Consider the following 57671-nt stretch of genomic DNA (forward strand, 5'->3'; position numbering starts at 1 on the left):
TCCTCGGGCAGGAGGGCGATGGCCTCGGGCGACTCGGTCGTGTGGATCCACTCCTGGTCGGGCGAGGTGTCGATGACGAGGCCGGCGGCCTCCGCGGCCTTCTCGTTGTCGGCCGTGCCGGGCTCGGCGTCGGCGCTCGTGGCGCACGCCGCGAGCAGCGCGAGGAGCGGGAGGGTCGCGACGGCGGCAACCGTCCGGCGGGAGGGGCGGCGGGCGGCGCGGGGCGCGCCGGAGGTACGGAGGGACATCATGTTCTCTTTCGGTGTGGGTGGACGTGCGGTGGGGTGACGCGGCCCGGGCGATCTGTGTGCCGGGCTCCGGGCGTCACAGGACCTTGTCGAGGAAGGCCTTGGTCCGGTCGTGGCGGGGAGCGTCGAGGACCTGCGCGGGCGGGCCCTGCTCGACGATGCGGCCGGCGTCCATGAAGACGACCGTGTCCGCGACCTCGCGGGCGAAGCCGATCTCGTGCGTGACGACGACCAGGGTCGTGCCGCCGTGCGCGAGGCCCTTGATGACGTCGAGCACCTCGCCGACGAGCTCGGGGTCGAGCGCAGAGGTCGGCTCGTCGAAGAGCAGGACGCGGGGACGCATGGCGAGCGCGCGGGCGATCGCGACGCGCTGCTGCTGCCCGCCCGAGAGCTGCCGGGGACGGGCGTCGGCCTTGTCGGCGAGACCCACGCGGGCCAGGAGCTCGCGCCCCTCGGCCTCGACCTCGGCCCGGTCCCTGCCCTGGGCGGAGACCGGTGCCTCGACGACGTTCTCGAGGGCCGTGAGGTGCGGGAAGAGGTTGAAGCTCTGGAACACGAACCCGATCCGGGTCCGCTGGACCAGGATCTCCTTCTCCTTGAGCTCGCGCAGGGTGTCGCCCTTGCGGGAGTAGCCGATGAGGTCGCCGTCGACCGCGATGAAGCCGCGGTCCACCTTCTCGAGGTGGTTGATGACGCGCAGGAGCGTCGACTTGCCCGAGCCCGACGGGCCGAGGATCACGGTGACCTCGCCCGGGCGGACCTCGAGGTCGATGCCCGCGAGCACCTCGAGCGTGCCGTAGGACTTGTGGACCCCGCGGACCTCGACGAGGCCCGTGGCCGGGGATGCGGCCGTGGAGCCGGCCGCGGTCGAGGCGGCCGCAGCGGTGGTCGTGGCGGTCATGCGGCACCTCCGGTGGTGCGGTCGCTCGTCCCCGTGCGCAGCAGGTGGCCGCGGCCGACCGCGGCGCGGGCCGCGTAGGCGGGGGGCAGGTGGGCGGGCGCGGGGCGGCCCGTGAGGCGGGACCACGCGACCTGGAGCGTCCAGCGGACCCGCTGGACCGGCGTCGGGGGCAGCGTGCGCACCGCGCCCTTGGCGTAGTGCCGCTCGACGTAGTACTGCGCGATCGTCAGCACGGTCGTGATGACCAGGTACCAGATCGCCGCGACCATGAGCAGCGGGACGACGCGCTGGTTGCGGCCGTAGATCACGCCGATCGTGTAGAACAGCTCGCCGTAGGCGAGGACGTACACGACCGACGTGCCCTTGACGAGGCCGATGATCTCGTTGACCGACGTCGGGACGATGGTCCGCATGGCCTGCGGGAGCACGATGCGCAGCGTCTGGCGCGAGCGCGGGATCCCGAGCGAGGCCGCGGCCTCGTGCTGGCCCTGGTCGACCGAGAGGATCCCGGCGCGCACGATCTCCGAGGAGTACGCGGCCTGCGAGAGGCCCAGGCCCAGGATCGCGGCGCCGAACTTGTCGATCACGTCGAGCGTCCCGAACTCGAGGAAGCCGGGCCCGAACGGGATGCCGAGCGAGAGCGTCGGGTAGAGGTAGGCCAGGTTGTACCAGAGCAGGAGCTGCAGGATCAGGGGCACCGAGCGGAACACCCACGTGTAGGCCGACGAGACGGCCTGGAGCAGGGGCGAGCGCGACAGGCGCATGAGCGCGAGGATCGTGCCGAGGCCGAACCCGACCACGGCGGCGACCGCGGTGAGCCGGATGGTGCCCCACAGGCCGTTGAGGACCGAGGGCCACGTCAGGTACTGCGCGACGATCGACCACTCCCACTTGGGGTTGGTCACGAGCGAGCTCACGACCATCGCGAGGAGGACCGCGACGCCCGCGGTGGCGATCCACCGGCCCGGGTGCCGCGCGGGGACGACCTTGAGGTCCTCCCAGCGCGTGGGCGACACGTCGGTCGTGCTGGTCGTGCTGGTCGTCGTCGGGGTGGCGGGCGCGAGCGTGGACGCGCCCGGCGGGTCGGGCAGTGCTCCGGGGGGTGGGACGAGCTGGCGTGACTCGTCCTGTGGCAGGGACAGGGTGCTCATGGGGACCTCGGGCGGGTGAGAAGGGGTCGGGCGAGGGCGCCGCGGCGGGAGCCGGGGCCAGGTCGTGCCGTGTCAGAGCGAGCGGGACGTCGAGGTCACGCCGGTGCTGACACGTGCGGACAGAGCCACTTCTCGAACGCCAGGGGCCCGACGTCCTCGGGGTCCCGGCTCACGTCGAACAGCGGGGTGTAGCCCGCGCTCAGGTACAGCCCGGCGGCCTCGGGCTGGCGAGGGCCGGTCGTCAGGTAGATCCGCGCGTAGCCGCGCTCGGCAGCGCGGTCCTCGAGCTCGACGAGGACCTGGCGGGCGAGCCCGCGGCGCCGGTGGGCCGAGTGCGTCCAGATGCGCTTGAGCTCGGCGGTCGCGACGAGCGGGGTGCCGTCGTCGCTGTGCGTCTCGTGAGCGTCCGGGCGGGGGTCGTCACGCAGGGCGGACCGCCCGTCCCCGGGCCGGGTCCGGCGCGCGGGCTCTCCGAGCTCAGGCTCTGCCCGACGCCGGAACGCACCTCCCGCGACCGGCTCGCCGTCCGCGAGGAGCAGGACGAGCTCGCCGTCGGGCGCCGCGAAGTCGGCTGCCGGGTAGTGCTCCATCTCGGCCCGCAGCTCGTCCTCGTCGAGGATGCTGCGGTAGCGCGTGGCGTACTCGTGGGCGAGCTCGTCGAGGAGCGGGCGCACGAGCGGGTCGTGCAGGGTCACGGACCGGACCTCGACGGACGGGAGGACCGACGGCGCGACGACCGGCCCGGTCGTGGCGGCCCGTGTCGTGACGGCCCGTGTCGTGGTGGGTGCGCTCATCGGGGGACCTTCTCCCCCGCCTCGACCGAGAACGGCAGGACGTTGCCCGCGACGGGCTGCGGGCACGTGCCGAAGTCGCTGAAGGCGTAGGGCAGGTTGAGCGTGCGGTTCAGGTCGAGGCGCAGCGTCGGGCCGGGCTGCCCGTCGCTGCGGACGCCTTCTCCTGCCTCGTCCTCGTCGGCTCCTCCGCCCGCCGCGTCACGGTCGACGAACAGGATCCGCCAGTCCGCGACGCCGGGGGCCGGGTCGGTGAACAGCAGCGTGGCACCGCCGCCGGGCTTGCCCGTGAGCCGGAGCGTCGTCGTGACGCCGTCGCGGACCACGTCGACCTCGCCCACGACCTGGACGTGGTGCTCGAGCCCCGGCTGCGCGCCGCCCACGACCTCGGCGACCGGCTCGTCGTACCAGCGGACGGGCGCGTCGAGGACCCAGGCCGGGTCGTAGGAGAACGTCGGCACGCCCTCGAACGCGACCCGGGCGCGGGCCCTCGGGTCACGCACGCGCAGCCCGTAGCGCCCGGTGCGCCGCACGAGCTCGACCGCGACCGCGGAGGCCGGGTCCGCGCCGTCGGGCACGAAGGTCGCGACGATGCGCGACGCGCCCTCCGCGACGTCCTGGACGTGGGTGCCGCGCAGCGCGTCCTGGCTTCCGGCCGGGACGATCGCGTCGGCCGCGGCCGCACGCAGGTGCACGCCCTCGGCATCCGACCACCACTGACCGGGCAGGCCCGCGAACGTCGCCGGGGACTCCGGGACCCAGTGCAGCGCGGTGAGCGTGAGCCAGCCGTGCGGCTCGCGCAGCGACCGTTCGCGCTCGGCGTGCCAGGCGGCCCACGCGGCCGCGCCGTCCGGGTTGCCTGTCGACGTGCCCGTCGGGGCGGACGCCGCGGCGTGGCGGCCGCGCGTGGCGACGTCGGTCGGGGTGGTGGTGCTCGTCGTCATGATGCTCCTTCAGGACTGGTGGTCGGACGGTCGGATGCTGCGGGGGTCAGCTCAGGCGGGCCGAGCTGCTCGCCCCGGCCGCGACCGTGTCGCCTACGGGGGCAGGGCCGGCTCCGACCTCGGGGCGCGAGAGGCCGAGGTGGTCGCGCAGCGTGGTGCCCGTGTACTCGGTGCGGAACGAGCCACGCTCCTGGAGCAGCGGCACGACCTGGTCGAACACGTCGTCGAGCCCTGCCGGGGTCAGGTGCGGCACGAGGATGAAGCCGTCCGACGCGTCCTCCTGGACGTGCCGGTCGATGTCGTCCGCGACCTGCTGGGCCGTGCCGACGAACCCGCCCCGGCTCGTCACGTCGATCACGAGGTCGCGGATGGACCAGCCGTTGGCCGCGGCCTTCTCGCGCCAGGCGCGGACCACGGGACCTGGATCCTTGACGTGCCGGACCCGGCCCCGCGTGATGCTGAGGTGCTCCAGGTCGGGCTCGAGGTCGGGCAGCGGACCCTCGGGGTCGTAGGCCGTGAGGTCGCGCCCCCAGACCTGCTCGAGGAACGCGATCGCGGTCCTGCCCGGCACCTGCTGGAGGCGGATCTCGCGCGCACGCTCGGCGGCCTCGTCGGCCGTGTCCCCCAGGACGACGACCGTCGCCGGGAGGATCTTGAGCGAGTCGCGGTCGCGGCCGTGCGCCGCGAGGCGCGACTTCACGTCGGCGTAGAACGCCTGGCCGTCCTCGAACGCCGAGTGCGCCGAGAAGACGACGTCGGCGGTCGCCGCCGCGAAGTCGCGGCCGTCGGCCGAGTCGCCCGCCTGGAACAGGACCGGGTGCCCCTGGGGCCCACGCGGGGTCTCGAACCGGCCCGACACGTCGAAGTGCTTGCCGCGGTGCGCGAACGGTCGCACTCCCCCGGGCCGCACGAGGCCCCCGGGGGCGAGGACGTCGACCGTGCCGTCGTCCTGGCCGTCGACGAGATCGATCACCGCGTCGTCGTCCCACGAGTCCCAGAGCCGCCGGGCCAGGGCCACGAGCTCGCCCGCGCGCTCGTACCGCTCCTCGTAGGGAAGGAACCCGCCGCGACGGAAGTTCGCGCCCGTGAACGCGTCGGGGCTCGTGACGAGGTTCCAGGCCGCGCGGCCTCCCGACAGGATGTCGAGGCTCGCGAACTGGCGCGCCAGCTCGTAGGGCTCGTTGAAGGTCGTGTTGACCGTGCCCGCGAGGCCCAGGCGGTCGGTGACCGCGGCGAGGGCCGCGAGCACGGGGAGCGTGTCGGGGCGGCCCACGACGTCGAGGTCGTGGATCTGCCCCTTGTGCTCGCGCAGGCGCAGGCCCTCGGCGAGGAAGAAGAAGTCGAGCTTGGCCTCCTCGGCCCGGCGGGCGAGGTGCTCGAACGAGCTGAACTCGATCTGGCTGCGGGAGGCGGGGTCGCTCCACACGGTCGTGTTGTTGACGCCCGGGAAGTGGGCGCCCAGGTGGATCTGCTTGCGGGGACGGCCGTCGCGCGAGCGGGCCGTCGAGGCAGGGGTGGGGTGCGTCATGGTGGCGGGTCCTCAGGCGATCGCGGCGGCGTAGCGGTTGGCGGGGCGGGCGAGCCCCAGGGTGTCCCGCAGGGTCGAGCCCGGGTAGGTCGAGCGGAAGACGCCGGCCTCCTGGAGGAGCGGGACGACGTCGTCGACCAGGGCGTCGAGGTCGGTGCGCAGCGACGAGGGGCGGATCGTGAACCCGTCGACCGCCCCGGCCTCGACCCACTCCTCGACGACCTCGGCGAGGTCGCGGGCCGTGCCCACGTGCGTGAGCGACCCGGTGTCCCACGTGATCCCCTCGAGCCCCTCGAGCAGGTCGAGGCGTGCCTGGGCGCTGGCCCGGTCCTGGCCGATCACGGCGTAGACGTCGACGAGCACGCGCAGGTCGTCGGGGTTGCGGCCTGCCTCGGCGGCCGCAGCACGCACCTGGTCGCGCAGCGCCCGGGCGCCGTCGAGCGTCGTGGCCCGCACCCGCACGACGTCGGCGCGACGACCTGCGAGGGCCAGCGCCTCCGCGGAGTCCCCGCGCACGACGACCGGGGGCTGCGCCTGGGGCGAGCGGGGCGTGATCGACGGGCCCTTCACGGCGAACCGGACGCCGTCGTAGTCGACGTAGTGGAGCTTGTCGCGGTCGACGAAGCGGCCCGAGGCGACGTCACGGATCTCGGCGTCGTCCTCCCAGCTGTCCCACAGCCGGCTGACGACCTCGATGGCCTCCTCGGCCTCGGCGACCGCGTCGGCCGTGTCCTGGGCACTCTTGCGCCCGAACAGCGCGGCACCGGACTCGGTCGTCGACCAGCCCACCTGCCAGGCGGCGCGGCCCGCGCTCACGTGGTCGACGGTCGCGATCGCCTTGGAGACGTGGAACGGCTCGGTGTGCGTGGTGTCGACCGTCGCGACGAGCCCGATCCCCGCCGAGCGCGGGGCGAGGCGCGAGGCGACGAGGGCCGCGTCGAGGCGTCCGCGCAGCGTCGTGTTGCGCGTCGGCTGGAGCGAGAACGTGTCGTCGAACAGCGCGAAGTCGAGCACGCCGCGCTGAGCCGTGGCGACGAGCTCCTGGAGGCGCTGGCCGTCGAACAGGCGGGGCGACTCGGACCCGACCGCGCGCCACGCACCCGCTCGTGCTCCGGCGTCGGACAGGTCGACACCCAGGTGGGCCGAGCGGCGGGGCGAGCCATCGAGCAGGTCGTCGAGCGCGTCGAGCGACGGGTCGGTCGCACGGTCGCCCTGCTGCTCGGCGGACGAGGAGGCGGGGGTGAACAGCGGGGTCAGGTTCGAGTCAGGCATGGGTCGTTCCACTCCGGGAGGTCGGGTGCGGGATCGCTCGGCCGCTGTCGCAGGGATCGGCGGAAGGCCGCGGCGGGTCGCGAGCACTGCGGGGTGCAGGTGGGGGTGCAGCGGGGTGGACCGCCGGGCCGGGCGACGGGTGACCGGGGCAGGCCGGTGTTCCGGCAGGCCGCGGCGACCGCGTCACGGGCGGGGCGGTTCAGGGGCGAGCCGGCTCGGCTCGGGAGGCGTCAGGAGGAGCGCAGGCTCAACAACAGACGCGGCCCGGGACGACGGGACGCCCGGGGGAACAACACATTCGACGGGCGGGAGCCACGGCTCCCCGTGCCGACGCGACGGGCGTGAGGACGAGCGTGTCGCGGATGTCCACGGGTCCTCCTCGGGTCGGCGGTGCTTCGGGTGCTGAGGCGCTTCGGTGCGGCGGACGGTGGCGTCTGCCGATGGCCCGGAATGTATGCCCGGGTCCGAGGAGTGTCAACGACTTCGGCGAACAGTCCGCATTCTGGACCGAATCAGTAGAGATTGCGCCCCGAACCCTGCCGAAACGGACATCGGAGGTGAGGGCCGTCGTCGGGCGTGCGCTCGACGGGGAACTTCCCGGTGCCGAGGTAGAACCGTCTGCGCGAGGTAGGACGCGGCAGGCACTACCTCGCGCAGACGGTTCTACCTCGCGGACCGGCAGCCTGGCGGGTCAGCGCGGCGCCATCCGGATGCCGCCGTCGAGGCGGATCACCTCGCCGTTGAGCATGGGGTTCTCGACGATCGAGCGGACCAGGCGCGCGAACTCCTCCGGGCGCCCGAGCCGCCGCGGGTGCGGCACCTGGGCCGCGAGAGACTCCTGGGCCTCCGCGGGCAACGACGCCATCATGGGCGTGCTGAAGATGCCGGGCGCGATCGTCATGACACGGATGCGCAGGTCCGCGAGGTCGCGCGCGAGCGGCAGCGTCATAGCCGCGACCCCGCCCTTCGAGGCCGCGTACGCGGCCTGGCCCACCTGACCGTCGAACGCCGCGACCGACGCGGTGTTCACGATCACGCCGCGCTCCTCGGGGACCTCGATGTCCCCCGGGGCACCGGCCGCCACACCGTCTGCACCGTCCGCGCCCACCACCCCGTCCAGCGCGACCATCCGCTCGGCCGCGAGCCGCGCGACGTTGAACGTCCCGACGAGGTTCACGCTCACGACCTTCGCGAACGACGCCAGGTCGTGCACCCCGCTCCTGCCGAGCACGCGCCGCGCGAGCACGATCCCCGCGCAGCTCACCGCGACGTGCAGCCCGCCCAGGTCCGCGGCCGCGTCGAGGGCCCGGGACACGTCGTCCTCGCTCGTGACGTCGGTCGGGACGAACCGCACCGCATCGCCCAGGGAGTCCGCGAGCGCCTGACCGGGCAAGCCCGGCAGGTCCGCGACCACGACCCGCGCCCCGGCGCCGACCAGCTCCTCGACGGTCGCCCGCCCCAGGCCCGAGGCCCCTCCGGTCACCAGCGCGACCTTGCCCGCGATCTCCACGTCCCACTCCTTCGTCGACGGTCGTCCGCCAGCGTAGCCAGGTGGTCGCGTCGTCGCCCGGCGCAGACTCCCACCGTGGGTTCGTCGCAGCACCCCGCGCGGGGCCGCGGGAGCGGCGGGAGGATGAGACATGCTGCTCGCCGAGGTCGCCGCCACGTCCGACGCCGTCGCCGCGACCCGCTCGCGCCTCGCCAAGCGCGCCGCGATCGCCGACCTGCTGCGCCGTGCCGCCCGGGACGCAGCGGTGACCGGGGGGCCGGGCGCTCCCGAGGGCAGCGCGGGGGACGACGTCGAGATCGTCGTGTCCTACCTCGCGGGCGAGCTGCGCCAGCGTCGCACGGGGCTCGGCTGGGCCTCGTTGCGTACGCTCCCTCCACCCGCCGCGGCGCCGACGCTGACCGTCCAGGCCGTCGACGCGGTCTTCGAGCACATGGCCGGACTCGCGGGGCCGGGTTCCGACACGGCCCGCTCCGCGGCGGCCTCGGCGTTGTTCGCCGCCGCCACCGAGCGTGAGCAGTCGTTCCTGCGCGGGCTGGTCGCGGGCGACCTGCGGCAAGGAGCGCTCGACGCGCTGGTCGTCGACGCGGTCGCCGAGGCCGCAGGGATCCCGCTCGACGCGGTGCGCCGCGCGGCCATGCTGCGCGGGGCGTCGGGCCCGGTCGCGCGGGCGGCGCTCGAGGCGGACGGCCCGACGGCGGCGCTCACCGCGCTGGCAGGGTTCGGCCTCGAGGTGGGGCGCCCCGTGCGACCGATGCTCGCGCAGTCGGCCCCCGACGTCGCGGCGGCGTTCGACAAGCTCGGTGTCTCGGCCGAGTCCGACGACCGGGAGCACCAGGTGTCGGTCGACGTCAAGCTCGACGGCATCCGCATCCAGGTGCACCGTGACGGCGACCGGGTGCGGGTGTTCACGCGCTCCCTCGACGACATCACCTCACGCGTCCCCGAGATCGTCGCGGACGCCCGCTCCCTGGCCTCGGAGCGGTTCGTGCTGGACGGCGAGGCCCTCGTCGTCGGGCCGGACGGGGTGGCCAGGCCCTTCCAGGAGACGGCCGCCCGCTCGGCCACGCGCGACGCACCCGGTGCTCCGGACGCCGAGGCCGAGGATGCCACGCTCGCCGGGGCCCTCGCGCTGCGCCCGTACTTCTTCGACGTGCTCCACGCGGACGGTCGCGACCTGATCGACGCCCCGCTGCGTGAGCGGCTCGTCGTGCTGGACCGCGTCGCAGACTCCTTCAGGGTCCGGCGTCTGACGACCTCCTCCCCCGGCGCGGCGACCCAGTACTTCCTCGAGACGGTGCGCGAGGGCGACGAGGGCGTCGTCGTGAAATCGCTCGACGCTCCCTACGCGGCCGGACGGCGCGGCGCCGGATGGATCAAGGTCAAGCCTCGGCACACGCTCGACCTCGTGGTGCTCGCGGTCGAACGCGGGTCGGGGCGCCGGACGGGCCTGCTGTCCAACATCCACCTGGGCGCGCGCGATCCCGAGACGGGCGGGTTCGTGATGCTCGGCAAGACCTTCAAAGGCATGACCGACGAGATGCTGCGCTGGCAGACCGAGCGCTTCCGCGAGCTCGAGGTCGCCGACGACGGCTGGGTCGTGACGCTGCGCCCCGAGCAGGTCGTCGAGATCGCGTTCGACGGGCTCCAGCGGTCCACGCGATACCCGGGCGGGCTCGCGCTGCGGTTCGCGCGCGTGCTGCGCTACCGCGACGACAAGACCGCGGCCGAGGCAGACACGATCGAGGCGGTCCGGGCGCTGGCATGAGCCGCGGCCGATCGCCCGCACGACCCGAGATACTCCCCGTCCCTGACCCGTCCTGCCGCGGCGCGTGCCGCCGTCGGGCATCGTTTACCGGGAGAAACCGGGCGAAACATCGTCTCGGAGACCGGATGGGGGCTTGTGCCGTGCCCGCGCAGGCCGACAGGATCACCGCCATGCGCTTCGACGTCAGCACCCACGAGCACCCCGGGACACCGGTGCGCCTCGTGGTGCGCCGCGCCGTCGACCTGCGTCTCGTCGCGGGCTGTCTCTGTCGGTAGCCCCGCCCCGGCCCGGCCGCAGCTCGCGCTGACGACCGGTTGATCCGCGCACCTCGCACCTTCACCATCCCGCTCACGCCGTGCCGCTGCAGGCCTCTCGCGCCCGCACGCGGCCTCACGCTCCGAGCGTCTCGCTTCTCTCCCTGCCGCCGGCGTACCCACGACCGGTCGGCTCCCGTACCCGATTCCCTGGAGCTCCCATGCCCCGCACCCTCAGACCCCATGCCCGTCGGCTCGCTCGCACCACCCTGCGAGCCGCCGTGACCGTCGGCCTCACGACGGCGCTCGTGGCCTGCTCGGCTGCGAGCGCCGAGGAGGCCGTCGTCGGCGAGTCGGGCCGGACCGTCCTGCGCTACGACGGCTCGGTCGGCCAGGTGACGTTCCCCGAGCTCGCGGCGGACCTCGGCTACTACGAGAAGGTCGAGCTCGACTGGGTCGGCGACTCGACGGGTGGCCCGCAGAGCATCCAGGCCGCCGCGACGGGCTCGACCGACTTCGGCGGTGCGTTCAACGGGGCGATCGTCAAGCTCAAGGCCTCGGGCTCGCCCATCACGTCGGTCATCTCCTACTACGGCTCGGACGAGCTCTCGTACGGCGGCTTCTACACGCTCGAGGGGAGCCCGCTGACCGAGCCCAAGGACCTGATCGGCAAGTCGATCGGCGTCAACACGCTGGGAGCGCAGAGCGAGTTCGTCATCCGCGAGTGGCTCACGCGGGGCGGGCTGACCGCGGACGAGATCGACCAGGTCGAGCTCATCGTGGTCCCGCCCGTCAACGCCGAGCAGGTGCTGCGCGAGGGGCAGGTCGACGTCGTCGCGCTGTCCCGCGTCTTCCAGGACAAGGCCCTCGAACGCGGCGGGATCACGCCGCTGTTCAGCGAGCTCTCGCTGTTCGGCGACTTCAGCTACGGCACGTACATCTTCCGCGACGAGTACATCGCGCAGAACCCCGAGGTGGTCGAGGACTTCGTCCAGGGCACCGCGCGGGCCATCCGGTGGTCGCAGGTCACCCCGGTCGAGGAGGTCCGTGCGCGGTTCACGTCCATCATCGAGGGGCGCGGGCGCGGTGAGACCACCGACCTGGTCCCCTACTGGAAGTCGGCGAGCATCACGGCCCCCGGCGGCGTGATCGTCGACGAGGAGATCTCGACCTGGATCGACTGGCTCGTCCGCGAGGGCGAGCTCGAGGAGGGCCGCTTCTCGCCCGAGGACATCTACACCAACGACGACAACCCCTACGCGAACGGGACCTACCCGCAGGACGCCGGCCCCGACGGCGAGCCCGTCGAGGTGTCGCCGTGAGCGGCGCGGTGGCGGTCACGACCGCCCGCCCCAGCGCGACGGACTCCGCGGCTGCGACCGACTTCCCGGGCTCGACGCCCAAGCTCCGCCTCGAGCACGTGCGCAAGGAGTTCATCGTGCGCGACACGGCCGGTGGCCGCAGCGCCCGCAAGCGCTTCACGGCCGTCGAGGACTTCACGCTCGACGTCCGGGCAGGCGAGTTCCTGACGGTCGTCGGACCCTCGGGCTGCGGAAAGTCGACGCTCCTGGACCTGCTGGGCGGGCTCACCGAGCCGACGTCGGGCCGGATCCTCCTCGACGGCTCCCCCGTGACCGGCCCCGGGCTGGACCGCGGCGTGGTCTTCCAGCAGTACGCGCTGCTGCCCTGGCGGTCGGCCCGCGCGAACGTCGAGTTCGGGCTCGAGGCCAAGGGCGTCGGGCGGGCCGCACGCGCCCGCGTCGCCGACGAGTACCTGGACCTCGTGGGCCTCACGGCCTTCGCGGACCGGTACCCGCACGAGCTCTCGGGCGGCATGAAGCAGCGGGTCGCGATCGCTCGCAGCCTCGCGTTCGACCCCGAGGTGCTCCTCATGGACGAGCCGTTCGCGGCTCTCGACGCGCAGACGCGCGAGTCGCTCCAGGACGAGCTGCTGCGCATCTGGCGCACCACGGGCAAGACGATCGTCTTCATCACGCACGGCATCGAGGAGTCGGTGTACCTGGGCCAGCGCGTCGCGGTCATGACACCCCGCCCCGGTCGCCTGCAGACCGTGATCGACGTGGACCTCGCGGGGGCCGGCGACGCGGGTCCGTCCGGGGACGCCCGCCGGGCGGACGACGGCCCGGCGGACCACTCCGCCGACGACACCGGAGGGGACGTCCGTTCCTCGGCCCTGTTCGGCCGGTACCGGCACGAGGTGTGGAGCGCGCTCCACGGCTCGCCCACCCAGGCGCAGGGCGCCGCCGCAGGAACCCAGGAGGACGCCCATGTCTAGCACCGCGACCACACCGGCCCGCGTGGCCCCGGTGCCCCCGGCCGAGGACACCGTCGCGTTCGCGGACCCGCCCACGCTGGGACGCCGCCAGGCGCTCACGGCCGACCAGGACCCGACGCCCTCGCTCGCCGCCCGCCTGCGCGGCGTCGGGGCACGGGTCCTGCGGGCCTCGGCCGCGATCGTGATCTTCCTGGCGATCTGGGAGGTCGCGCCGCGCGTCGGGCTCGTCGACCGGGTCTTCCTGCCGCCGCTCAGCGCGGTCCTCGAGTCCTTCTGGGGGCTGCTCACGAGCGGCGAGCTCGGCAAGCACGTCGGGACGAGCCTGACCCGGGCCGGCATCGGCTTCTCGATCGCGGTGCTGCTCGCGATCCCGCTGGGGATCGCGATCGGCTGGTGGGCGAGCGTCGCGCAGTTCCTCGGCCCGTTCCTCGAGCTGTTCCGCAACACCGCCGCCCTGGCCCTGCTGCCCGTGTTCATCCTCGTCCTGGGGATCGGGGAGACGTCCAAGATCACGCTCGTCGTCTACGCGTGCTTCTTCCCCATCCTGCTCAACACGATCGCGGGGGTCCGGACCGTCGACCCCCTGCTGGTGAAGTCCGCCCGGTCGCTCGGGCTGCCGCCCGTCCGGCTGTTCCAGAAGGTCGTGCTGCCCGCCGCGGTCCCCACGATCTTCACGGGGATCCGCATGGCCGGGACGAGCTCGATCCTCGTGCTCATCGCGGCCGAGATGGTCGGCGCCAAGGCCGGCCTCGGCTACCTCATCACCTACGCCCAGTTCAACTTCCAGATCACGAACATGTACGCCGGGATCATCGCGATCTCGCTCGTCGGCGTCTCGATCAACGCGGTGCTCGTGAGCCTCGAGCGGCACTTCTCGCGCTGGCGCACCACGTGAGCCGGGGCCGCCCGTCCTGAACGGCCCCCGCACGCACGACCTCCCGACCCGTCACCCACACCCATACCCACGACCAGAGGACCCACCATGACCCGCCCACCCCGTCAGCTCAGCCTGAACCTCTTCATCCACCCGGCCGGCCACCACGAGGCGGCCTGGCGCCACCCGGACACCCAGCCCGAGCGCATCTTCACGGCCGACTTCTACACCGAGCTCGCCCGCACGGCCGAGGCCGCGACGTTCGACGCGGTCTTCTTCGCCGACGGCCCCGTCCTGCACGACGGCGTCGAGTTCAACAGCGTCGGCCGCCTCGAACCGCTCCTGACGCTCGCGTCGATCGCGGCCGCGACCGAGCGGATCGGCCTCGTCGCGACGGCCTCGACCACGTTCTACGACCCGTACAACCTGGCGCGCCTCTTCTCGACGCTCGACCACCTGAGCAACGGGCGTGCCGGGTGGAACATCGTGACCACGGCCTCCGAGGACGCGGCCCGCAACTTCGGCCTCGACTCCCACCCGGACCACGTCGAGCGGTACGCGCGGGCGGCCGAGTTCGTCGAGGTCGTCACCCGGCTCTGGGACAGCTGGGAGGACGACGCGGTCCTGATCGACCGCGCGTCGGGCCGCTACGCCGACCCCGCGAAGATCCACGACGTGGCCTTCCGCGGCAAGCACCTGCGCGTCGAGGGCGCGTTCAACGCGGCCCGCTCGCCCCAGGGCCACCCGGTCCTGGTCCAGGCGGGCGCCTCGAACGAGGGGCGCGCGTTCGSGAGCCGCTACGCCGAGGCGATCTTCACGGCCCACCAGCGTCTGGCCGACGCCCAGGCGTTCTACGCCGACATCAAGGCGGGTGCCGAGGCCCTGGGCCGGTCGCGCGACGCGGTCAAGATCCTCCCGGGCATCAGCCCGTTCATCGCCTCGACCGAGGACGAGGCGAGGGCGCTCGAGCGCGAGTTCAACGAGCTCACGGTCCCCGAGTACGGGCTGCGCCAGCTCGAGAAGCTCACGGGCGTCCGCCTCGACCACGCGCAGCTCGACGGTCCCGTCCCGGCCGAGCTGTTCGCGGACGCGGGCGACGTGACCGACAACTCGCGCAGCCGTCTCCAGGTCGTCGCGGGCATCGTCGAGCGCGAGCAGCCCACGGTCCGCGGCCTGCTCCACCGCCTCGCCGGGGCGCGCGGCCACCGCGTCGTCGCGGGCACGCCCGAGCAGGTCGCCGACACGATCGAGGAGTGGTTCACGCAGGGCGCCGCCGACGGCTTCAACGTCATGCCGCCGTACCTGCCGGGCGGCCTGGACGACTTCGCCGACCACGTCGTGCCGATCCTGCGCGAGCGCGGCCTGTTCCGTACGGAGTACGAGGGCACCACGCTGCGCGACCACCTCGGGCTTGAGCGCCCCGTGAGCCAGTACGCCTCGCCTGCTGCGGACCCGGCCCCCGCCCTCCGCGACGCGAGCGGCACGGACGAGGTGAGCGACGCCGTCGGGCAGGAGGAGGCCCGGACCGCGGAGCCGGTCCTGGCGTGAGCACGGGCACGAGCGCCCCGCCGGTCAGGTTGGCCTGGACCGTCCACGTCCCCGCCGGGGTCTGGGGCGTGGCCCAGGGCGCGGCGGCACCGGTCGTCGCGCTCGCGGCGCGCGAGCATGGCGCGTCGCTCGGCGCCGCAGGACTGGTCGTGGCGCTCGCCGGGCTGGGCCAGCTGATCGGCGACCTGCCCGCGGGGCGGCTCGTCTCCCGGTTCGGGGAGCGACGCTCGATCATCGGGGCGGGCGTCGTGGCTGTGGTCGGCGTGGCGCTGTGCCTGGTCTCGTGGTCGGTGGCCTCGCTCGCGGTGGGGGTGTTCCTCGCGGGGCTGTCCCAGGCCGTGTGGGGCCTCGCGCGCCAGACGTACCTGGCCGAGGCCGTCCCGTTCGCGCGCCGCGCGCGCGTCATGTCGACGGTCGCGGCCATGATGCGCGTCGGGTTCTTCGTGGGGCCGATCCTCGGCGCGGCGGCGATCGTGGCCGTCGGGACGCGCGGCGGGTTCGCGGTCCAGCTCGTGGCCGTGTGCGTCACGGCGGTCCTCATGGGCCGCGTGCCCGACGTCGGACGCTCACCCCGGGCGTCCGGCTCGCCCGACGTCGCGGGCGCGCGGGAGGCGGGGCTGTGGCGCGTGGTGGTCGAGCACCGCCGGCTGCTGCGCACGCTCGGCCTGGGGGCCGCGCTCATGGGGCTCTCGCGCACGGCCCGCACCGTGGTCCTTCCCCTGTGGGCCGACGTCCTGGGCGTCGACGCCGCGACCACGAGCCTGGTCTTCGGGGCCAGCGCGGCGCTCGACGTCGCGGTCTCGATCCCGGCGGGCTACCTCATGGACCGGTTCGGCCGGCGCGCGCTCGCGGTCCCGTCGCTGCTGGTCCTGGCCGCGGGCTATCTCGCGCTGCCCTGGGCGGGCGGCGTCGCGTCGTTGACCGTCGTCGCCCTGGTCCTGGGGCTCGGGAACGGGCTGAGCAACGGCGTCATCATGACCCTCGGGGCCGACGTCGCGCCGCCCGCCCAGCGCGCCGAGTTCTTCGGGGCGTGGCGGCTCATGCACGACGCGGGGGCCTTCGCAGGTCCCCTCGTCGTCGCGGGCACGGCGCTCGTGGCCCCGCTCGGGGCCGCCGCGCTCGTGGTCGGGGCGGCGTCGGCCGCGGGCGGCGCGGTGCTCTGGCGGTACGTGCCCGTGTGGGCGCCGTGGCCTCGGCCGACGGCGCTGCTGGTCGCGCCTCCCCCGCTGGCGGACGAGGCCGTCCCCCGGTGATCCTGGAGGCGCGCCGCGCCCGCGGACGGACCGAGAGAGGACCGAGCCCATGACCGAGGACCGTGCTGCCGTCCCGCCCAGCGACCTCACGCCACGCATCGGCAAGGTCGCGACGCGCGAGCTCGCCCACCACGGATACACCCGCTACGAGGACCTCACGCGCGCGACGGCCAAGGAGCTGCTCGCGATCCACGGGGTCGGACCCACGTCGATCCGGATCCTGGGCGAGGAGCTCGCCGAGCGGGGATCGGGGTTCCGGGAGGGCTGAGCCGGTCGTCAGGCGCTCGGTCCGGACGAGCGGACGAACCGCTCCGGCGGGGTGGGCTGTCTGCCGAGCAGGTTCGGCTGGGCCGAACGTGCGTTCGCTGAGCAGGACCAGGTCCCGCCCAGCCGAACCTTCCCGGCACGCTCACTCCCACGGAGCGCCCGACGTCCGACGCGAGGACCTCAGCGCCCCTGGCTCTCCCGAGAACGCGCCAGCTCACCGAGCAGCGCGGCCTGGGACCCGGTGAACGGCAGGTCGAACACGAGGAGCGCGTGCGCCGCACGGCCGACGAGGAGCGCGACGCGCTCGTCCTGGTCCGTGACCGCGCACTCCTCGTCCGAGAGCGCGATGTCGAGCTCGGTCGCGGACCTGTCGATCCCGATGTTCAGGACGCCGGCGCGCACCTCGTCCCCGTCCTCGGCCTCGCCGTCCCACTCTGCCTGCGACAGCACGACGACCGCGACGAGCCCCAGCACGTCAGGTCGTTCGAGAGGGCTCCCGAGGGCCGCGTAGAGCCGCTTGCTCGCCTCGATGCCGGCTCCGGTCCACCCGTCGCGAGCCTCGACCGGCGCTCCCTGCTCCGCGGCGATCGACGACGCGTCGACGTCGATCCACCCGTACTCGGGGTCGAGGTGGAACATCTGCGCGGCGGAGTCGTCCGCGACGCTCGGCCATGCCTTCTGGCGCCGCGTGCTCAGGCTCACGAGCACGTCCTTCCAGACCATGCGGTGAAGCGGGTCCTTCCACCTCTCGACGTCCCACCGGTCGCTCAGGTACCCCTCGGGGTCAGGGGTCTCGTAGGGCGCGACGGCGGGCGAGGAGTCGTACGAGCGCAGGTACGAGGGGTCCGCCGCGACGCGCGCGACGGCCTCCGGGCCGGCGACGATCACGGCGTCGACCGTCCTCAGGAAGCGACGGCGCGCGAACGGACGGTCCGGTCCGGTGAACGGGATCTCCCCTGCGAAGCGCGCCACGGCCTCGGTGTCGAGCAGGTCGTAGGCCCGCTCGAGCTGGTCCTTGGCTTTCGCGAGCACCTTGGGGTCCATGGTCGCCGCGGCCCGGAGCCACGTCTCGGTGCTCGACGACGTCACACGCCCGCCGTACGGAGCGAGCACCGTCCACAGCTCGTCCCACGAGGACGGGTCGGACTTCTTCTTGCGGAACAGCGAACCGAACAGCGCCATCTAGGGGGTCCTCACGTGAGCCGGGGTCGGCGAGAAGCGTAGCCGGACCGCGACGGCGAGCGACGCCGTCGGGCACGGGACGGGATCGACGGCACGCTCGACCGGCCAGTCGTGCCTCCGGCCGGCCGAAGTCGCTCGAGCGCTCAGGCGCTGACGACCTGGATGACCTCGGTGTCGTCGTGCCGGCGCGCGAGCGCCGAGACCACGGGGGGCTTGGGCACCGGGGGCTGCGCCTTGACGCCCGTGCTCTTGCTGCGGCGCGGGCGCGTCGGCACGGCGACGCCGAGCGACTTGAAGACCTTGCGCAGCTCGGCCTCGGTCCAGCCTGCGGCGAGCGCCTCGGAGAAGGTCGCGGCGTAGGCGCGCTCGGCGTCGTCGAGCTGGGCGCGGGCAGCGGCGACCTGCTCGGCCCGCTCGGCGAGCGCTCGACCTGCGTCCATGCGCTGGGCGAGGAGGTCGCGCAGCTGCGACTCGTACGTGGTGGCGGTCTCGTCGGCGCTCATGGCACCAACCTACGGCCTGACCTGCACGGTCGCCAGGATCGCGAGGTGATCCGTGCCGGGGATCTCTACCGTGCCCACGTCGTCGACCCGCATGCCCCGGTCGACGACCACGTGGTCCAGGTCGGCGAGCGGCGGGTAGCGCCGACCGGCGGGCCACGACAGGCTCACGCCCTGCCCCGCGAGGCGGGTCGCGTCGGCGAAGCGTCCGCCCAGGAGGTCGCGGAACGCCGAGTGGTCGTAGGTCGCGTTGAAGTCTCCGAGCAGGATCTGCGGCATGGGGTCGCCGTGCGCCGCGTCGCGCAGCAGCGCGAGGTCGTCCGTCCACAGGTCGACGTCGCCGGGTGTGGGCGGGTGCGGGTGGACGGCCGTGACGCGCACCGAGGTCCCGTCCAGCCCGACGACGGCGCTCGGCTGGTGGAAGCGGCTCGCCACGCCCTTGCGCTCGTCGGTCAGCGGGGTCGCGCTCCACAGCCCGCTGCCCGCGGCCCCCTCGGTCGGGTGGATCGCGGTCCACGAGTACGGCAGCACGTCCTCGATCCCGGCGGCCACCAGGTCGGCCTCGAACTCCTCGCTCAGCTCGACCACGCTCAGCAGCTCGACCTCCTGCTCCCGGACGGCCTCGACCACCGCCCGCGCGTCGGCACGCCCGTAGAGGACGTTGGTCGCCATGACGCGCAGGGTCCCGTCCGCCCCGGGCGCGATGCCCGGGCCCGGCACGAAGAACGGCACGAGCCACACCGCGTGCGCGACGACGAGAACCCCCGCGATCGCGCTGAGCACCCACCGCCGCCGGCTCAACGAGAGCAGCAGCACCACGAGTGCCGCGAGGGCGACCCACGGCGTGAAGGACACGAGCTGCGCGAGGGGAGTGACGTCGTCGACCCCCAGGGCGCGCGCGAGCGTGAGCGCGCCCACCCCCGCGACGCACAGCGACAGCACGACCGTCCACACCACGCCGCCGACTCGCCGTGCCCGGGACGGCGGACGGCGCGTGCTGAGAGCGGGGGCGCTCACGGGGCGACCTGCACCGTGACCGCGAGCGCGCGGTGGTCGGAGCCGGGGACCGCGAGCGACGTGAGGTCGTCGACCCGCATGCCCTCGTCGACCACGACGTGGTCGAGGTCGAGGAACGTCGGGATCCGCTCCCCCACGGGCCACGACAGGTTCAGGCCGCGCCCGGCCGTGCGCGTCGCGTCGTGGAACCGGTCGCCCAGGACCGCACGGAACGACGCGTGGTCGTACGTCGAGTTGAAGTCGCCCAGCAGCACCTGCGGCAGGGGCTCGTCGTGGGCCCGGCGGGCGAGGTCGGCCATCTCCTGGTGCCACACGCCCGTGATCTCGGGGAGCGGCGGGACGGGATGGACGGCGGTCACGCGCACGGGCGTGCCGTCCACGTCGACGGTGGCTGCGGGCATGGCGAACGTGCTCCACTCTGTCGTGTCGGGGTCGGTCAGCGCTGTCCTGCTCCACAGGCCGCTCCCGGGCGAGCCCGTGCCCACCTTGGCGTCGACGTGGTGCGGCATGACCGCCTCGATCCCTGCGGCTTCGAGACGGTCGTGGAAGTCGGCCGTGAGCTCGACGACCGCGAGCACGTCGGCGTCCTGGTCGTGGACCAACCGCACGACCGCGGCGGCATCCGCCTGCCCGAAGTACGCGTTGACCGTCAGGACCCGCAGCGTGCCCCGGGCGTCTGCCTCGATGCCGCGTGCGATGCCCTGACCGGGTACGAAGAACGGCGCGACCCACGCGGCCTGCGCCGCGAGCGCGACCGCGCACAGGATCGCGAGCAGCCGGCGGCGCAGGGCCAGGGCCGTCGCGGCGACCAGGAGCGCGAGCGGGACGACCCACGGCGTGACGCCGACGACCTGCGCGAGGGGCGTGACGCCGTCGTACGGGACGGCGCGCACGAGCGTCATGGCCAGGACCAGCCCGCCCACGACCCACAGCACCAGCCCGACGGCGCGCCCACCGGGGCGACGTCGGGTCGCAGTCGCGGGGCTGGCGTCGGGCGGGGTGGTCAATGAGGACGGTGACTCGGCCGTCGAGGCGGCGATCTCCCCCGTGGTGCGGCTGTCCCCTGTCATGCAGCGACCCTATCGACCGGTTCGCACGGTTCTGGGCCGGTCGGCCGCTCTCGATGCGGGAGCCCGGTGCAGCCCGCGGAGGGATCCTGTGAACGGGCACTCACGGCGAGGGGTTCGATGCGGGTGGCGCGTCGGGCCGACCGCGAGGGTTCGCGCCGCGAGATGCGGCCAACGGGGGTCGAAAGCCGTCCAAGGCCCCCGTTGGCCGCATCTCGCGAGACCTGCTGAGTCCCAGCGCACGTCGCCCCGGGGACCAGCGGGAGGCAGCGCAGAGGAACGAGTGCGCGCCGCCGGGTCGGGCCCGGCGGGAACGCGCGAGGGACGAGCGCGCGGACAGAAGACCGCGCACTCGCCCCTCGGGCCTGACGACTAGCCGAAGATCCCCGGCAGCGTCGCGCGGAAGACCTGGTCGGCCTCGTTCAGCGGGATCGTGAAGATGCCCTCTACCTCGAGCGACTCTCCGGTCTCGGCGACCTCGGCCGGCTCGGTGCCGGTCACGCCGATCTTGAGGACGGGCACGCCGCGGGCGACGCACGCGTCGACGAGCTTGGTCTCCTCGCTGCGCGGCACGGCGACGAGCGCGCGGGCCGTGGACTCGGAGAACAGCGCCTCGAACGGCGTGACGCCGTCGCGGGTCGCGAGGGCGTCGATGGACACCTTGGCGCCGGTCCCGAAGCGCAGCGACGCCTCGAGCAGGCTCTGGACCAGGCCACCCTCGGAGAGGTCGTGCGCGGCGGAGACCAGGTGGTCGCGGCTCGCGTTGACGAGGACCTCGGCCAGGGCGCGCTCGGCCGCGAGGTCGAGCTGCGGGGGAAGGCCGCCGAGGTGCTGGTGGACGACGTCGGCCCACGCGGAGCCGTCGAGCTCGGCGCGGGTCGTGCCGAGGAGGTAGATGGCCTCTCCCGCCTCGCGCCAGCCGGACCCGGTGGCGTGCGCGACGTCGTCGAGCACGCCGAGGACGCCGACGACGGGCGTCGGGTGGATCGACGAGTCGATCTGCCCGGGCTCACCCGTGCCGTTGTAGAGCGAGACATTGCCGCCCGTGACGGGGACGCCGAGCGTCTGGCACGCGTCGGCCAGGCCCTCGATGGCCTCGACGAGCTGCCACATCGAGTCGGGGTCCTCGGGCGAGCCGAAGTTGAGGCAGTCGGTGATGGCGAGCGGGCGCGCGCCGGTCGTGGCGACGTTGCGGTACGCCTCGGCGAGCGCGAGCTGGGCGCCCGTGCGCGGGTCGAGCTTGGCGTAGCGGCCGTTGGCGTCGGTCGCGAGCGCGACCCCGAGTCCCGTGCTCTCGTCGACGCGGATCACGCCGCCGTCGTCGGGCTGGGCGAGGGCCGTGTTGCCCTGGACGAACCGGTCGTACTGGTTGGTGACCCACTCCTTGGACGCGAGGTTGGGCGAGCCGAGCAGGCGCAGCGCGGTCGCGCGGAGCTCGTCGGCCGTCTCGGGACGGGCTAGCGCGGCGGCAACCACGGTGTCCGCGTTGAGGCCGTCCATCCACGTGGGGCGCGCGTAGGGGCGGTGGTAGGTGGGGCCCTCGTGCGCCACGGACTTGGGGTCCACGTCCACGATGCGCTCGCCCTGGTGGTCGATCGTGAGGCGACCGGTGCCGGTGACCTCGCCGATGACCGAGGTCTCGACGTCCCACTTGCCCGTGATGGCGAGGAACTCGTCGAGCTTGTCGGGAGCGACGACGGCCATCATGCGCTCCTGCGACTCCGACATGAGGATCTCGCCCGCGTTGAGCGACGGGTCGCGCAGCAGGACCGAGTCGAGCTCGACGTGCATGCCGCCGTCACCGTTGGAGGCGAGCTCCGACGTGGCGCACGAGATGCCCGCCGCGCCCAGGTCCTGGATGCCCTCGACGACGCGTGCCGCGTAGAGCTCGAGGCAGCACTCGATGAGGACCTTCTCCATGAAGGGGTCGCCGACCTGGACCGAGGGGCGCTTCGCGGGCACGCCGTCCTCGAACGTCTCGGACGCGAGGATCGAGGCGCCACCGATGCCGTCGCCGCCGGTGCGCGCACCGAACAGGACGACCTTGTTGCCCACGCCCGAGGCGTTGGCGAGGTGGATGTCCTCGTGGCGCAGCACGCCGATGCACAGTGCGTTGACGAGGGGGTTGCCCTGGTAGGAGGAGTCGAAGACGAGCTCGCCGCCGATGTTCGGCAGGCCGAGGGAGTTGCCGTAGCCGCCGACGCCCGACACGACGCCGTGCACGACGCGCGCCGTGTCCGGGTGGTCGACCGCGCCGAAGCGGAGCTGGTCCATGACGGCCACGGGGCGCGCGCCCATCGAGATGATGTCGCGGACGATCCCGCCGACGCCCGTCGCGGCGCCCTGGTAGGGCTCGACGAAGCTCGGGTGGTTGTGGGACTCGACCTTGAACGTCACGGCCCAGCCGTCACCGATGTCGACGACGCCCGCGTTCTCGCCGATACCGACGAGGAGGTGCTTCTTCATCTCGTCGGTCGTCTTCTTGCCGAACGTGCTCAGGTGCACCTTGGACGACTTGTAGGAGCAGTGCTCCGACCACATGACGGAGTACATCGCGAGCTCGGCAGCCGTGGGGCGTCGCCCGAGGATGTCGCGGATGCGCTGGTACTCGTCCGGCTTGAGGCCGAGCTCCGCGAAGGGCTGCGCCTCGTCGGGGGTGGCGGCTGCGCGCTCGACCGTGTCGAGGTGCGGCCGGTGCTCGGAGGTCGCTGCGGCGGCGGGCGTCGGGGCGTTGCTGGGGGCGGTCATCGAATCCCTCGGGGTGGCGTGCCAGCCGGCGCGTTTCGACGAGCGAGTCATCGGGGAGGCGACCGGCACGGGGCTGCACAGGTGCGGCCAGTTTACCGGGGGTTGGCCGCGGTGCGGTCGGGCGTCCACGAACGCGTCCGTGGGGGCACGGGCAGGCCCGTGGGCTGGGCGGATGCGCTCCCCTCGGGCCAGGAGTGCCGGGTGCGCGCGGGGCCCGGTCCGCAGGCGGGGATAGCCTCGCACGGTGACCTCGATCGTTCGCCGCCCCCGTCCGCGCCTCGCCCTCGTCGGGGCCGCGCTGGTGGCCTGCCTGCTGGTCGGTTGCACCGGGCCCGACGGCGCCGCTCCCGTTCCCGGGTCGCCCGCGCCATCGGCGGGGGTTCCCTCTGACGGGCCGCCGGGCGACTCGGATCTCGAGCCCGCTGCGCCGGCCATGACCACGCGCACGCTCACGGCCGACGGGATCGAGCTGCTGCTGTCGGTGCCGGTCAGGGCTGCGCCGGGCGGGGCTGCCGGGGCCGACGGGGATGCCGGTGAGCCGGCTGCGGCGGGCGACGCTGCCGATCCGGCAGGGGCCGACCCGGCGACGTCCGCACCCGTCGCGCCGGTCACCGTGACGCCCGACGAGGACGGGTCGAGCCGGGTCTCGTTCGGGCTCGCGATCCCGGGGGCCGGAACCGGGGCCGCCTCCGACAGCAGCGCCGGCGGCGCCACGACCGGCACGACGGACGGCACGGCTGACGACCCGACCGCCACCGCGACGCTCGAGCTCGTCTCCCCCGCCGACGGGTCCCTGCTCCGCAACGGCGACGGCAGCATCAGCGTGCTCGACGCGGCGGGCACGCCGCTCGGCGGCCTGTCGGCGCCGGAGGCGACGGAACCGTCCGGATCCGCTGTCCGCGCAGGAGTGCTGGTCGTGGCGCCGACCCGCGCGGAGGTGCGCGTGAAGGCGGCGGGCGCGACGCCGTCGGGCACGGCGGGAACCACCGCGAGCGCCCCGCCCGAGGACGTGACCGTGACGACCTGGCTCGGCGCGCAGGGCGTGCGCAGCGCGACCTGGGGCAACCGCGAGGGCGGGCGCTCGCTCGCGGTGGACCCGACGCCGTGGGCGCGGCAGTCGGGCCTGGTGGGCGAGGAGACCGCGTGGGCGCAGCTCGTCGCGAGCGAGCCCGAGGCCGACTCGTCGACCATGCGCGACCAGTTCGACTGCCACGCCCTGGGTGCGACCGACAAGAAGACGTGGAACCTCGAGCCGTGGCGGCCCGACGTCGGGTTCCTCGCGACGGCCGCGGCGCGCTGCAACCCGACGTCGTAGCCCTGGGTGCCGAGCACGAGGTTGCGGTCGTTGTCCGGCGGATTCCGACCGCAACCTCGTGCTCGACCGACCGCAACCTCGTGCTCGGCGTCGAGGGCGCCCTAGCATCGGCGGATGCCCTCAGACCTCCCGCCGTCCTCCGTCCTGCTCGACGCCGCCACGACCTGGTCGACCTCGGTCGGGCACGGCGGGGCCGTCGAGCTCGTCGAGGAGTGGCTCTGGCCCCACGGCCAGTCCCGCGTAGCGCGCGTGCGGACCGGGGCGGGCGACGTCGTCGTGAAGTGGGAGCGCTCGGCGCGCAACGTGGAGCGCGAGGTCGAGGCCCTGCGGCGGTACGTCCCCGTGCTGGGGGACGACGCCGGTCAGCTGCTCGCGGCCGACGTCGACGCGCACGTGCTGGTGATGACGCACGTGCCCGGGACGCTCGCCGCCGGTGCGGCGGCCCTCGACCTGGACGTCCACCGGCAGGCCGGGGCACTGCTCGCGCGGCTGCACGCGAGCGCCCCGGCCGTACCAGACGAGGGGTACGGGGAGCGCCTCCTCGCCGAGCTCGACGAGAAGATCTCCGCGCACGCCGGGCTCGTCGACGCGGCGGACCTGGTGCGGCTGCGCACGGTCGCGGCGCCCGTGGCCCACGTGCGGTCCGTGCGGCTCGTGCCCGCGCACCGCGACTACGGTCCGCGCAACTGGCTGGTCGATGCGGTGGGGCACGCGCGCGTGATCGACTTCGCGCACTGCGAGCCGTCGCCGTGGGCCGTGGACCTGCAGAAGCTCACGATGCGCGAGTGGCGGGGCCGCCCCGACCTGGAGGCGGCGTTCCTCGAGGGATACGGACGCGTGCCCGACGACGAGGATCGCCTCGTGCTGCGCGCGTACGTCGCGCTCTCGACGCTCGCGATCATCACGTGGTCGGTCGCGCACGACGACCCGGCGTTCGAGGCCGAGGCCAGGTCGGTGCTCGCGGGGCTCGTGACCGGCTGAGGGGCCTGGCCGGCGGACGGGGCCGTCGCTGGGTGCCGAGCACGAGGTTGCGGTCGATATCCGGCGGATTCCGACCGCAACCTCGTGCTCGGTCGACCGGAACCTCGTGGTCGACCGCTCAGCCGAGCCCGAGCATCTCCCGCACCGGCCCGACACCGTGCAGCGTCACCTCGGGTCGCAACGCCTCGCCGCGGGCCTCCCAGTCCGCCCGGTCGAGGCGGTACCGGACGTCGACCGCAGGCTTGCCCTCGCGAGCGAGCGTCGCCGTGCCGTTGGGCCGGTAGCCGATCTTGCGCGTGACACCGTTCGACGGGCCGTTGTCCTCCCAGGCCGAGGTCGTGGCGGTCTGCGCCCCGAACCCTGTGAAGAGGAGCTCGAGGATCATGAGCCGCGCGAGCGTGCCGACGCCGGCCCCCTGGTGCCGCCGCCCCAGCCACGAGCCGGACTCCGCCGTGCGCGTCACAGCGAAGTCCGACGCCGTGATGGCCTGGACACCCAGCACCTCGCCGTCGCGGACCACGGCCAGCTCGATCGCCCAGGACGCGGGCGCGATCCGCGACGCCGCGCCCCACTGGTAGGCCAGGATGCTGCGGCCGACCTCGACCGCCGACCCCCGCGACCACGGGAACGCGAAGGGCATGAAGCCCTCGTCGTGGATGCCCTCGCCACCGATCGCCGCGAGCTGGAAGAGCAGGTCCTCGTCGAGGTGACGCAGCTCCAGGTCCCCCGAGACGACGCGCAGCCCGGACGGGGGCCAGAGCTCGGTGCGCGACGGGGGCTCGGTGCGGCGCACGGTCTGGGCGGGGGCGTCGGTCGCGGGATCGGCTGCTGGGTCATGTGCCATCGGTGCAGCCTGGCCGAGTGCACGGGGCGCGTCAACAGGATTCGTCGCCGGTCGCGGTGCCTTCGACGACGCACGAAGGGACCCGCGGGCCCGGTGCGACGGCTGGCGGTCGTCACGCCGGACCCACGGGTCCCTGGCTCCCTCGGCGGCGGTACCGCTCCGCCGGGCCCCGAGGTCGTTCGTGCGGTGGTGCTGCCGTGCTGGTCGAGCACGAGGTTGCGTGCGTTCGAGCACGAGGTTGCGGCCACTATCGACCGGATAACGACCGCAACCTCGTGCTCGGCACGGATAGCCAGCCCCGCGTGCCGTCAGCGCCTCGCGATCTTCGACCCGCCTCGTGCCGCCGCCTTGGCCGCCGCCTTCTCGCGCGCCTTGATCGACTTCTCGCTCACGGGCTCGTCGCCGCTGGCCCGCAGCTGCCGGTAGTACTCGCGGGCCTCGTCCTGACGCACCTGCTCGGCCCCCGACGCGATCTTGGCGCGCAGGTGCTCGGGGCCGTAGCCCCAGGCGTCGACCAGGTCCTGGGCGTGGGGGCGCAGGCGTGCGACGAGGCGGTCGATGTAGCCCGTGACCGTGCGGGCACGCTGCGCGGACAGGCGCCCGTTGATCAGGTACCAGGCGAGGTTGCGCTCGATGACCGTGAGCCCGAACAGGTCGCGGACCCACGTGAGGACCTGGCGGGTGCCCGCGTCCTCGATGGTCTCGAGGGCCTGCGTGAACGCCTCCCAGTGCAGCAGGTCGGCGTGCGCCTTCGCCATCTCGATGAGCTCGTACTGGTGCTCGTTGAAGAGCTCGGCGGCCTTCTCCGGCGTGGCCTTCTGCGCGGGGCGCAGGGCCGCGGCGACGTCGGCGACCATGGTCTCGACGCGGTCCGTCAGCAGCTCGCGCTGGTTCCCGACGTCCTTGAGGTGCCCGGCCGCACGGCGCGGGTCGCCCACGTCCGCGATGGTCTGCGCGGCGCGCTTGAGCGGCGTGCGGTGCAGCGCGGCGTCGGCGGCCTGCTCGACCACGAACCGGGCCATCTGCCCGGGCGAGATGTCCTTGAACTCCTTGCCGTAGTCGGCCAGGAGCCGCTTGGCGACGAGCTGGAGCAGCACGGTGTTGTCGCCCTCGAACGTCGCGTACACGTCCATGTCGGCGCGCAGGCTCGTGATCCGGTTCTCGGTGAGGAACCCCGCGCCGCCGCAGGCCTCGCGCGTCTCCTGGAGGGTGTCGAGCGCGAACCACGTGCTCATCGGCTTGAGCGAGGCCGCCATGGTCTCGAGGTCCTCGCGCGACTCGGGCGTGTCGTTCTCGCCCGAGAACACCAGGTCGAACAGGTCGAGCAGGCGGTCGTGCGCGAAGTGCATCGCGTACGTCTGCGCGATGCGCGGGATCAGGCGACGCTGGTGCGTGCCGTAGTCGAGGATCACGACCTCGTCGACGGGCGAGGCCGCGTTGAACTGACGGCGCTGGTTGCCGTAGGTCACCGCGGTCGCGAGGCCCAGCTTCGACGCGGTGATCGCGGCGCCGTCGAGCGAGACGCGGCCCTGGACGAGCGAGCCGAGCATCGTGAAGAAGCGACGCCCGGGGCTGTCGATCGGCGAGGTGTACGTGCCGTCCTCGGCGACCTGGCCGTAGCGGGCCAGGAGGTTCTCGCGCGGGACCCGGACGTGCGTGAAGTGCAGGCGCCCGTTGTCGATCCCGTTGAGCCCGCCCTTGAGCCCGTCGTCCTCCCCGCCGACGCCGGGCAGAAAAGCACCGGCCCCTCCGTCAGCCGTGGTCTCACGGATGGGCGCGTAGAACGCGTGGACGCCGTGGTTGACGCCGTTCGTCACGAGCTGCGCGAAGATGACCGCCGCCGTGCCGTTGACCGCCGCGTTGCCGAGGTAGTCCTTCCAGGCCCCGCGGAACGGGGTGTGGACGACGAACTCCTGCGTCGCCGGGTCGAACGTCGCGGTCGTCGCGATCGAGGCGACGTCCGAGCCGTGGCCCGTCTCGGTCATGGCGAACGCGCCGGGCACCGAGGCGTCCATCGCGGCCGGGAGCAGGCGGTCCTGCTGCTCGGGCGTGCCGAGGTGCAGGATCGCCGCGGCGAACAGGCCCCACTGGACGCCCGCCTTGATCTGGAGCGAGGGGTCCGCCGCGACGAGCTCCTCGAACCCGGCGAGGTTGCCGCCGGCGTCGTCCTGCCCGCCGAGGCGCGTGGGGAACCCGCGGTGCACCTGCCCGATCTCGACGAGCTGCTTGACCTGGTCCATGACGCGCTCGCGGTGCTCGGTGAGCGAGAGCCCCTCGATGCGCTGGAACCGCTCCTCGCCGGCGGTCGCGCGCGCCTTGGCGCGCAGGTCGGCCCAGCGGCCCAGGAGCTGGTGCGAGAGGTCGGCCACGTCGACGCGGACCTCGCCCTCGGGCATCGGGGGTGTGACGCCTGCGGCGGGGATCGACGTGGAGGTCGCTGCGCCGTCGCCCCGCTGGGTGTCGCGGGCGGCGGTGCGGTCAGAGGTGGTGGTCATCGGGACTCCTGTGTGCCGGTGGTAGCCATGAGAAGGATCAGAGGTCGTCGGTGGAGGGGGCGGCGGCGCCGTCCGGGGCGGCCACGCCGTCCGGGGCGTCGCCACGAGCGGCGGGTGCAGCGTCGCCCGCGGCGGTCGCGCCCCGACCACGGGCCATGACGCCCACGGGGCCGCCCCACAGCCAGGCTGCGACCCGCTCGGTGAGCTCGTCGCGGTCCGGGGTGTCGGGGTCGTCGTGGTGGCCGAGCCACCACTCGCCCGCGCCGCGCACGAACCCGACGGCGCCCGCGGCCCAGGCCGCGGCGTCGGCGGGCGTGACGTCGGCCGCGCGCGTGAAGGGCTGGGCGACCAGCTCGGTCACCGAGTCGAGGAACGCCGCGAGGGGCGCGGAGGCCGTGCGCGCGGTGCCGTCGGTGCCGGCGATCGCGCCCGTACGGGTCACGAAGTAGTAGACGTTGGGCGAGCTCGCGATCATCTCGAGGTAGACGCCGACCATAGCGCGCAGCGCCCGGCGTGGCGTCTCGGCGGACTCCGCGGCCTGCGTCAGGGCGTCGTGCATCTGCCCGACGACCGAGGCCCCGATCGCGATCTGCAGGCCGGTCTTGTCCTCGAAGTAGCGGTAGATGATCGACTTGGACGTGCCCGAGGCCGCCGCGATCTCGTCCATGGACACCCCGGGGCCGCCCTTGTGGACGGCCTTGCGCGCCGCGTGCACGAGCTCGGCTCGGCGGATCGCCCGGTGGTCGTCCCACCGGGTCGAGCGTCCGTCCACGACGGGAGCGGGAGCAGGTGCGGGGGTGCGGCCAGGGGCACGGTGGAGCACGGCGGTCCGCGGTCGCCCGGTCCTGCCGTTCGTGTCGCCGTTGATCACACAGTCCTCCAGAGGTGCCCGACGTCGGTGTCGTCCCTGGTCGTCCGTCCGTCGGTCCGCGAGTGGTCCTCACGACGGCGTCCTACCCTGGCGGGAACGCCGGGCACAGGGAGTGAAGGGTGTGACCCGCCTCACGATACCGAGAGTATCAGGTACTGTGGGTCTTGGACACCGCGTGGATCGCGCCCGCGGTCCGAGACCCTCAGCAACGAAGCGAGAGAGAGCAGCCGAAGTGGCCATCCGGAAGACGCAGCAGCCCACCCCCACACCCAGCTCCGCCCAGCAGCCCCCGGCCCTCCGCGACGCCTACGTCCTGGGCGGCAACCGCATCCCGTTCGCGCGTGCCGGCGGGAAGTACACGGGAGCCAGCAACCAGGACATGTTCACGGCCGCCCTCGAGGGGCTCGTGGCCCGCTACGGCCTCCAGGGCGAGCGCCTGGGCGAGGTCGTCGGCGGTGCGGTGCTCAAGCACTCGCGCGACTTCAACCTGGTCCGCGAGTCGGTCCTGGGCTCGTCGCTCTCGCCGCAGACCCCCGCGTTCGACCTCCAGCAGGCGTGCGCCACGGGCCTCGAGGCCGTCGTGACGGTGTCCAACAAGATCCGCCTCGGGCAGATCGAGTCGGGCATCGCGGGCGGCTCCGACACGGTGTCCGACGCCCCCATCGCCGTCAGCGAGGGGCTGCGCAAGGCGCTGCTCAAGGCCAGCCACGCCAAGACCCTGGGCGCGCGCCTCAAGGCGTTCGCCTCGGTGCGCCCCGGCGACCTGGCGCCGTCGACCCCCAGCACGGGCGAGCCCCGCACGGGCCTGTCGATGGGCGAGCACCAGGCGATCACGACCGCCGCGTGGGGCATCACGCGCGAGGCGCAGGACGAGGTCGCCCTGAACAGCCACCTGCACCTCGCCGCCGCGTGGCAGGCCGGGTTCTTCGACGACCTCGTGACCCCGTTCCGCGGCCTCACGCAGGACCAGAACATGCGCGCCGACTCGTCGGCCGAGAAGCTCGCGTCCCTCAAGCCCGTGTTCGGCAAGCACCTCACCCCGAGCGCGCCCACGCACGGGGCCGCGGCGGGCGGAGATGCCGGACCCGCTCAGCCGGTGGGCCCCACGATGACCGCCGGCAACTCGACCCCTCTGACCGACGGCGCCTCGGTCGTCCTGCTCGGCTCGCGCGAGTGGGCCGCCGAGCACGACCTGCCCGTCCTGGCCCGCGTGGTCGACGCCGAGTCCGCGGCCGTCGACTACGTGCACGGCCACGAGGGCCTGCTCATGGCCCCTGCCCACGCGGTCCCCCGCCTGCTCGCCCGCAACGGCCTCACGCTCGAGGACTTCGACGTCTACGAGATCCACGAGGCCTTCGCCTCGACGGTCCTGACCACGCTCGCCGCCTGGGAGGACGACGACTACTGCCGCACCGAGCTCGGCCTCGACGGCGCCCTGGGCTCGATCGACCGCTCGCGGCTCAACGTGAACGGCTCGTCGCTCGCCGCAGGGCACCCGTTCGCCGCGACGGGCGGGCGCATCGTCGCCACGGCCGCGAAGCTCGTCGCGCAGAAGGCCGCGGAGACGGGCCGCCCGGCACGGGCGCTCATCTCGATCTGCGCGGCCGGAGGCCTGGGCCTCGCCGCGATCCTCGAGAGCGCCGACGACCTGTCCACCACGCCCGCGCAGAGCACCGAGAGCTGAGGGACCCCGCCATGACCGACAAGTACCTGTCCGCGGTGAACTCCGGCTTCACCAAGACGCTCGCCACGAAGCTCGGCCTGCCCCGGCCCGCGGTCCTGCGCCGCTACCGCGCGGGCGACCCGCTCGTCCCGGGCCCCGTGCTCGTGATCGGCGAGCCCGGCTCGGCCGCCGACACGACCGCGGTCGCCCAGGCCCTGCTCGGCTGGGACCTCGACGTGCGGCAGAACGCGAACGGCGCCGAGACCCGCTGGGGCGCGATCGTCGTCGTCCTGACGGGCGCGACGAGCCCCGCCGACTTCTCGGCCCCCGTCCTCGAGCTGGGCGCGAACCTGCGTCAGCTCGCGCCCGGAGGCCGCGTCGTGACCGTCTCGCGCGCACCGTCCGACGACGACACGCCCCTGCTCGCGGCGACCCGCCAGGGCGTCGACGGGTTCCTGCGCTCGCTCGCCAAGGAGCTGCGCGCAGGCGCCACGGCGAACGGCATCCAGCTCACCGAGGACGCCGCCCCCGACAGCACGTCGGCCCTGGCCACGCTGCGCTTCTTCCTCTCGGCGAGGTCGGCGTTCGTCGACGGCCAGCTGCTGCACGTGGGTCCGGCCCCGACCGAGGCGAGGCCCGACTGGGACCGACCCCTCGCGGGCCGGGTCGCGGTCGTGACGGGCGCGGCCCGCGGGATCGGGGCCGCGATCGCCCGGACCCTGGCCCGCGACGGCGCGACGGTCGTCGTGGTCGACGTCCCCGCGGCCGGCGAGTCGCTCGCCAAGGTCGCCAACGAGATCAAGGGCACGGCCCTCCAGCTCGACGTCACGGCCGAGGACGCGGGCGCCCGCATCCTCGAGCACGCACGGACCCGCCACGGCGGCCTGCACGTCCTGGTCCACAACGCCGGGATCCTGCGCGACAAGCTCCTCGCCAACATGTCCCCCGACAAGTGGGACGCCGTGATCGCGGTCAACCTGCTCTCGCAGCTGCGGATCAACGAGTACCTGCTGGGCGCGAACGGCTTCTCCGAGGCCCCGCACATCGTCTCGCTCGCCTCGACGAGCGGCATCGCGGGCAACCGCGGGCAGACGAACTACGGCGCCTCCAAGGCCGGGGTCATCGGGCACACGCGCGCGACGGCCCGCCTCCTGGCACCCCTCGGCGGCTCGGCCAACGCGGTCGCGCCCGGATTCATCGAGACCGACATGACGGCCTCGATCCCGCTCGTCCAGCGCGAGATGGCGCGGCGCGTGTCGTCGCTCCAGCAGGGTGGCCTGCCCGTCGACGTCGCGGAGGCCATCGCCTTCCTCGCGTCCCCCGCCGCGGGCGGCGTCAACGGCCAGGTGCTGCGCGTGTGCGGCCAGAGCCTGGTGGGCGCGTGACGGCCGCCGCTCAGGAGGCCCCGGAGCGCCGCAACCCGCGTCTCGTCACGCTGCCCTCTCTGCCGGCGCTCGGCGGTCTGTACGCGAAGGGCGTGGCGTCGTCGGGCCGGATCGCCGTGACGCGCTCCCCCGTGGGGCGCGTCCTGCCCGGGCCGCGCGACGTCGTCCTGCCCGACGTCGTCTACCGCGTCGCCGACGTCCCGACCGCGGGCGTGACCGAGCACCTGACCGACTACCAGCGCCTCCTCGGCGAACGCGTGAGCGACACCCTGCCCGCGGGGTACCTGCACGTGCTCGCGTTCCCGCTCGCGACCGCGCTCATGGTGCGCGGCGACTTCCCGCTGCCGCTGCTGGGGCTCGTGCACGTGTCGAACGCGGTCTCGATGCACCGGCCCGTGCGCGTCGGCGACGTGCTCGAGGTCCGCGCGACGGCCGAGGACCTGCGCGCGCACCGGCGCGGGGTCCAGGTGGACCTGGTGACCGAGGTCAGCACGGGCGGCGAGCTCGCGTACCGCGGCGTCTCGACGTACCTGGCCAAGGGGTTCGGCCTGCCGTCGGAGGAGGAGGCGCCCCCTCAGCGGACCGAGGAGGCGTCGCGCGAGGAGTTCGTGCCGCCGGTCCCGACGGCACGCTGGGAGCTCGGCAGCGGGATCGGGCGCGCGTACGGCGCGATCTCGGGCGACCGCAACCCCATCCACACCTCGGTCCTGGGCGCCAAGGCGTTCGGGTTCCCGCGGACCATCGCGCACGGCATGTACACGGCTGCACGCGCGCTGGCCGAGGTCGGCGCGGCACGCGGTGACGCCTACGACTGGACGGTCGAGTTCGCCGCGCCCGTCCTGGTCCCGGGCACGGTCCAGGTCGCCATCACGCGCGTGCCCGACGACGGCGCTCACCCGGGCGGGTTCACGTACGTGGGCTGGAACGGGAAGAGCGGCAGGCGGCACCTCAGCGGGACGGTCACGCCGCGCTGAGCGCTGCTCCCGCCGCTCGGCGAGACGTGAGCAGATGCCCCTGATCGGGTCAGATCAGGGGCATCTGCTCACGTCTCGGCAGGAGCGTTCACCCCGCGGTCCGCCGGATGCTGCGCCGCCACCGACGTTCGAACACCACGTCCTCGCCGTCGCGCGCCACGACCTCGTCGTCGGTGTGGAAGAACTCGGCGTCGCACGAGATCTCCGAGCGCGTCACGACGCTCGCGTCCCACGCGAGGTCGGACGGCGTGGCACCGGGCCGACGCAGCCGCACGCTCCAGTCGGAGCGCGTGCGTGCGCTCAGCGGGTCGCGCCCGATCCAGTAGCGCTCGAGCGCGTCCTCGGTGAACTCGAGGCCGTCGGGGTAGATGCGCGTCCCGCCGTACCTCGGGTCCACCTCCAGGAGCCACTCGTCGGCCGCGACGTCGCGCACGACGCGCCGCTCGGGCCGCTGGTCCGCGTCCTCCGGGTAGACGACACCGAGCGGGGGCGCCTGCTCGGGCTCCTCGAAGGTGACGACCGGGTGCCCGCCGGGAGCTGCGCCGTCATGCAGCGGGAGCTCGAGCGAGCTGCCCGCGGGCGCGACCGCGAGGGCAGCTCCGCCCGGCTGCGGCCACACCCACGGCCAGTACGCCGAGGAGAGCGCGAGCCGGAGCCGGTGCCCGGGAGCGAGCGCGTACCCCACGCCGCTGAGCTCGAACGTCACGTCGTGCGTCGCGCCGGGCTCCCAGGGGACGACGCGGTCGCGCCCCTCGCGGGCCGACAGGTTGAGCACGCCACGGGTCACGAACGTCGAGGAGCCGTCGGGGCCCACGTCGCACAGCCGTGCCACGACCTGCCCCTTGTCGCCCGCGCACGACAGGCGCAGGCGGACCCGTGCACGGCCCAGGATCTCGAGCCGCTGGGTGAGCGGCGGCGAGTCGAAGCAGACGGACCGCCCGTCCTCCTCGCGCTGGTCGGGCGGCAGGTCCGCGTCGTTCCCGAACGGGAAGAAGCGGCCCGCGTCGATCCCGGTGTGCTGGGGAGAGGCCACGAGGCACGACGGCGGCACGTCCGCCGGGGCGGCCGGCCCACCGCTCGCAGGGCCCGGGCGGGCGGGAAGGTGCGTGACGAGCGGGGCGGTCGTGCGCAGCACGGTGGCGACCGCTGCGTCGTCGACGTCGTAGGTGCCGCCAGGCGCTCCCGCGAACGGGAGGACCGTCGGCCGGACGTGCGGGGACGGCCACCGCTCCTCCCCGACCCAGCGCCCGGGCAGCTCGTCGTAGACCGTGGCGGGAGGCACTGACTCGGTGACCCATGCGCGCAGCGCCGGTTCGTCGAGGGCGCCCGTGTCCTCGTCCTTGAGGAACTGGTCCCACCAGCGCAGGGTCTCCTGGAGGAAGCCGATCGAGGGGCCCGGCGGCAGGCCGCGGTCGGGGTACTGGTGCGACCAGGGACCGACGATGCCGCGGACCGGGCCACCCAGGGCGCGGTCGCCGTCGGCCGTCGCGTCACCCGCGGCCACGAGCCGCAGGACCGTGTCGCGGTAGGGGTCGTTCCACCCGCCGACCGCGAGCACCGCGGCCTTGATCGCCGAGTAGTCCTCGATGACGCTGCCGTGGCGCCAGTAGTCGTCGCGCGTCTGGTGGTCGAGCCAGGTGTGGACGAACGGCTCGGTGTGCTCGAGGCGGTCGAGCCACTGCTCCTTCCACCGCTCGCCCACGACGGCCGGGTCCGGAGGCCGGGAGCAGAACGCGAGCATGGTCGCGGCCCACGCGTGCATGTCGACCGCGAGGACCGATCCGCCCGTGTAGTGCACGTCGTTGTCGTACCGGTCGTCGGTCGAGCACACCGTGACGATCGCCGCGAGCGCCTCGGGTGCGAGGGCCGCGACCTGCAGGGCGTTGAACCCACCCCACGAGATGCCGAACATCCCGACCTTGCCGCTGCACCACTCCTGCGCGGCGAGCCACTCGACGACCGCGACGCCGTCGGCGAGCTCGGTCGGGGAGTACTCGTCGTCCTGGTGGCCGTCCGAGTTCCCGCTGCCCCGGATGTCGACGCGCACCGACGCGTACCCGTGGCCCGCGTAGTACGGGTGGCGCTGCGCGTCGCGCGGGGCGGTCCAGTCGGACAGCCGGTAGGGCAGGTACTCCAGGATCGCGGGGACGGGCGTGGGGTCGACCGGTCGCCAGACGCGCGCGGCGAGGCGCGTCCCGTCGGCGAGGGGGATCCAGTGGTCCTCGACCGTGGTCTCGAACGGGAGCTCGGTCACGTACCGCATGGTCATTCCTCCGGTGCTGGATGGTGCGGGTGGTGCGGGTGGTGCAGTCGTTCGGGTGCTGCCGGTGGCGCGCACCGGTCAGTGGACAGGGTGCATGGTTCGTCTCATCCAGGGCGAGAGGACCAGGACGACGACCGCGACGAGCACCGCGACCGCGCCGTTGAGCGTGAAGTAGAGGCCGTCGGGGATCTCGCCGTAGAAACGGACGGTCTGCGCCTGGATGCCGTTCGCGAGCGCGATCGACAGGAACCACACGGCCATCGACTGGCTCGAGAACGCCGCGGGGGCGAGCTTGGTCGTCGCGGACAGGCCCGTCGTCTGGAGCAGCACGTCGCCGAGCCCCAGCAGCAGGAGCGAGGCCAGGAGCCACCACACGGCGATCTTCCAGTCGCCGCTCTGCCCCGTCACGGCAGGCACGAGGACCAGGTAGGACAGGCCGCCGAGCAGCGCGCCGATCGCGATCTTCTTGGACGCGTGCGGCTGCCGGGGCCCGAGCCAGGTCCACAGCGCCGCGACCACGGGCGCGACGAGCACCTCGACGCCGCCCAGGAACGAGCTGAACCAGGCCGCGGGGGCCTGCCACCCGAAGATCGTGCGCTCGACGTGCTGGTCGGCCAGCAGGATCAGGACGCTGTACGCCTGGAACAGCACGAAGTTGAACGCGACCGACGCGAACCACAGCACGAGGAACGGCCGGAGCCGGCCGCGTTCCTCGCCCGTCACGCGGGGGCTGCGGAACATGACGGTGAAATAGACGATCGGGGCGGCCATGGCGACCACGGTCAGCGCGTCGACGACGCCCGCGATGCTGAGGCGTCCCACGAGCGCGAGCCCGACGGCGAGGATCACCACCCCGGCCGCGACCCCTCCCAGGATCCACAGGGTCCGGCGCATCACGGCCGGCGGCAGGGGCGCCTCGGGGCCGCGCCCGTGACCCGGGATGTGCCTGCGTCCCACGACGTACTGGATCACTCCCGCGGTCATGCCGATCGCGGCGGCCGAGAACCCCCAGTGCCAGCCGACGTCGGCGCCGAGCCAGCCCGTGACGAGAGGACCGAAGAACGCCCCGACGTTGATGCCCATGTAGTAGAGCGCGAACCCCGCGTCCCGGCGCTCGTCCGTGGTCGAGTAGAGCTTGCCCACGAGGGTCGACACGTTGGGCTTGAGAAGTCCCGTGCCCAGGCTGATGAGGACCAGGCCGAGCCACGTCGAGAGCTCGGCGGGGATCGCCATGGTGTAGTGCCCGCACGCGATGAGGATCCCGCCCCACAGGACCGCGCGGTACGAGCCCAGGACCCGGTCCGCGATCCACCCGCCCCCGACCGAGACCAGGTAGACCATGGTCCCGTAGCCGGCCGCGATCGAGGCGGCCTGCCCGGCCTCCATCCCGAGCCCGTCGTCCGCGACGGTCGCGGTGAAGAACAGCACGAGGATGGCCTGCATCCCGAGGAACGAGAACCGCTCCCAGACCTCGAGGCCGAACAGGGTCGACAGACCTCGCGGGTGCCCGAAGAAGGCTCTGTCGTCCGGGTCGACCGCGGGTCCTGCCGGTCGTGCGTCCTCGGTCGTCAACAGCCCTCCAGCGGTCGGTGCGCCCACCGCAGGCTCGCGGAGGCATCCTTCCAACCTAGGCAGGTTCGTCGCCCGAGGCCACAGGGACGCCCCGGTGGCGCCGTCAGACGACCCGGTCGAGGCCCTCCAGGCGCGCGAGCCGGTCGAGCAGGCCGTCCCGGACGGCCGGCCACTCGTCGGCGAGGACCGAGAAGTAGGCCGTGTCGCCGCGCGACCCGTCGGGCGCGACACGGTGGCTGCGCAGCACCCCCTCGGGTACGGCCCCGAGGCGCTGGATCGCCGCGATCGAGCGGGAGTTGCGCGCGTCGGCCCGCAGAGCGACGCGTTCGACGTCGAGCACCTCGAACGCGTGCCGCAGCAGCAGGTACTTGCACGCCGGGTTGGTCACGCCGCCCCACCAGGGACGGTCGTAGAAGGTCGAGCCGAGCTCGACGCGGCCCTGCGAGGGCGACCACTCGTAGAGCGAGGTGCTGCCGCGGACGGACGTGGCGTCGTCGGGCCCCTCGCCGGGGACACGCGGCCCGACGACGGCCCACGCCAGTCGCCCCGGCGCCGCCACCGCGTCGCGCACGTAGGCGGACATGGCGGGCGTCCCGCGCGGCGTGGGCGACGACATCCCTGCCCACAGGGCGTCGTCGACGAACGCCCCCAGCTCGGGCGCGTGCTGCTCGCCGAGCGGCTCGAGGCGCAGCCCGAACCCTTCCAGGACCGTGACGTTCTCCATGCGGTCATCCTGCCGGACAGGACGTGAGGATCTTGTGAACCGCCCGTCCCCCGAGATGCGAGTCGCCCGGGGGCCTGCCTACGGTCGATGCGAACCAACCACCACCGAGGGAGGAACCCCATGGGACTGGGAGACAAGATCAAGCACGGTGCCGAAGAGGCCAAGGGCAAGGTCAAGGAAGGCGCTGGCAAGGCGACCGGCAACGAGAAGCTCGAGGCCGAGGGCCACGCCGACCAGGCGAAGGCCAACGTCAAGCAGGCCGGTGACGACGTCAAGGACGCCTTCACGAAGGACTGACCGCAGACGAAGGACGCCCCGGGACCCGTACGGGTCCCGGGGCGTCGCTGTGGACGGGAGAAGTTCTCAGAGGGCGACGGCGGGCGGCAGGGCCGTGACCGAGCCGACGGCCTGACCGGCCGCCTCGGCGACGTGGTCCGCGACCGGCGGGACGACCGACAGGAGCGGCGTGGTCACGGGCTCGCCGGCGGCGGACATCTCGACGGGGCCGAGCACCGGGACGATCCGCGGGCTCGTGATCCGCGCGAGCAGGCCGAGCTCGACGCCCGCCCACTCGTGCGCGAGGATCGAGAAGCACACCGAGTCGGCACGCGTGCCGTCGGGGGCCGTGCGATGACCTCGCATGACGCCCTCCTCGTACGCGCCGAGGCGACGCATCGCGGCGAGCGAGCGCGCGTTGCGCGCGTCCACCCGGAAGCCCACGCGGTGCACGTCCCACGACTCGAACGCATGTCGGAGCAGCAACCATTTCGAGACCGGGTTCACGAGGCTCCCCCACGTGGAACGGGCGTAGAAGGTCCGCCCGATCTCCACGCGCCTGTCGTCGAGCGACAGGTCACGGAAAGCGGTGCTCCCCACCACGAGACCCGAGCCCGCGTCGACGACGGCGAAGGCCGTCAGCGCCCGGGTAGCCCGAGTGTCCTCGATGAAGTTCACCATCCCGACCTCCCCCGCAGGGAGGGTCGTACTCATACCCGCCCACATCGTCGGATCGACGATCTGAGCCAGCGCACCGGCGTGCGCGACAGCCAGGGGTTCGAGGCGGAACCCCTGGCCTTCCAGGACGACATCGTGCTGCACAGCGCATATCAGAACACACGCGGGCGTCGCCGCCAAGACCACGGAGCGGTCGTTCGTGGACGGCGAGGTGACGCACGGGTGAACGTTGTGTTCCGAGGAGCGTCTCCGCAGGTCAGAGGGCTCGTCAGGCCGGGGCCGGACCGCACCCCACGGCGGCCGTGATGTTGCCGACCGCGGCGGTCGCGAACAGCCCGGAGAGCCCTGCGACCTGGAGCAGCGGACGAGGGTCGTCGCTCACGACCCAGCAGCCGTCGACGACCTCGTACCGGGCCTTGGCCCCCTCGCCGACGTAGGCGCGCAGCGCCGCGATCAGGCGCTCGATCTCCTCGCCCGTGGTGCCCACGCCGATCGACGCCCGGATGGCACCGGCCGGGAAGCCCAGGCGGGCCAGGAGCGGGTGCGCGCAGAACCGGCCGTCACGCACGCCGATGCCGTGCTCGGCCGACAGGTAGGACGCGACGAGGCCCGCGTCGTGGCCGTCGACCGAGAAGGTCACGACGCCCACGGGGTCCACGGCGTCGGCCCAGGCGCGGACGACGCGCACGCCGTCGATCTGCTCGAGCCCGTCGACGAGACGGGCACGCAGCTCGGTCTCGTGCGCGACCAGCACGCCCGGCTCGAGCGCCGCGAGCGCGTCGCACGCCGAGGCGAGCGCGACCGCGCCGATCACGTTGGGCGACCCGGCCTCGTGCCGCGCCGGGGCGCTCTGCCACGTGGTGCCCTCGAGCGTCACGTTGCGCACCGCGCCGCCCCCGGCGAGGTAGGGCGTGCCGGCGTCGAGCCAGTCACGGCGCCCCACGAGCGCGCCCGCACCGAACGGCGCGTAGGTCTTGTGGCCCGAGAACGCGACGTAGTCCACGTCGCTCGCGGTGAGCGAGACGCCGCGGTGCGGGACGAGCTGGGCGCCGTCGAGCAGGACCCGCGCTCCGGCGTCGTGCGCCGCGGCGACGACCTCGGCGAGCGGCAGCGACTCGCCCGTGACGTTCGAGGCCCCCGTGATCGCGACGAGCGCGTACGGGAAGCGCGACAGCTCTGCGCGCAGCCCGGACAGGGTCTCGGCGACCGTCGCACCGCCGACCAGGACCGTGGCCCCGCCCGTGCGCTGCCACGGCAGGAGGTTCGCGTGGTGCTCGACGTCCAGCACGAGCACACGGCCCGGCGAACCGTCGGCCTGGGCCGGGACGCAGCCCGCGAGCAGGTTGAGCGAGTCCGTGGTGTTGCGCGTGACGATCGTGACGTCGTCCTCGCGGGCTCCGACGAACGCGCCGATCGTCTGGCGCGCGGCCTCGTAGAGCGCGGTCGACACCTGGGACAGGTAGCCCGCGCCGCGGTGCACGCTCGCGTAGAGCGGCAGGACCTCGTTGACGCGATCGGCCACGACCTGCAGCGCGGGGGCCGACGCCGCGACGTCGAGGTTGGCGTACGGGAGGCTGCGCCCGTCGACGAGGGGGACCAGGGTGTCGCTGCCCACGACGGGCAGCACGGCACACGAGGTAGGGGCTTCGATGACTGCGTGTGCGCTCATGGCACGTCCTCCGGTGGTCGTCGGAGTTCGCCCTGCGGCCCCTCCGCGCTTGCCCCCCTCCTTGTAGAGAGGGACCTGGTCGTCACCCGGGGCACCCCGCCGCGGAGGAGGGTTGCCGGCCAGCAAACCGGGGTTTTGCGCTGGCACTCATGACCTGGTGTCAAGGATGGGCGAGGCCCGCAGAGCGTGTCAACCGGTGGGCACGGCGTCTCGGATGGTGGGCAGAGGGGCCTGTCAGGCGGGCGCGCCCGCTCAGCGAGGCGACGCGTCCGCGAGCGCCTGAATGTGTCGCGCGTCGGCCCGGTACATGGCCGCGTGCTCCCGGAAGTCGTCCCGCCCGGTCGCTGACGCCCTCTCGTCGGTGAAGGCCGCGAGCTCGTCGAGCCGCGCGACCACGACGGTCAGGACCTCGCGACGCGAGTACCGCATCCCGTACGCGGCGACCAGGGCGTCGAGCCGCGCCAACGGGTCCAGCCGCCCGACGACGTCGGCTCCCTCCCCGTCCCCGGCGTCCGCCACGAGGGGCACGAGCCGGTAGCCGAGGTAAGCCAGGTCCCAGATCCGGGGGCCGGGGCTCGCGGTATCGAAGTCGATGAGCCCGACGACGACCCCGTCGCGAAAGACCAGGTTGTACGGGGCGAAGTCGTTGTGGCACACGACCTCGGCGGGCTCGTGTGGTGCGCTCTGCCAGATGGGTGGCGCGGGCGCGTCGCCCGCGGCGAGGAAACCGACGCTCGCGTCGTGCACGCGCCGCAGCAGCACGCCCGCGTCACGGAGCACTGACTCGTCCCAGACCCACAGGGGAAGGGGATAGTTCGCGACGTCGCCCGGGAGATAGGACAGGACCTCGCGCCCCTGCTCGTCGGTCCCCAGCGGCTCGGGCACCTCGGTGATGCCGTGCGCGCGCAAGTGGCGCAGGAGCGCGTGGACGGTCGGCGTCCAGGGCCCGGCGGTGCGTCGCACGGTGTCGCCGCGTCGCACGACGGCCGTCGAGTTGCCGCCGGCCAGGACCTCCTCGGGCGGGCTCTGCTCACGACTGCCTGCCGTGAGGTAGAGGGCTTGCGTCGAGGTAGAGGCCCCGAGCCCGCTGTCTCGACGGGAATCCTCTACCTCGTGGCGACGCGCGGGGTGCTCCATGCGCAGCAACCTATCCCCTGCCCACCCTGCGAGACACCCGTTTCACTCCGTGGGCACGGTGACGTACGATCCGACGCAACCATCCAGAGCGGCTGAGTGACTTGGCACGATGACGCCGCAGCAACCCCCCGGTGACGGGCGAGGGTGCTACCGCCACGACCGATGGAGGATCACCATGAGTGCCCCCGACCGCGCGACCGCTGCACCGGTCCCCGACGCCCGGCCCGCCGACGGCTACGCCGGCGACATCACGCCCCAGCAGGCATGGGACCTGCTCCAGAGCGCCCCGGGCGCCGTCCTCGTGGACGTCCGCACCGACGCCGAGTGGCGCTTCGTCGGCGTCCCCGACCTGTCCTCGACGGGCCGCGAGCCGGTCCTGACCCAGTGGGTCACGGTCGAGGGCCGGCCCAACCCGTCGTTCGTCACGGACCTCGCCGCGGCCGGCGTGACGCCCGAGACCCCCGTCGTGTTCCTGTGCCGCTCGGGAGCCCGTTCGATCGGCGCGGCCAAGGCCGCGACCGCCGCCGGCCTGGGCCCCGCGTACAACGTCCTCGAAGGCTTCGAGGGAGCGCTCGACGGCGCCGGTCACCGTGGTTCCGACGGCTGGCGCGCAGCAGGCCTCCCCTGGAAGCAGTCGTGAGCGCCGCGACCGGGGACGGCGTCCTGCGCATCCCTGCCGGGGTCCCGGGCGGCTCGGGCCGCGGCCCGCTGCCCCGCTCGGTGCGGCCCGACACCCTCGCGGTGCGCGGCGGCCACGCCCGCTCGAACTTCGAGGAGACGAGCGAGGCGCTCTTCCTCACGCAGGGCTACGTCTACGGGAGCGCCGCCGAGGCCGAGGCCGCCTTCGCGGGCGAGGTCGACCGCTTCATCTACTCGCGCTACGGCAACCCGACCGTGCACACGTTCGAGGAGCGGCTGCGACTCATCGAGGGCGCCGAGGCCTGCTACGCCACGGCGTCGGGCATGTCCGCGGTCTTCACGTCGCTCGCGGCCCTGGTCGGTTCCGGGTCGCGCATCGTCGCGGCCCGCGCCCTGTTCGGCTCGTCGCTCGTGATCTTCGACGAGATCTTCGCCAAGTGGGGCGTGCGCACCGACTACGTCGACGGTCACGTGCTGTCGCAGTGGGAGGAAGCGCTGTCGACCCCTGCGGACGTCGTCTTCTTCGAGACCCCGTCCAACCCCATGCAGGACGTGATCGACGTGCGCCGCGTGAGCGACCTCGCGCACGCGGCGGGCGCCGTCGTCGTGCTCGACAACGTGTTCGCGACCCCCGTGCTGCAGAAGCCGCTCGAGCTCGGTGCGGACGTCGTCGTGTACTCGGCGACCAAGCACATCGACGGGCAGGGGCGCGTGCTCGGCGGCGCGATCCTGGGCTCCGAGGAGTACGTCAAGGGCCCGGTCCAGACCTTCATCCGCAACACCGGACCCTCGCTCAGCGCGTTCAACGCGTGGGTCCTGGTCAAGGGCCTCGAGACCCTGTCGGTGCGCGTCAAGGCCCAGAACGCCGCAGCGCTCCAGGTCGCGACCGCGCTCGAGGAGCTGCCCGGCATCACGGCCGTGCGCTACCCGTTCCTCGCCTCGCACCCCCAGGTCGAGCTCGCCAAGGCCCAGCAGAGCGGCGGCGGGACGGTCGTGACGTTCAACCTCGACGTGCCCGGCGCCGACGACCCGGGCACGGACGCCGAGCTCCTCAAGAAGCGCACGTTCCAGTTCCTCGACGCCCTGCAGATCGTGGACATCTCCAACAACCTGGGCGACGCCAAGTCCCTCATCACGCACCCCGCGACCACGACGCACCGCAAGCTGGGCGCGGACGGTCGTGCCGCCGTCGGGATCGCGGAGACGACCGTGCGCCTGTCGATCGGCCTCGAGGACCCGCTCGACCTGATCGAGGACGTCGAGCAGGCGCTCGCCGCGCGCTGAGCCCTGCGGTCCACCGCTGCGTGCGGAGTACTCGTCGTGAGACCGGCCGGACGGCGACGAGTACTCCGCACCCGGCGGCAGCAGGCAGGAATACCCCGACCGCCTCCCGGGGTTGGACCTGGCGATGACTACCTCGCCGCGCCTCTCCGTCCTCGACCTCGTCCCCGTCCGTTCGGGACAGTCCAGCTCCCAGGCCATCGCCGCGTCCCTGGACCTCGTGCGCCTCGCCGACCGCCTCGGCTTCACGCGCTACTGGTTCGCCGAGCACCACAACATGCCAGCGGTCGCCGCGTCCGCCCCGCCCGTCATGATCTCCGCGGCCGCCGCGGTGACCGAACGGATCCGCGTCGGCTCGGGCGGCGTCATGCTCCCCAACCACGCGCCGCTCGTCGTGGCCGAGCAGTTCGCGGTCCTCGAGGCCCTGGCCCCGGGACGCGTCGACCTGGGGATCGGCCGGGCGCCCGGCAGCGACCCCGTCGTCACGGCCCTGCTCCGCAGCAGCGGCCCCACGTCCGACGTCGACCGCTTCCCCCAGCACGTCCAGGACATCCGCTCGCTCATGAGCGCCGAGGGCGCCTCGGTCCGCCTCACGAGCGGCCAGGTCTACGACGTGCACGCGACCCCGGCCGCCGAGTCCGTGCCGACCGTCTGGCTGCTCGGGTCGAGCGACTACTCGGCACGCCTGGCCGCCGAGCTCGGCCTGCCGTACGTGTTCGCCAACCACTTCTCGGGCGCCGGCATGGACGAGATTCTGGCGCTGTACCGCGACGGCTACCGCCCGTCGCCCGAGCACCCGGCGCCGGAGACGTTCCTGACGGTCAACGTGTCGGTCGCCCCGACGCTCGCCGAGGCCCGTGCGCGCGCGCTGCCCCAGGCCCGCATGATGGCCCGCCTGCGCTCGGGCAAGCCGCTGGGCGCCCAGGAGACGGTCGAGGACGCGGCGTCGACGCCGCTCGACGGGCTCACGTCCCAGATGGCCGACGAGATGCTCGACCGCTGGATCGTCGACGAGCCCCAGGCCGCGGCCCGTCGCGTGCGCGAGCTGGCCGCCCGGCACGGCGTCGACGAGGTCATGGTCGTGCCCGTCGCGGCGTCCCGCGCCGAGGAGTCGCTCGACGCGACGCCCGGCCGCACGCAGACGCTCGAGCTGCTCGCGGACGCGCTCGCCTGACGACCGTCCCGTGAACCCGACGCGGCCAGAGCGCACCCGACCGCCCGCCGACGCGGCGCCGTCGGGCGTGCCCGTGCGCGTCACGGACCACGCCTCGGTGCTGCTCGCCCCGAACCCCGGACCCATGACGCTCGACGGGACCAGGTCCTACGTCCTGGCCGCGCCCGGCGCGCGCACGCGCGTGGTCGTCGACCCCGGGCCCGACGACGTCGCTCACCTCTCGGCCCTGGCCGATGGGCCGCGCGTCGAGCTGGTCCTCGTCACGCACCGGCACGCGGACCACACCGCAGGGGCGGCGCGCTTCGCCGAGCTCACCGGGGCGCCCGTCCGGGCGGCCGACCCCGCCCACTGCCACCCCGCGGCGGGCGGCCCGGCGGGAGGGCCCGCGCGCGGGAGAACGGCCGAACCGCTGCGCGGGGGCGAGGTCCTCCGTGCGGCCGGGCTGCGGATCGAGGTCGTCGCGACCCCGGGCCACACCGCCGACTCCCTGAGCTTCCGCCTGCCGGACGACGGACCGCGCGGCTCGGTGCTGACGGGCGACACGATCCTCGGGCGCGGCACCACGGTGATCTCCGCGCCGGACGGCTCGCTGAGCGACTACCTCACGAGCCTCGACACGCTCGAGGCGTTCGGGGCCGCGACGGTCCTGCCCGCGCACGGCCCGCACCTGGACGACCTGTCCGCCGTCGTGCGGGCGTACCGCGAGCACCGGCTGGGGCGGCTCGCCGAGGTGCGTACCGCCCTCGCCGCGGCCGGGCTCGCGGGAGACCCCATGACCGACCGGCTCGTCGAGCAGGTCACGGCGGCCGTCTACGGCGCCGTCGCCCCCGGGGTGCTCCCGGCCGCCCGGCAGAGCGTCCGCGCCCAGCTCCGGTACCTCGCCGAGCGCGCGTAGCGCGACGGGCACGGCGAGACCGCAGCGCACGGTGCCGCAGATCCGCGCGCTGGAGCCGGAGCGGCGGAGACGCCGATCCGGCGCGACGGGCCGTGGGGCCGGTGGTTGACTGACCGCGTGACTCCCTCGATCCCCGACCTCCCCACGTCCCCCGCCCGCCGCGACGCCCTGGGCGCGGGTCCCGTCGTACGCCTCGGTGTCGGTGCTGTCGTGGGGATCGCCGCGGGCCTCTGGTTCGGCACGCAGGGCTACCCCCGGTTCGCGGTCCTCGCCGGATGGAGCGTCGCCGCGCTCGTCTTCACGGTGTGGACCTGGGTCGTGGTCGCACCCATGGACGCGCGGCTGACCGCGAGCCTCGCGACCCGCGAGGAACCGTCCCGGCGTGTGACCCACCTGTTCATCGTCGCGGCCTCGCTCGCGAGCCTCGTGGGAGTCGCGCTCCTCCTGCTGGCGTCACCCGAGAAGAAGAGCGCCCAGGCCGTGAGCGCAGTGTTCGCCGTGGCGTGCATCACGGTCTCGTGGGCGGCGGTCCACACCCTGTTCGGGCTCGCCTACGCCCGTCTGTACTACACGGGCGAGGACGGCGGGATCGACTTCAACCAGATCGAGCCGCCGCGCTACCTCGACTTCATGTACGTGGCGTTCACGGTCGGGATGAGCTTCGCGATCTCCGACACCAACGTCACGTCGGGAGAGATCCGGCGGACCGCGCTGGGCCACTCGTTGCTGTCCTACTTGTTCGGGACCGTGATCATCGGTGCGGTCGTGAACCTCGTCGCAGGGCTCTGAGGCTCTGCGTCACCGGGCCCGGCGCGTCAGGACGCTCGACACGAGCGCTGCGACCGCGGCGACCGCCATGACCAGGAACAGGGCGACGGCGACCCGTAACGGGGTGTACGCGATGCGCTCGGCCATCTCTCCGGCGGGGCCGGTCCAGCCCCACCCGGTGATCACTGCCTCGGCGCGCGTGGCGATGGCCCCGACCCGTCCAGGAGCCGCGCCCAGCGCCCCGGCGACCCACGCGAGGCAGTCGATCATGAAGGCGCCGAACGTGGAGGAACCGGACAAGAAGGTGGGCACGGGAACAAGGGTAGCGGGTTGCGCTCTCACCGCGCGGCAGCGCTCGGGGTGACATGCCGACGGCGGGGCTCACCTCCTGGGTGAGCCCCGCCGTCGGGCAGTGCTGGTGCTGCGGTCAGGCCTGAACGAGCGTGCTCAGCACCGAGGTGAAGAAGCCCAGCCCGTCGGTGCCCGCACGGGGCCCGGACTCGTTCGCGGGGCCGAACCCGGCCTCGACCGCGTGCTCGGGGTGCGGCATGAGACCCACGACGTTGCCCGCCGCGTTCGAGATGCCCGCGATGTTGCGGCGCGACCCGTTCGGGTTCCAGCCCTCGTAGCGGAAGACCACGCGGCCCTCGGCCTCGAGCTCGTCGAGCGTGCGCTCGTCGGCGACGAACTGGCCGTCCTGGTTCTTGAGCGGCACCGTGATGCGCTGGCCCGCGGTGTAGTCGCGCGTCCAGGCCGTGTCCGCGTTCTCCACGACCATGGTCTGCTCGCGGCAGATGAACGCGAGGTGGTCGTTCTTGATCATCGAGCCGGGCAGCAGGTGCGCCTCGGTGAGGATCTGGAAGCCGTTGCAGATTCCCAGGACGGGCAGGCCGCCCTTGGCCGCGTCGACGAGCGAGTCCATGACGGGCGCGAAGCGGCTGATCGCCCCGGCACGCAGGTAGTCGCCGTACGAGAAGCCGCCCGGGAGCACGACCGCGTCGACCCCGTGCAGGTCCGCGTCCGCGTGCCACAGGGACACGGGCTCGCCGCCGGCCAGGCGCACGGCACGGGCCGCGTCCCGGTCGTCGAGCGTGCCGGGGAACGTGATGACACCGATCCGGGCCGTGGCCAGGCCGGTCGCTGCGGGGGCGCTCATCAGGCGCTCTCCCCGCCCAGCTCGGCCGTCAGCTCGGCGACGAGGACGACGTCCTCGATGACCGGGTTCGACAGGACCTTCTCGCCGGCCTCGCGGGCCGCGGCGAGCACCTCGGGGGTGACGTCACCCTCGACCTCGAGCTCGAACCGCTTGCCCTGGCGCACGCTGGTGAACTGGGTGAAGCCCAGGCGCGGGAGCGCCCCGACGACGGCCTTGCCCTGCGGGTCCAGGATCTCGGGCTTGGGCATGACCTCGACGACTACGCGTCCCACGGGAGCTCCTCGGGAAGTTGGTCCGGCCGCTCGGCTCGGACAGGTCCGCACGAGGCTCGGGGCGCGCCGCGAGGGCGGCGACCGGGTCGCACGGATCTCGGTGGGTGGGGATTCCGGGGCCAGTTTACCCGGGCCACGCACGGGGCAGGGTCGCGTCTCAGGCGGCGGGCGCGGGTGCGGGCTGGGCGAGGTGCGGGGCGAGGCCGGCCGATGGTCGAGCGTGGTGCCGAGCACGAGGTTGCGGTCGTTCTGCGCGTCAGAACGAACGCAACCTCGTGTTCGACCGCAGGGATCTCCCGGCCCGACGGCGGAGCGCGCCTCAGGAGTCCTGTGCGGCCTCGCGGGCGCAGGGCTCAGGTGCGGTCCTGCAGCTCCGACGACGGGCTGGCCGCGAACCGCATCTGCTCGGGCACGTTGCCGTAGACGACGTGCCGGTACCAGGCGTCGCGCGTACGACTCTTGCGCATCAGCGTTCCCGCCAACAGCAAGAGAACGGCCAGGAAGGCCCAGAAGAACCCTGACGCGAAGAAGGCCGGCCAGTATGCGGCGACCGGTTCGCCGGCGATCAGGGCGTATCCCGCGATCGTCGTGAGCATCGTGCCGTAGCCCAGGGCAAGGGTCCAGACGACGTCCCGCACCGAGTAGAACGCGCCCCTGATGTCGTCGGCGACCCACCACCAGTACCGCGCGGGCAGCCGCAGACCGAACCGGTACAGCACCCACCGCCACAGCGGCGGTCGCTCACGCCACCGCAGTCCCCACCCCGCGCGCAGCAGGCCACGGATCTCGTCGACGCCCAGCCGGTCGGGCACGGGCGCGCCGGTCGCCTCGGCCACTGCGAGCGCGACGTCCTGCTGGACCGCGAGCAGCTCGTCGCCGTGGACCTCGCGCCAGCGGCGCGGGTAGGCGCGCGCCCAGAAGCGCGCGGACCGTTCGAAGCTCTCGTGGGGCGTCAGGTCGCGGCGGCGCATCAGGCCAGCCCTCCCGCGAGGCGGCCCGACGTCGGGCGTGCTGCCGTGCCCCGCCGGTCGAGGGCCTTCTGCGCCCTGGCGGCGAGCTCGCGGAGCCGGGCCGTCTCCTGCTCGGCCGCGCGACGGCCGTCGTCGGTGATCCGGTAGTAGCGGCGAAGACGACCGTCGACCACCTCCTCGCCCGAGGGCTCGACGAGCCCCGCACCCGAGAGCCGGTCGAGGTTGCCGTACAAGGTGCCGGCCCCCAGCGCCGTGGCGCCGTCCGACAGCTCCGCGACCGCCTGGATCACGGCATAGCCGTGGAGCGGCTCGGGCGTGAGCGAGAGCAGGATCAGGTAGGCCTGCTCGGTCATGCGGAACGGCTTGGCGCCCGGCGGGCCACTCGCAGCGGAAGTCATGGTCGATATATATCGCGCAACGACTCATTCAGCAACGGGACGCACCGGCCGCACTGCTCGACGGTTCCGCGGGTCGTTGTCGGACCCGGACGCTACGATCGAACACATGTTCGAATCGCTGCTCGAAGCCCGCCCTGGGCCTGGGGTCCAGGTGATCGCTGCCGTCCTCTCGCGCGACCGCACGTGCACGTTCCCGGGGTGCGCCGTGCCCGCGTTCCGCTGCGACCTCGACCACGTCAGGCGCCCGTCGCCGCCGGGACCGGGCGTGACGCAGGAGACCACGGACGTGGGCCCCGACGAGCTCATCTCGCTGTGCCGGCACCACCACGTGGTCCGGGCGCGGCACGGCTGGCGCCCCGAGCTCGCGATCGACGGCACGGTCCGCTGGACGTCACCGACGGGGCACCGCTACGTCCGCGAGGGCCCCGGGACCGCGGTTCAGACCAGCACCGCCGCTCAGAACAGGGAGTCGCCCGTGATCCGCTCGTAGGCCTCGAGGTAGCGGTCGCGCGTGCGCTCGACGACGTCGGCAGGCAGCGACGGCGGCGTGGCGTCGGACGCGCGGTCCCAGCCCGAGGCGTCGGAGGCGAGCCAGTCGCGGACGTACTGCTTGTCGAAGCTCGGCTGCGACTGCCCCGGCTGCCACTGGTCGGCAGGCCAGAAGCGCGACGAGTCGGGGGTCAGCACCTCGTCGCCCAGGACGGTCGCGCCCGTGACCGGGTCCACGCCGAACTCGAACTTGGTGTCGGCGAGGATCACGCCGCGCTCGCGCGCGATCTCCTCGGCGCGCGAGTAGACCGCGAGCGTCAGGTCGCGCAGCCGGGTCGCGGCCTCGAGCCCGATGGTCTGGGCGACGACCTCGAACGACACGTTCTCGTCGTGCTCGCCGACCTCGGCCTTGGCCGCGGGCGTGAAGATCGCCTCCGGAAGACGCGAGCCGTCGACGAGCCCCTCGGGCAGAGGAACTCCGCACACCGTACGGTCCACGCGGTACTCGACCAGGCCGGATCCGGTGAGGTAGCCACGGGCCACGCACTCGACCGGGAACATCTCGAGGCGGCGGCAGATCATGGCGCGACCGGCGACGACGTCCGGCACCAGGCCGTCGCCCGGCATGGCACTGGCCTCGGTGCTCACCACGTGGTTGGGGACGAGGTCGGCGAGCTTGTCGAACCACCACAGGCTGAGCTGGGTCAGGACGACCCCCTTGTCGGGGATGCCCGGCGACAGGACGTGGTCGAACGCGCTCACGCGGTCACTCGCGACGACCAGGACGACGTCACCGAGCGGGTGCGCCCCGCCGAGCTGCGCGAGGTCGGGCTCGTAGAGGTCGCGGACCTTCCCCGAGTAGACGTGCCGCCACCCCGGCAGGTCGAGGTGGGCCGTGTCGAGGGCGTCGCGCGAGTCAGTCACGGCGCCTAGTCTCTCATCCGGCGCACGCACGGTTCGGGGCGTCCGGATGGCGAGGCTCCGGCCTGCCGGACACCGCGACGTTCACCCAGGTCACCCGGGTCCGGGGCGTTCCGGGCCCACCGGACCCACGGGCCGTGAACCCGCCACCTGTGCCCTCCGGGCTCCCCGTCCGTGCCTCGTGCTGACATACCTCGTGCTGACATGCCTCGGTCCACCGCCATGTGCACGGATCGACGCCACTGCTCGCCCGCACGACCGGGTCTCGGTGAGTGGCCCATGTAGGGTCCTGGCAACGGTTTCGGGGCAGATGTCACCCACGACCCGGAGCGATGGAGCCCCGGCCTCGACGAGGAGGTCGTGCTGGGGCAGAAGGGCGGTTCAGGTCGGATGAGGCAGAGCATCTTGCTCAGCGCAGCACTCGTCGGCACGCTCGGGCTCACGTCGGGGTGCGCCGGCATGGGCGTACCCCGTCTCGATCCACTTCCCACCCCGACCGGACCGGTGCCGTTCGCGTACTGGCTCCCGTCAGAGCCGGGAGGAGACTCGGCGCAGCTCGAGGGCACGCTCGTGGAAGAGGACGGCTGTCTGTACGTCGACGCTGACTCGGCGAGGTACCTTCCGGTCTTTCCCGCGGGTGCGGTCGCCTGGGACGGTTCGACCCTGACGACCACCAACCCGAGAGACCCCGCGACGAGGGACGACGTCGTCCCGGGCGAAGAGATCTCCCTGGGCGGCGGGGGCGGCGAGGGGACGCCAGGGCCCACCACCGTGGTCCCTGACGCCTGCGACCTGGCGGACGGGTACTTCGTGGTCGCCGCACCCTAGGCGCTGGGGGAGCCGGGTCACACGGGCCGCGAGCGATCGGTCAGGAAGACCCCCCGGAGAGCGGCCTCCCGACGCTCGTCGGACCGGTCCGTCATGACCCCGACCATGCGCGTCGGGCAGCCCGCACCGTCGCTCACGGTCACGGCACGGCAGGCCACCCGCAGGTAGCGGCCGTCGGCGGCCCGCAGGCGGTGCTCGAGGTCGAGCGACCCGCCGGCCCCGCCGAGTTGGGCCGCGAGCGCGACCTGGACGGCCTGCAGGTCCTCGGGGTGGACACGGTCGATCCACTCGTCAGGGTCGGCGGCCCGCACGTCGTCGGCCGGCAGGCCGAGCATCGACCGCCAGGACGGCGAGAAGTAGACCGTGCCGGTCGCGACGTCCCAGTCCCACGTCGCGTCGTACGCCGCGACCGAGGCGAGGGCGTAGCGCTCCTCGCTCGCGCTGATCTCCTCGGCCAGGCGTCGCTCACGACGTGCGGCCTCCTCGAGCTCGGTCCGCTGGGCGCGCAGCGCGGCCAGGTGGTGCTCCTGGTCGAGCGCGACCGCGAGCATGGCCGCCCAGTGGTTGTACTTCTCGCGCGCGCTCGTCGCCCGGGTGTCGACGGGGCCGCCGATCACGAGGTACCCCCAGTCGCTCGCGTCGAACGCGACGGGGATGACGAACGAGAGTGCGTTGGCGCTCAGCAGAGCCCTGGGCGGGAACTCCGCCGCGGGGTAACGGTGGCCGACGAGCCGTTGACCGGCGGCGCTGCCCCGGACCCCCGCGACCTCGAGCACGCCGCCTGCGGGACCCCCGCCCGGGGGGACCCACAGCGCGATCGCCGCCGGGCCGGCCTGCCCTCGGGGCAGCCACTCGAGGTGCCGCAGGGACGCGCTGTCGGCGTGCATGAGCTCGAGGTCGAGCTCGTACTGGTCGACCATGGCCCGTTCGAGGTGGCCCGAGCGGACGAGGAGCCCGTGCGTGCACCCCTTCGAGAGCGCGACGAGGATCTCGGTCGTCACGTCACCGAGCGCCCGGGCACGACCCTGCGGTCGTGCGCGGGCCGCGCCACCCAGCGGTCCCGTCGTCCCCCGGCGCTTGATGCCCCCCAGGAGCTCCGCCTCGAGCGCGCGCACCACGGGCACGAGCTGCTCGAGCGCCTCGGGGACGGGTCGCAGGACCGCGGTCCGGTCGGCGAGCGCACGATAGGAGTGCGACGTGGGCACGGTCGCGTCCGCAGCGGCGTCGGTCATCATCCCGACGACGGCCCGTACCCACCCTCCGACGGCGCTCTCCCCCGCTCCGGACGACCCCGCGCTCCCTGGACGCGGCTTCGCACGCAGGACCACGGCGTCGTCGAGCACGGCGCGCGCCACGGCGGCGAGGCGCGCTGCCGCGGAACCGTCGTCGGCGGTGCCCGCGCTGCGCGGCACCCCGTCGACGAGCAGGTCGGTCCGCGTGCCGTCGACGCAGCCGCAGGACTCGCGGCAGACGAGGGTCGCGTCCGCGAGGTGCTCACCCGGCCCGACCCGCTCGCCGTGCAGGCGCGCGAGCAGGAGCTCGGCGGCGAGCTCTCCGACGCGGTCGTGGTGCGGGTCGACCGACGAGAGCCGAGGGCGTGCCCGCGCGCCGCCGTCGGAGTGGTCGAACCCGATGAGCGCCTGGTCGCGCGGCAGCACGAGCCCCGAGTCGGTCAGTGCGCGCAGGAAGCCGACCGCGTTGCGGTCGGTGCCCGCGATGGTCGCGGTCGTGTCGAGCCCCTCGTCGAGGGCGACCCGGGCGGCCGCCGCGCCGGCGGCCTCCTGGTTGTCGCGCGTCCGGTAGACCCACTCGGGGCGGGGTTCGATCCCGTGGGCGCGCAGCGCTGCCTCGTACGCGGCGTGCCGCTCCGCCAGGTCGTGCTGGCGCGGGTTCCCGAGGAACCCGATCCGTTGGTGCCCGTGCTGGAGGAGGTGCTCGACGGCGGCACGCACCCCGCCCGCGTTGTCGGGCGTGACCACGGGAGCCCGCAGGTCGTCGACGGTCTCGCTGATGACGACCAGGGGCTTGCCCGACCGGTCGAGGGCGCGCAGCACGTCGTGCTCGACGGCCGACGTGACCACGATGACCCCGTCCATCGCGTCGAGCCCGGCGATCGGCCGGTGCGGCGGCTGGTCGGGGAACTCGTCCCGGTCGAGGTCGGCCGGGTACGTCTGGACCGCGACCACGCGATGCCCGCCCGCGCGCAGGCCGCGTGCGATCCCTGCGAGGACCTTCCCGAAGTAGAAGCCGCCCACGACCGGCGAGAGGACACCGATCGTGAGGTTTCGTCGGTGGGTCGTGACATCGACCATGGCGCTCACCCCGTCGTGTACCTGATTCCCCCCTGACGGCTCGCCGTCGAGCCGGCCCGATCGTGCAGCACGCCCCGGCTGGGGGCATGCTGTGTGACCGTGGCCACATTCTTACGTCCGGAACGCCCGATTGCTACTGGTAGGCGCACGACCATCACCGACGTCGCCCGTGCGGCGGGGGTGTCGATCGCGGTCGTCTCGTACGCCCTCAACGGACGACCGGGGGTCTCGGACCGTACCCGGCGGCGGGTCCTCCAGGTCGCCGAGGAGCTCGGGTGGCGGCCGAGCGTGGCGGCCAGGACCCTGCGCGGCGCGGCCGGGTCGGTCGCGCTCGTCCTGGTGCGGGACGCGGTCGGCGCCGCGGCGACGGCCACGGACCTGGAGCTCTCGGACGGGCTCCGGGACGTCCTCGACGGGAGGCTCTCGCTGGCCGTGCACCTCCTGGGCTCCCCGGCCTCGGCGGCGCTCGCCATCGCGGACTGGTGGGCCGAGCAGCGGTACGACGCCGTGGTCCTCACAGGGATCCGCCGCGAGGACCCCCGGCTCGCGGCGCTCGAACGCCTGGGGGCCGTGGCGGTCCTGGTCGACCACGTCGCCCTGCCGGGCGACGCATCGGGCGACGCATCGGGCGACGCATCGGGCGGCGTGCCGAGCAACCCGCCGCCGCCGGCGGCCCCGCGTCCGCCCACCCCCACATCCACATCCACGCAGACCGTCGCCCTCGACTCGTCGGCCGACACCAAGGTCGGTCGCTACCTCTCCGACCTCGGGCACCGCCGCGTCGCGGTGCTGGCGTCCGCGCCCGACCTCCGGTCGGGGCGCGGTGCCGCGGAGGCCCTGAGCGCCGAGGTCGCGCGCCGGGGCGGGGTCGCGGTCGTCGAGTCGTGCACGACGCTCGAGGACGTCGCGTCGACCGCACGCCGGCTGCTCGCGTCCCCCGAGCCCCCGACGGCGGTCGTCACCTCGGACGACCAGGGCGCCCTGGTCGTCCTCGACGTCGCGCGCCGGGCGGGGCTCGTCGTCCCCTGGGACCTGTCGGTCGTCGCGGGCCGCGACGCACCGGTGCTGCGGCTGTCGACCCCGCCCGTGACGGCGGTCGCGCGCCCCGACCGGGCGCTCGGCCAAGAGGCCGGGCGCCGGGTGCTCCGGGGTCTCGGTCGGGACGCGGCTCTCGCCCCCGCCCCCGGCACCGCCCCTGCCCCCGCCCCCGGCACCGCCCCTGCCTCTGCCTCTGCCTCTGCCTCTGCCCCCAGCACAACCCCCGCCCCCGGCACCTCACCGGGGGGCTCGACCCCGCGCGTCGAGCCGCTGCCCGCAGTCCCGGGCGGACGGCTCGTCGTGCGCGGCACCACCTCTCCCCCGCGCTGACCGCGCGCCGCCCGCCCCCTCGTGCGGGTGAACCGAGTTGTCCACCTAAACGTTTCACGACGTGCCGACGTCACCCGGTCCGTGACACGTTGCGCTCGACGCCGCACCCCGCGGCACGGGCCGGCCGGTGTCGTCCGGCCCCAGGACGAACCTCAGGAGGACCTCGTGTCACCTACCCACCATCGGCTGCGCAAGGGCGCGACAGCCATGGCCGCTGCGGCGCTTGTCGCCGCTCCGCTCGCGCTCGCACAGGTTCCGGCCGCCGCGGCCGAGGCCCGCGTCGCGAACCCGTACGCCGGGGCGACGCAGTACGTGAACCCGTACTGGTCGGACTCGGTCGAAGCCGCCGCCACGCGTGCCGACGGTGACCTGGCCGCGAAGATGCAGGCGATCTCGGGTGAGCCCACGGCCGTCTGGATGGACCGCATCAGTGCGATCGAGGGCAATGCCGACGGCCCGGGCCTGCGCTTCCACCTCGACGAGGCGCTCGCCCAGAAGGACGCGGGCGTGCCGATCGTGTTCAACCTGGTCATCTACGACCTGCCCGGCCGTGACTGCTACGCGCTCGCGTCGAACGGCGAGCTGCCCGCCACGGACGCCGGGCTCGTGCGCTACAAGAACGAGTACATCGACCCGATCGTCGACATCCTCGACGACCCCAAGTACGACTCGCTGCGCATCGCGGCGACGATCGAGCCCGACTCGCTGCCCAACCTCATCACCAACATCAGCACGCCCGACTGCCAGCAGTCCGCCCCGTACTACCGCGCGGGCGTGAAGTACGCGCTCGACGAGCTCTACACGGTCGGCAACGTCTACTCCTACATCGACGCCGCGCACGCGGGCTGGCTGGGCTGGCCGAGCAACTCGGGCCCCGCCGCCAAGCTCTTCGCCGACGTCGTGAGGTCGACGAACGCGGGCTTCGCGTCGGTCACGGGCTTCGTGACCAACACCGCGAACTCGACGCCGCTGGTCGAGCCGTTCCTCGAGGACATCCAGATCGGCGGCACGCCCATCCGGTCGTCGAGCTTCTACGAGTGGAACGCCGACTTCGACGAGGCCGACTGGACCGCGCACCTCTACGACCTCCTGGTCGCCGAGGGCTTCCCGGCCTCGATCGGCATGCTCATCGACACGTCCCGCAACGGGTGGGGCGGCGACGCCCGACCGACCGCGGTCAGCACGTCGACGAACTACAACACCTACGTCAACGAGTCCCGCGTGGACAAGCGCATCCACCGCGGCGCGTGGTGCAACCCGGCGGGCGCCGGCATCGGTGAGCGCCCGCAGGCCACGCCGTCGGGCTACCCGGAGTCACACCTGCACGCGTTCGTGTGGGTCAAGCCTCCGGGCGAGTCCGACGGCGCCTCGACGGACATCCCGAACGACCAGGGCAAGCGGTTCGACCGCATGTGCGACCCGACGTTCGTCTCGCCCAAGCTCTCCAACCAGCTGACGGGCGCGCTGGGCGGGGCCCCGCTCGCGGGCCAGTGGTTCGACGCGCAGTTCGAGATGCTCGTCGAGAACGCCTACCCGGTCATCGAGGGCGGCGGCACGACGCCCGGCGACGTGACGGCTCCCACGGCCCCGACGGGCCTCACCGCGGGCACGGCCACGGCCACCTCGGTCCCGCTCTCGTGGACGGCCTCGACCGACGCGGTCGGCGTGACGGGCTACACGATCTACCGCAACGGCGTGCAGGTCGGCACCTCGACCTCGACGAGCTTCACGGCGACGGGTCTGAGCCCCGCGACCACGTACTCGTTCACGGTCACGGCGCGCGACGCGGCCGGCAACGTCTCGACGCCGTCTGCCGCCCGGTCGGTCACGACCGCGGCGGGCCAGACGGACCTGCCGCCCTCGACACCCACGGGTCTGACCGCGGGGACGACCACCGCGAGCACCGTCCCGCTCTCCTGGAACGCGTCGACCGACGACGTCGGCGTGGCCGGCTACGTGGTCCTGCGCAACGGAACCCAGGTCGGCACCCCGACCGGGACGTCCTTCACCGACACGGGTCTGACGGCGGGCACCACGTACTCGTACACGGTCCGGGCCAAGGACACCGCGGGCAACCTCTCGGCGGCCTCGGCCGCGGTGAGCGCGACGACCACGACGGTCGTCGTCCCGCCCCCCGGCTCGTGCACGGTCGCCTACTCGGCGAACGGCTGGGGCTCGGGCTTCACGGGCACCGTGAAGGTCACGAACACCTCGACCAGCACGGTCAACGGCTGGA

Annotated in this window: 51 protein-coding genes and 2 riboswitches (2 of these 53 only partly in view); of the genes, 22 read left to right on the plus strand and 29 right to left on the minus strand. The window is 73.6% G+C overall.

What is annotated here, in order from left to right; all coding sequences use genetic code 11:
- The 8 genes from ASE27_RS15510 to ASE27_RS15545 form a co-directional block, all read right to left on the minus strand.
- On the minus strand, positions 1–248 hold the start of the coding sequence (locus ASE27_RS15510) for an ABC transporter substrate-binding protein (protein WP_056652458.1). It extends 784 nt beyond the left edge of the window; the window shows 248 of its 1032 coding nt (coding positions 1–248); its start codon is at positions 246–248; the stop codon falls past the left edge of the window.
- A gap of 76 nt (positions 249–324) precedes the next feature.
- The gene (locus tag ASE27_RS15515; RefSeq protein WP_056652461.1) at positions 325–1149 is read right to left on the minus strand and encodes an amino acid ABC transporter ATP-binding protein; all 825 of its coding nucleotides are present in this window, start codon (positions 1147–1149) and stop codon (positions 325–327) included.
- Positions 1146–2300, minus strand: a complete 1155-nt coding sequence (locus tag ASE27_RS15520; RefSeq protein WP_056652464.1) for an amino acid ABC transporter permease — start codon at positions 2298–2300, stop codon at positions 1146–1148. Before ASE27_RS15520 ends, ASE27_RS15515 begins: the two co-directional genes overlap by 4 nt.
- Positions 2301–2395: 95 nt before the next feature.
- Entirely contained in the window at positions 2396–3094 is a 699-nt protein-coding gene (locus ASE27_RS15525) for a GNAT family N-acetyltransferase (protein ID WP_082608995.1), read from the minus strand.
- Entirely contained in the window at positions 3091–4035 is a 945-nt protein-coding gene (locus ASE27_RS15530) for a DUF1684 domain-containing protein (protein ID WP_056764679.1), read from the minus strand. The genes ASE27_RS15525 and ASE27_RS15530 overlap by 4 nt, the downstream gene beginning before the upstream one ends.
- A gap of 46 nt (positions 4036–4081) precedes the next feature.
- Positions 4082–5563, minus strand: coding sequence for an NtaA/DmoA family FMN-dependent monooxygenase (locus ASE27_RS15535; protein WP_056652468.1), 1482 nt, complete (start codon positions 5561–5563; stop codon positions 4082–4084).
- A 12-nt stretch (positions 5564–5575) separates the two neighbouring features.
- Positions 5576–6835: an LLM class flavin-dependent oxidoreductase gene (locus ASE27_RS15540; RefSeq protein WP_082608996.1), complete on the minus strand. Its 1260-nt coding sequence runs from the start codon at positions 6833–6835 to the stop codon at positions 5576–5578.
- Positions 6836–7526: 691 nt separating this feature from the next.
- Positions 7527–8345: an SDR family NAD(P)-dependent oxidoreductase gene (locus tag ASE27_RS15545; RefSeq protein WP_056652472.1), complete on the minus strand. Its 819-nt coding sequence runs from the start codon at positions 8343–8345 to the stop codon at positions 7527–7529.
- Positions 8346–8475: 130 nt separating this feature from the next.
- Here ASE27_RS15545 and ASE27_RS15550 point away from each other — a divergent pair, with 130 nt between their 5' ends.
- The 7 genes from ASE27_RS15550 (at position 8476) to ASE27_RS15580 (ending at position 16603) form a co-directional block, all read left to right on the plus strand.
- Positions 8476–10110: an ATP-dependent DNA ligase gene (locus ASE27_RS15550; RefSeq protein ID WP_056652475.1), complete on the plus strand. Its 1635-nt coding sequence runs from the start codon at positions 8476–8478 to the stop codon at positions 10108–10110.
- Positions 10111–10585: 475 nt separating this feature from the next.
- A complete protein-coding gene (locus ASE27_RS15555) occupies positions 10586–11686 on the plus strand; it encodes an ABC transporter substrate-binding protein (protein WP_056652478.1) in 1101 nt (366 codons plus the stop codon).
- Positions 11687–11784: 98 nt separating this feature from the next.
- On the plus strand, positions 11785–12660 hold the full coding sequence (locus tag ASE27_RS15560; protein ID WP_056653443.1) for an ABC transporter ATP-binding protein: 876 nt from the start codon (positions 11785–11787) through the stop codon (positions 12658–12660).
- On the plus strand, positions 12653–13555 hold the full coding sequence (locus tag ASE27_RS15565; protein WP_082608997.1) for an ABC transporter permease: 903 nt from the start codon (positions 12653–12655) through the stop codon (positions 13553–13555). The genes ASE27_RS15560 and ASE27_RS15565 overlap by 8 nt, the downstream gene beginning before the upstream one ends.
- Positions 13556–13642: 87 nt before the next feature.
- Positions 13643–15082, plus strand: coding sequence for an LLM class flavin-dependent oxidoreductase (locus tag ASE27_RS15570; protein ID WP_082608998.1), 1440 nt, complete (start codon positions 13643–13645; stop codon positions 15080–15082).
- Positions 15079–16335 carry an MFS transporter gene (locus ASE27_RS15575; RefSeq protein WP_056652481.1) on the plus strand — a complete coding sequence of 419 codons (1257 nt, stop codon included), beginning with the start codon at positions 15079–15081 and terminating at the stop codon, positions 16333–16335. Before ASE27_RS15570 ends, ASE27_RS15575 begins: the two co-directional genes overlap by 4 nt.
- Positions 16336–16384: 49 nt before the next feature.
- The gene (locus tag ASE27_RS15580; protein ID WP_056652484.1) at positions 16385–16603 is read left to right on the plus strand and encodes a hypothetical protein; all 219 of its coding nucleotides are present in this window, start codon (positions 16385–16387) and stop codon (positions 16601–16603) included.
- A 179-nt stretch (positions 16604–16782) separates the two neighbouring features.
- On the opposite strand, the gene ASE27_RS15585 is transcribed toward ASE27_RS15580, so the two are convergent.
- The 5 genes from ASE27_RS15585 to purL form a co-directional block, all read right to left on the minus strand.
- Positions 16783–17784, minus strand: a complete 1002-nt coding sequence (locus tag ASE27_RS15585) for a hypothetical protein (RefSeq protein ID WP_056652487.1) — start codon at positions 17782–17784, stop codon at positions 16783–16785.
- A gap of 143 nt (positions 17785–17927) precedes the next feature.
- A complete protein-coding gene (locus tag ASE27_RS15590; protein WP_056652489.1) occupies positions 17928–18287 on the minus strand; it encodes a hypothetical protein in 360 nt (119 codons plus the stop codon).
- Positions 18288–18296: 9 nt separating this feature from the next.
- Entirely contained in the window at positions 18297–19301 is a 1005-nt protein-coding gene (locus ASE27_RS15595; RefSeq protein WP_157257662.1) for an endonuclease/exonuclease/phosphatase family protein, read from the minus strand.
- On the minus strand, positions 19298–20371 hold the full coding sequence (locus ASE27_RS15600; protein WP_082608999.1) for an endonuclease/exonuclease/phosphatase family protein: 1074 nt from the start codon (positions 20369–20371) through the stop codon (positions 19298–19300). The genes ASE27_RS15595 and ASE27_RS15600 overlap by 4 nt, the downstream gene beginning before the upstream one ends.
- A gap of 369 nt (positions 20372–20740) precedes the next feature.
- A complete protein-coding gene (gene purL, locus ASE27_RS15605) occupies positions 20741–23116 on the minus strand; it encodes a phosphoribosylformylglycinamidine synthase subunit PurL (RefSeq protein WP_056652496.1) in 2376 nt (791 codons plus the stop codon).
- 244 nt (positions 23117–23360) lie between these two features.
- Here purL and ASE27_RS20665 point away from each other — a divergent pair, with 244 nt between their 5' ends.
- Together ASE27_RS20665 and ASE27_RS15615 are read left to right on the plus strand one after the other, a co-directional pair.
- Positions 23361–24431 (plus strand): DUF2599 domain-containing protein, encoded by a 1071-nt coding sequence (locus tag ASE27_RS20665; protein ID WP_200955964.1) that lies wholly within the window; start codon positions 23361–23363, stop codon positions 24429–24431.
- Positions 24432–24545: 114 nt separating this feature from the next.
- A complete protein-coding gene (locus ASE27_RS15615) occupies positions 24546–25412 on the plus strand; it encodes an aminoglycoside phosphotransferase family protein (protein ID WP_056652504.1) in 867 nt (288 codons plus the stop codon).
- A gap of 118 nt (positions 25413–25530) precedes the next feature.
- Here the strand turns inward: ASE27_RS15615 and ASE27_RS15620 are convergent, their stop codons facing one another.
- From ASE27_RS15620 to ASE27_RS15630, 3 genes are all read right to left on the minus strand, one after another.
- Positions 25531–26256 carry a GNAT family N-acetyltransferase gene (locus tag ASE27_RS15620; RefSeq protein ID WP_082609000.1) on the minus strand — a complete coding sequence of 242 codons (726 nt, stop codon included), beginning with the start codon at positions 26254–26256 and terminating at the stop codon, positions 25531–25533.
- A 308-nt stretch (positions 26257–26564) separates the two neighbouring features.
- On the minus strand, positions 26565–28751 hold the full coding sequence (locus ASE27_RS15625) for an acyl-CoA dehydrogenase (protein WP_056652508.1): 2187 nt from the start codon (positions 28749–28751) through the stop codon (positions 26565–26567).
- 37 nt (positions 28752–28788) lie between these two features.
- Positions 28789–29523 carry a TetR/AcrR family transcriptional regulator gene (locus ASE27_RS15630; RefSeq protein ID WP_369819023.1) on the minus strand — a complete coding sequence of 245 codons (735 nt, stop codon included), beginning with the start codon at positions 29521–29523 and terminating at the stop codon, positions 28789–28791.
- A gap of 331 nt (positions 29524–29854) precedes the next feature.
- Here ASE27_RS15630 and ASE27_RS15635 point away from each other — a divergent pair, with 331 nt between their 5' ends.
- The 3 genes from ASE27_RS15635 to ASE27_RS15645 are packed head-to-tail and all read left to right on the plus strand — an operon-like array spanning position 29855 to position 33644.
- Positions 29855–31306 (plus strand): acetyl-CoA C-acetyltransferase, encoded by a 1452-nt coding sequence (locus tag ASE27_RS15635; protein ID WP_082609001.1) that lies wholly within the window; start codon positions 29855–29857, stop codon positions 31304–31306.
- An 11-nt stretch (positions 31307–31317) separates the two neighbouring features.
- Positions 31318–32670 (plus strand): 3-oxoacyl-ACP reductase, encoded by a 1353-nt coding sequence (locus ASE27_RS15640; protein ID WP_056652511.1) that lies wholly within the window; start codon positions 31318–31320, stop codon positions 32668–32670.
- Positions 32667–33644, plus strand: coding sequence for a MaoC/PaaZ C-terminal domain-containing protein (locus ASE27_RS15645; protein WP_056652514.1), 978 nt, complete (start codon positions 32667–32669; stop codon positions 33642–33644). Before ASE27_RS15640 ends, ASE27_RS15645 begins: the two co-directional genes overlap by 4 nt.
- A gap of 88 nt (positions 33645–33732) precedes the next feature.
- On the opposite strand, the gene ASE27_RS15650 is transcribed toward ASE27_RS15645, so the two are convergent.
- The 3 genes from ASE27_RS15650 to ASE27_RS15660 all read right to left on the minus strand — a co-directional run bounded on the left by ASE27_RS15650 (position 33733) and on the right by ASE27_RS15660 (position 38203).
- Positions 33733–35907: a CocE/NonD family hydrolase gene (locus ASE27_RS15650; RefSeq protein ID WP_056652516.1), complete on the minus strand. Its 2175-nt coding sequence runs from the start codon at positions 35905–35907 to the stop codon at positions 33733–33735.
- Positions 35908–35985: 78 nt separating this feature from the next.
- The gene (locus tag ASE27_RS15655; protein WP_235534508.1) at positions 35986–37479 is read right to left on the minus strand and encodes a peptide MFS transporter; all 1494 of its coding nucleotides are present in this window, start codon (positions 37477–37479) and stop codon (positions 35986–35988) included.
- Between the two features lie 103 nt (positions 37480–37582).
- On the minus strand, positions 37583–38203 hold the full coding sequence (locus tag ASE27_RS15660; protein WP_056652523.1) for a GNAT family N-acetyltransferase: 621 nt from the start codon (positions 38201–38203) through the stop codon (positions 37583–37585).
- Between the two features lie 120 nt (positions 38204–38323).
- On the opposite strand from ASE27_RS15660, the gene ASE27_RS15665 reads away from it, so the two are divergent.
- Positions 38324–38500: a CsbD family protein gene (locus tag ASE27_RS15665; RefSeq protein WP_056652525.1), complete on the plus strand. Its 177-nt coding sequence runs from the start codon at positions 38324–38326 to the stop codon at positions 38498–38500.
- Positions 38501–38566: 66 nt separating this feature from the next.
- On the opposite strand, the gene ASE27_RS15670 is transcribed toward ASE27_RS15665, so the two are convergent.
- From ASE27_RS15670 to ASE27_RS15680, 3 genes are all read right to left on the minus strand, one after another.
- Positions 38567–39343 (minus strand): GNAT family N-acetyltransferase, encoded by a 777-nt coding sequence (locus ASE27_RS15670; RefSeq protein WP_369819021.1) that lies wholly within the window; start codon positions 39341–39343, stop codon positions 38567–38569.
- An 82-nt stretch (positions 39344–39425) separates the two neighbouring features.
- Positions 39426–40826, minus strand: a complete 1401-nt coding sequence (locus tag ASE27_RS15675; protein WP_056652527.1) for an aminotransferase class V-fold PLP-dependent enzyme — start codon at positions 40824–40826, stop codon at positions 39426–39428.
- A gap of 40 nt (positions 40827–40866) precedes the next feature.
- Positions 40867–40981: riboswitch (SAM riboswitch) on the minus strand.
- Between the two features lie 97 nt (positions 40982–41078).
- Positions 41079–41789 carry a phosphotransferase enzyme family protein gene (locus ASE27_RS15680; protein WP_235535457.1) on the minus strand — a complete coding sequence of 237 codons (711 nt, stop codon included), beginning with the start codon at positions 41787–41789 and terminating at the stop codon, positions 41079–41081.
- A gap of 250 nt (positions 41790–42039) precedes the next feature.
- A riboswitch (SAM riboswitch) is annotated at positions 42040–42132 on the plus strand.
- 6 nt (positions 42133–42138) lie between these two features.
- Here ASE27_RS15680 and ASE27_RS15685 point away from each other — a divergent pair.
- From ASE27_RS15685 to ASE27_RS15705, 5 genes are all read left to right on the plus strand, one after another.
- The gene (locus tag ASE27_RS15685) at positions 42139–42603 is read left to right on the plus strand and encodes a rhodanese-like domain-containing protein (protein ID WP_056652530.1); all 465 of its coding nucleotides are present in this window, start codon (positions 42139–42141) and stop codon (positions 42601–42603) included.
- 23 nt (positions 42604–42626) lie between these two features.
- On the plus strand, positions 42627–43886 hold the full coding sequence (locus tag ASE27_RS15690) for an O-succinylhomoserine sulfhydrylase (RefSeq protein ID WP_056653454.1): 1260 nt from the start codon (positions 42627–42629) through the stop codon (positions 43884–43886).
- Between the two features lie 124 nt (positions 43887–44010).
- Positions 44011–45057 (plus strand): LLM class flavin-dependent oxidoreductase, encoded by a 1047-nt coding sequence (locus ASE27_RS15695; RefSeq protein ID WP_056652532.1) that lies wholly within the window; start codon positions 44011–44013, stop codon positions 45055–45057.
- Between the two features lie 67 nt (positions 45058–45124).
- Positions 45125–45952: an MBL fold metallo-hydrolase gene (locus ASE27_RS15700; protein ID WP_056653457.1), complete on the plus strand. Its 828-nt coding sequence runs from the start codon at positions 45125–45127 to the stop codon at positions 45950–45952.
- 117 nt (positions 45953–46069) lie between these two features.
- Positions 46070–46741, plus strand: a complete 672-nt coding sequence (locus ASE27_RS15705; RefSeq protein WP_082609004.1) for a DUF1345 domain-containing protein — start codon at positions 46070–46072, stop codon at positions 46739–46741.
- A gap of 9 nt (positions 46742–46750) precedes the next feature.
- Here the strand turns inward: ASE27_RS15705 and ASE27_RS15710 are convergent, their stop codons facing one another.
- From ASE27_RS15710 to ASE27_RS15730, 5 genes are all read right to left on the minus strand, one after another.
- On the minus strand, positions 46751–47032 hold the full coding sequence (locus ASE27_RS15710; protein ID WP_056764641.1) for a hypothetical protein: 282 nt from the start codon (positions 47030–47032) through the stop codon (positions 46751–46753).
- 115 nt (positions 47033–47147) lie between these two features.
- On the minus strand, positions 47148–47876 hold the full coding sequence (purQ, locus tag ASE27_RS15715) for a phosphoribosylformylglycinamidine synthase subunit PurQ (protein WP_030151044.1): 729 nt from the start codon (positions 47874–47876) through the stop codon (positions 47148–47150).
- Entirely contained in the window at positions 47876–48148 is a 273-nt protein-coding gene (gene purS / locus ASE27_RS15720) for a phosphoribosylformylglycinamidine synthase subunit PurS (RefSeq protein ID WP_056652540.1), read from the minus strand. The genes purQ and purS overlap by 1 nt, the downstream gene beginning before the upstream one ends.
- 353 nt (positions 48149–48501) lie before the next feature.
- The gene (locus tag ASE27_RS15725; protein WP_056652543.1) at positions 48502–49119 is read right to left on the minus strand and encodes a DUF5313 family protein; all 618 of its coding nucleotides are present in this window, start codon (positions 49117–49119) and stop codon (positions 48502–48504) included.
- The gene (locus ASE27_RS15730; protein ID WP_235535458.1) at positions 49119–49517 is read right to left on the minus strand and encodes a PadR family transcriptional regulator; all 399 of its coding nucleotides are present in this window, start codon (positions 49515–49517) and stop codon (positions 49119–49121) included. The genes ASE27_RS15725 and ASE27_RS15730 overlap by 1 nt, the downstream gene beginning before the upstream one ends.
- 106 nt (positions 49518–49623) lie before the next feature.
- Here ASE27_RS15730 and ASE27_RS15735 point away from each other — a divergent pair, with 106 nt between their 5' ends.
- Positions 49624–50007, plus strand: a complete 384-nt coding sequence (locus ASE27_RS15735; protein WP_056652551.1) for an HNH endonuclease signature motif containing protein — start codon at positions 49624–49626, stop codon at positions 50005–50007.
- On the opposite strand, the gene ASE27_RS15740 is transcribed toward ASE27_RS15735, so the two are convergent.
- Entirely contained in the window at positions 49974–50930 is a 957-nt protein-coding gene (locus ASE27_RS15740) for a phosphoribosylaminoimidazolesuccinocarboxamide synthase (RefSeq protein ID WP_056652554.1), read from the minus strand. The two genes, ASE27_RS15735 and ASE27_RS15740, sit on opposite strands and share 34 nt — an antisense overlap.
- A 387-nt stretch (positions 50931–51317) precedes the next feature.
- Here ASE27_RS15740 and ASE27_RS15745 point away from each other — a divergent pair, with 387 nt between their 5' ends.
- Positions 51318–51755: a hypothetical protein gene (locus tag ASE27_RS15745; protein ID WP_056652557.1), complete on the plus strand. Its 438-nt coding sequence runs from the start codon at positions 51318–51320 to the stop codon at positions 51753–51755.
- Positions 51756–51772: 17 nt separating this feature from the next.
- Here the strand turns inward: ASE27_RS15745 and ASE27_RS15750 are convergent, their stop codons facing one another.
- The gene (locus ASE27_RS15750; protein ID WP_056652559.1) at positions 51773–54067 is read right to left on the minus strand and encodes a substrate-binding domain-containing protein; all 2295 of its coding nucleotides are present in this window, start codon (positions 54065–54067) and stop codon (positions 51773–51775) included.
- A gap of 99 nt (positions 54068–54166) precedes the next feature.
- On the opposite strand from ASE27_RS15750, the gene ASE27_RS15755 reads away from it, so the two are divergent.
- Together ASE27_RS15755 and ASE27_RS15760 are read left to right on the plus strand one after the other, a co-directional pair.
- Positions 54167–55435: a LacI family DNA-binding transcriptional regulator gene (locus ASE27_RS15755; protein ID WP_157257663.1), complete on the plus strand. Its 1269-nt coding sequence runs from the start codon at positions 54167–54169 to the stop codon at positions 55433–55435.
- A gap of 165 nt (positions 55436–55600) precedes the next feature.
- Positions 55601–57671, plus strand: the 5' portion of a protein-coding gene (locus ASE27_RS15760) for a glycoside hydrolase family 6 protein (RefSeq protein ID WP_304438313.1). Its footprint extends 218 nt past the window's final position; only the first 2071 of its 2289 coding nucleotides appear in the window; it begins with the start codon at positions 55601–55603; its stop codon lies beyond the right edge, outside the window.

It is taken from the genome of Oerskovia sp. Root918 (genome assembly GCF_001428945.1).
Taxonomy (GTDB): domain Bacteria; phylum Actinomycetota; class Actinomycetes; order Actinomycetales; family Cellulomonadaceae; genus Oerskovia; species Oerskovia enterophila.

Bases quoted from the DNA above. Each gene is read 5' to 3' on its own strand.
- ASE27_RS15750 (WP_056652559.1), bottom strand. From the start codon at position 54,067: ATGGTCGATGTCACGACCCACCGACGAAACCTCACGATCGGTGTCCTC.
- ASE27_RS15565 (WP_082608997.1), top strand. From the start codon at position 12,653: ATGTCTAGCACCGCGACCACACCGGCCCGCGTGGCCCCGGTGCCCCCG.
- ASE27_RS15730 (WP_235535458.1), bottom strand. From the start codon at position 49,517: ATGACTTCCGCTGCGAGTGGCCCGCCGGGCGCCAAGCCGTTCCGCATG.
- ASE27_RS15640 (WP_056652511.1), top strand. From the start codon at position 31,318: ATGACCGACAAGTACCTGTCCGCGGTGAACTCCGGCTTCACCAAGACG.
- ASE27_RS15550 (WP_056652475.1), top strand. From the start codon at position 8,476: ATGCTGCTCGCCGAGGTCGCCGCCACGTCCGACGCCGTCGCCGCGACC.
- ASE27_RS15600 (WP_082608999.1), bottom strand. From the start codon at position 20,371: ATGACAGGGGACAGCCGCACCACGGGGGAGATCGCCGCCTCGACGGCC.
- ASE27_RS15625 (WP_056652508.1), bottom strand. From the start codon at position 28,751: ATGACCACCACCTCTGACCGCACCGCCGCCCGCGACACCCAGCGGGGC.
- ASE27_RS15580 (WP_056652484.1), top strand. From the start codon at position 16,385: ATGACCGAGGACCGTGCTGCCGTCCCGCCCAGCGACCTCACGCCACGC.
- ASE27_RS15725 (WP_056652543.1), bottom strand. From the start codon at position 49,119: ATGCGCCGCCGCGACCTGACGCCCCACGAGAGCTTCGAACGGTCCGCG.
- ASE27_RS15660 (WP_056652523.1), bottom strand. From the start codon at position 38,203: ATGGAGAACGTCACGGTCCTGGAAGGGTTCGGGCTGCGCCTCGAGCCG.
- ASE27_RS15620 (WP_082609000.1), bottom strand. From the start codon at position 26,256: ATGGCACATGACCCAGCAGCCGATCCCGCGACCGACGCCCCCGCCCAG.
- ASE27_RS15520 (WP_056652464.1), bottom strand. From the start codon at position 2,300: ATGAGCACCCTGTCCCTGCCACAGGACGAGTCACGCCAGCTCGTCCCA.
- ASE27_RS15525 (WP_082608995.1), bottom strand. From the start codon at position 3,094: ATGAGCGCACCCACCACGACACGGGCCGTCACGACACGGGCCGCCACG.
- ASE27_RS15530 (WP_056764679.1), bottom strand. From the start codon at position 4,035: ATGACGACGAGCACCACCACCCCGACCGACGTCGCCACGCGCGGCCGC.
- ASE27_RS15665 (WP_056652525.1), top strand. From the start codon at position 38,324: ATGGGACTGGGAGACAAGATCAAGCACGGTGCCGAAGAGGCCAAGGGC.
- purQ (WP_030151044.1), bottom strand. From the start codon at position 47,876: ATGAGCGCCCCCGCAGCGACCGGCCTGGCCACGGCCCGGATCGGTGTC.
- ASE27_RS15695 (WP_056652532.1), top strand. From the start codon at position 44,011: ATGACTACCTCGCCGCGCCTCTCCGTCCTCGACCTCGTCCCCGTCCGT.
- ASE27_RS15615 (WP_056652504.1), top strand. From the start codon at position 24,546: ATGCCCTCAGACCTCCCGCCGTCCTCCGTCCTGCTCGACGCCGCCACG.
- ASE27_RS15590 (WP_056652489.1), bottom strand. From the start codon at position 18,287: ATGAGCGCCGACGAGACCGCCACCACGTACGAGTCGCAGCTGCGCGAC.
- ASE27_RS15540 (WP_082608996.1), bottom strand. From the start codon at position 6,835: ATGCCTGACTCGAACCTGACCCCGCTGTTCACCCCCGCCTCCTCGTCC.
- ASE27_RS15675 (WP_056652527.1), bottom strand. From the start codon at position 40,826: ATGAGCGCACACGCAGTCATCGAAGCCCCTACCTCGTGTGCCGTGCTG.
- ASE27_RS15745 (WP_056652557.1), top strand. From the start codon at position 51,318: ATGAGGCAGAGCATCTTGCTCAGCGCAGCACTCGTCGGCACGCTCGGG.
- purL (WP_056652496.1), bottom strand. From the start codon at position 23,116: ATGACCGCCCCCAGCAACGCCCCGACGCCCGCCGCCGCAGCGACCTCC.
- ASE27_RS15735 (WP_056652551.1), top strand. From the start codon at position 49,624: ATGTTCGAATCGCTGCTCGAAGCCCGCCCTGGGCCTGGGGTCCAGGTG.
- ASE27_RS15685 (WP_056652530.1), top strand. From the start codon at position 42,139: ATGAGTGCCCCCGACCGCGCGACCGCTGCACCGGTCCCCGACGCCCGG.
- ASE27_RS15650 (WP_056652516.1), bottom strand. From the start codon at position 35,907: ATGCGGTACGTGACCGAGCTCCCGTTCGAGACCACGGTCGAGGACCAC.
- ASE27_RS15535 (WP_056652468.1), bottom strand. From the start codon at position 5,563: ATGACGCACCCCACCCCTGCCTCGACGGCCCGCTCGCGCGACGGCCGT.
- ASE27_RS15555 (WP_056652478.1), top strand. From the start codon at position 10,586: ATGCCCCGCACCCTCAGACCCCATGCCCGTCGGCTCGCTCGCACCACC.
- ASE27_RS15585 (WP_056652487.1), bottom strand. From the start codon at position 17,784: ATGGCGCTGTTCGGTTCGCTGTTCCGCAAGAAGAAGTCCGACCCGTCC.
- ASE27_RS15515 (WP_056652461.1), bottom strand. From the start codon at position 1,149: ATGACCGCCACGACCACCGCTGCGGCCGCCTCGACCGCGGCCGGCTCC.